The 56,995-nt window shown below is 44.4% G+C and carries 61 protein-coding genes; 46 read left to right on the top strand and 15 right to left on the bottom strand.

Annotated elements, in window-relative coordinates; translation table 11 throughout:
• Positions 1-24: 24 nt before the first annotated feature.
• Positions 25-1,494 carry a glucose-6-phosphate dehydrogenase gene (gene zwf, locus B2248_RS13430; protein WP_273179837.1) on the top strand — a complete coding sequence of 490 codons (1,470 nt, stop codon included), beginning with the start codon at positions 25-27 and terminating at the stop codon, positions 1,492-1,494.
• 61 nt (positions 1,495-1,555) lie between these two features.
• Here the strand turns inward: zwf and asd are convergent, their stop codons facing one another.
• Positions 1,556-2,446: an archaetidylserine decarboxylase gene (gene asd / locus B2248_RS13425; protein ID WP_273179835.1), complete on the bottom strand. Its 891-nt coding sequence runs from the start codon at positions 2,444-2,446 to the stop codon at positions 1,556-1,558.
• Between the two features lie 83 nt (positions 2,447-2,529).
• On the opposite strand from asd, the gene B2248_RS13420 reads away from it, so the two are divergent.
• The 24 genes from B2248_RS13420 to B2248_RS13305 all read left to right on the top strand — a co-directional run bounded on the left by B2248_RS13420 (position 2,530) and on the right by B2248_RS13305 (position 21,802).
• Positions 2,530-2,940, top strand: coding sequence for a flagellar basal body-associated FliL family protein (locus tag B2248_RS13420; RefSeq protein WP_007146635.1), 411 nt, complete (start codon positions 2,530-2,532; stop codon positions 2,938-2,940).
• A 50-nt stretch (positions 2,941-2,990) separates the two neighbouring features.
• Positions 2,991-3,488 carry a flagellar basal body-associated FliL family protein gene (locus B2248_RS13415; protein WP_273179833.1) on the top strand — a complete coding sequence of 166 codons (498 nt, stop codon included), beginning with the start codon at positions 2,991-2,993 and terminating at the stop codon, positions 3,486-3,488.
• A 2-nt stretch (positions 3,489-3,490) separates the two neighbouring features.
• Positions 3,491-4,513, top strand: coding sequence for a flagellar motor switch protein FliM (gene fliM / locus B2248_RS13410; RefSeq protein WP_273179830.1), 1,023 nt, complete (start codon positions 3,491-3,493; stop codon positions 4,511-4,513).
• On the top strand, positions 4,510-4,968 hold the full coding sequence (fliN, locus tag B2248_RS13405; RefSeq protein WP_007146638.1) for a flagellar motor switch protein FliN: 459 nt from the start codon (positions 4,510-4,512) through the stop codon (positions 4,966-4,968). The genes fliM and fliN overlap by 4 nt, the downstream gene beginning before the upstream one ends.
• Positions 4,968-5,390, top strand: a complete 423-nt coding sequence (gene fliO, locus B2248_RS13400; protein ID WP_273179827.1) for a flagellar biosynthetic protein FliO — start codon at positions 4,968-4,970, stop codon at positions 5,388-5,390. The genes fliN and fliO overlap by 1 nt, the downstream gene beginning before the upstream one ends.
• Positions 5,387-6,121, top strand: a complete 735-nt coding sequence (gene fliP / locus B2248_RS13395; RefSeq protein ID WP_007146640.1) for a flagellar type III secretion system pore protein FliP — start codon at positions 5,387-5,389, stop codon at positions 6,119-6,121. The genes fliO and fliP overlap by 4 nt, the downstream gene beginning before the upstream one ends.
• Positions 6,122-6,123: 2 nt before the next feature.
• Positions 6,124-6,393 (top strand): flagellar biosynthesis protein FliQ, encoded by a 270-nt coding sequence (gene fliQ, locus B2248_RS13390; protein WP_007146641.1) that lies wholly within the window; start codon positions 6,124-6,126, stop codon positions 6,391-6,393.
• 2 nt (positions 6,394-6,395) lie between these two features.
• Positions 6,396-7,178: a flagellar biosynthetic protein FliR gene (fliR, locus tag B2248_RS13385; RefSeq protein WP_273179824.1), complete on the top strand. Its 783-nt coding sequence runs from the start codon at positions 6,396-6,398 to the stop codon at positions 7,176-7,178.
• Complete coding sequence (gene flhB, locus B2248_RS13380; RefSeq protein ID WP_273179821.1) at positions 7,171-8,304, top strand: flagellar biosynthesis protein FlhB; 1,134 nt, start codon at positions 7,171-7,173, stop codon at positions 8,302-8,304. The genes fliR and flhB overlap by 8 nt, the downstream gene beginning before the upstream one ends.
• A 6-nt stretch (positions 8,305-8,310) precedes the next feature.
• Positions 8,311-10,398: a flagellar biosynthesis protein FlhA gene (flhA, locus tag B2248_RS13375; RefSeq protein WP_273179819.1), complete on the top strand. Its 2,088-nt coding sequence runs from the start codon at positions 8,311-8,313 to the stop codon at positions 10,396-10,398.
• Between the two features lie 21 nt (positions 10,399-10,419).
• Entirely contained in the window at positions 10,420-11,628 is a 1,209-nt protein-coding gene (gene flhF / locus B2248_RS13370) for a flagellar biosynthesis protein FlhF (protein ID WP_007146646.1), read from the top strand.
• Positions 11,621-12,493 (top strand): MinD/ParA family protein, encoded by an 873-nt coding sequence (locus B2248_RS13365; protein ID WP_007146647.1) that lies wholly within the window; start codon positions 11,621-11,623, stop codon positions 12,491-12,493. Before flhF ends, B2248_RS13365 begins: the two co-directional genes overlap by 8 nt.
• Positions 12,490-13,212: an RNA polymerase sigma factor FliA gene (locus tag B2248_RS13360; protein WP_273179817.1), complete on the top strand. Its 723-nt coding sequence runs from the start codon at positions 12,490-12,492 to the stop codon at positions 13,210-13,212. The genes B2248_RS13365 and B2248_RS13360 overlap by 4 nt, the downstream gene beginning before the upstream one ends.
• Before the next feature lie 16 nt (positions 13,213-13,228).
• Complete coding sequence (gene cheY, locus B2248_RS13355) at positions 13,229-13,618, top strand: chemotaxis response regulator CheY (RefSeq protein WP_007146649.1); 390 nt, start codon at positions 13,229-13,231, stop codon at positions 13,616-13,618.
• A gap of 14 nt (positions 13,619-13,632) precedes the next feature.
• Entirely contained in the window at positions 13,633-14,364 is a 732-nt protein-coding gene (locus tag B2248_RS13350) for a protein phosphatase CheZ (RefSeq protein ID WP_007146650.1), read from the top strand.
• A gap of 11 nt (positions 14,365-14,375) precedes the next feature.
• Positions 14,376-16,394, top strand: coding sequence for a chemotaxis protein CheA (locus B2248_RS13345; RefSeq protein ID WP_273179815.1), 2,019 nt, complete (start codon positions 14,376-14,378; stop codon positions 16,392-16,394).
• Positions 16,395-16,402: 8 nt separating this feature from the next.
• The gene (locus B2248_RS13340; RefSeq protein WP_007146652.1) at positions 16,403-17,458 is read left to right on the top strand and encodes a protein-glutamate methylesterase/protein-glutamine glutaminase; all 1,056 of its coding nucleotides are present in this window, start codon (positions 16,403-16,405) and stop codon (positions 17,456-17,458) included.
• Between the two features lies 1 nt (position 17,459).
• Positions 17,460-18,200: a flagellar motor protein gene (locus B2248_RS13335; protein ID WP_273179812.1), complete on the top strand. Its 741-nt coding sequence runs from the start codon at positions 17,460-17,462 to the stop codon at positions 18,198-18,200.
• Positions 18,201-18,210: 10 nt separating this feature from the next.
• On the top strand, positions 18,211-19,104 hold the full coding sequence (gene motD / locus B2248_RS13330) for a flagellar motor protein MotD (protein WP_007146654.1): 894 nt from the start codon (positions 18,211-18,213) through the stop codon (positions 19,102-19,104).
• 2 nt (positions 19,105-19,106) lie between these two features.
• Positions 19,107-19,895, top strand: coding sequence for a ParA family protein (locus tag B2248_RS13325; protein WP_007146655.1), 789 nt, complete (start codon positions 19,107-19,109; stop codon positions 19,893-19,895).
• Positions 19,888-20,649 (top strand): chemotaxis protein CheW, encoded by a 762-nt coding sequence (locus B2248_RS13320; protein ID WP_273179809.1) that lies wholly within the window; start codon positions 19,888-19,890, stop codon positions 20,647-20,649. The genes B2248_RS13325 and B2248_RS13320 overlap by 8 nt, the downstream gene beginning before the upstream one ends.
• A gap of 83 nt (positions 20,650-20,732) precedes the next feature.
• The gene (locus tag B2248_RS13315; RefSeq protein WP_007146657.1) at positions 20,733-21,206 is read left to right on the top strand and encodes a chemotaxis protein CheW; all 474 of its coding nucleotides are present in this window, start codon (positions 20,733-20,735) and stop codon (positions 21,204-21,206) included.
• A gap of 12 nt (positions 21,207-21,218) precedes the next feature.
• Entirely contained in the window at positions 21,219-21,401 is a 183-nt protein-coding gene (locus B2248_RS13310; RefSeq protein WP_273179807.1) for a hypothetical protein, read from the top strand.
• A gap of 29 nt (positions 21,402-21,430) precedes the next feature.
• Entirely contained in the window at positions 21,431-21,802 is a 372-nt protein-coding gene (locus tag B2248_RS13305; RefSeq protein WP_007146659.1) for a DUF2802 domain-containing protein, read from the top strand.
• Here B2248_RS13305 and B2248_RS13300 read toward each other — a convergent pair.
• The 3 genes from B2248_RS13300 to B2248_RS13290 all read right to left on the bottom strand — a co-directional run bounded on the left by B2248_RS13300 (position 21,799) and on the right by B2248_RS13290 (position 25,769).
• Positions 21,799-23,607 (bottom strand): putative bifunctional diguanylate cyclase/phosphodiesterase, encoded by a 1,809-nt coding sequence (locus B2248_RS13300; protein WP_273179805.1) that lies wholly within the window; start codon positions 23,605-23,607, stop codon positions 21,799-21,801. The two genes, B2248_RS13305 and B2248_RS13300, sit on opposite strands and share 4 nt — an antisense overlap.
• 186 nt (positions 23,608-23,793) lie before the next feature.
• Positions 23,794-24,087, bottom strand: a complete 294-nt coding sequence (locus B2248_RS13295) for an EscU/YscU/HrcU family type III secretion system export apparatus switch protein (RefSeq protein WP_007146661.1) — start codon at positions 24,085-24,087, stop codon at positions 23,794-23,796.
• On the bottom strand, positions 24,084-25,769 hold the full coding sequence (locus tag B2248_RS13290) for a flagellar hook-length control protein FliK (RefSeq protein WP_273179802.1): 1,686 nt from the start codon (positions 25,767-25,769) through the stop codon (positions 24,084-24,086). The genes B2248_RS13295 and B2248_RS13290 overlap by 4 nt, the downstream gene beginning before the upstream one ends.
• A 65-nt stretch (positions 25,770-25,834) precedes the next feature.
• Here B2248_RS13290 and B2248_RS13285 point away from each other — a divergent pair, with 65 nt between their 5' ends.
• Positions 25,835-26,716: a pentapeptide repeat-containing protein gene (locus B2248_RS13285; RefSeq protein WP_273179801.1), complete on the top strand. Its 882-nt coding sequence runs from the start codon at positions 25,835-25,837 to the stop codon at positions 26,714-26,716.
• Here B2248_RS13285 and B2248_RS13280 read toward each other — a convergent pair.
• The 4 genes from B2248_RS13280 to pgl are packed head-to-tail and all read right to left on the bottom strand — an operon-like array spanning position 26,705 to position 29,424.
• Positions 26,705-27,325 (bottom strand): DUF2238 domain-containing protein, encoded by a 621-nt coding sequence (locus B2248_RS13280; RefSeq protein ID WP_273179798.1) that lies wholly within the window; start codon positions 27,323-27,325, stop codon positions 26,705-26,707. The genes B2248_RS13285 and B2248_RS13280 overlap by 12 nt on opposite strands.
• A 15-nt stretch (positions 27,326-27,340) precedes the next feature.
• The gene (gene apaG, locus B2248_RS13275) at positions 27,341-27,721 is read right to left on the bottom strand and encodes a Co2+/Mg2+ efflux protein ApaG (RefSeq protein ID WP_273179795.1); all 381 of its coding nucleotides are present in this window, start codon (positions 27,719-27,721) and stop codon (positions 27,341-27,343) included.
• Between the two features lie 3 nt (positions 27,722-27,724).
• Positions 27,725-28,711, bottom strand: coding sequence for a glucokinase (gene glk / locus B2248_RS13270; protein ID WP_273179792.1), 987 nt, complete (start codon positions 28,709-28,711; stop codon positions 27,725-27,727).
• Positions 28,712-28,713: 2 nt separating this feature from the next.
• Complete coding sequence (pgl, locus tag B2248_RS13265; protein WP_273179790.1) at positions 28,714-29,424, bottom strand: 6-phosphogluconolactonase; 711 nt, start codon at positions 29,422-29,424, stop codon at positions 28,714-28,716.
• 157 nt (positions 29,425-29,581) lie between these two features.
• On the opposite strand from pgl, the gene B2248_RS13260 reads away from it, so the two are divergent.
• Positions 29,582-30,271 (top strand): SIMPL domain-containing protein, encoded by a 690-nt coding sequence (locus B2248_RS13260; RefSeq protein WP_273179787.1) that lies wholly within the window; start codon positions 29,582-29,584, stop codon positions 30,269-30,271.
• A gap of 48 nt (positions 30,272-30,319) precedes the next feature.
• Here B2248_RS13260 and ilvA read toward each other — a convergent pair whose 3' ends face one another.
• On the bottom strand, positions 30,320-31,834 hold the full coding sequence (ilvA, locus tag B2248_RS13255; RefSeq protein ID WP_273179785.1) for a threonine ammonia-lyase, biosynthetic: 1,515 nt from the start codon (positions 31,832-31,834) through the stop codon (positions 30,320-30,322).
• A 162-nt stretch (positions 31,835-31,996) separates the two neighbouring features.
• On the opposite strand from ilvA, the gene rpiA reads away from it, so the two are divergent.
• The 3 genes from rpiA to lolD all read left to right on the top strand — a co-directional run bounded on the left by rpiA (position 31,997) and on the right by lolD (position 34,656).
• The gene (rpiA, locus tag B2248_RS13250; RefSeq protein ID WP_273179782.1) at positions 31,997-32,662 is read left to right on the top strand and encodes a ribose-5-phosphate isomerase RpiA; all 666 of its coding nucleotides are present in this window, start codon (positions 31,997-31,999) and stop codon (positions 32,660-32,662) included.
• A gap of 67 nt (positions 32,663-32,729) precedes the next feature.
• Positions 32,730-33,977: a lipoprotein-releasing ABC transporter permease subunit gene (locus B2248_RS13245; RefSeq protein ID WP_273179780.1), complete on the top strand. Its 1,248-nt coding sequence runs from the start codon at positions 32,730-32,732 to the stop codon at positions 33,975-33,977.
• A complete protein-coding gene (lolD, locus tag B2248_RS13240) occupies positions 33,970-34,656 on the top strand; it encodes a lipoprotein-releasing ABC transporter ATP-binding protein LolD (protein ID WP_273179778.1) in 687 nt (228 codons plus the stop codon). The genes B2248_RS13245 and lolD overlap by 8 nt, the downstream gene beginning before the upstream one ends.
• On the opposite strand, the gene B2248_RS13235 is transcribed toward lolD, so the two are convergent.
• Complete coding sequence (locus B2248_RS13235) at positions 34,639-35,175, bottom strand: DUF2062 domain-containing protein (RefSeq protein WP_273179775.1); 537 nt, start codon at positions 35,173-35,175, stop codon at positions 34,639-34,641. The two genes, lolD and B2248_RS13235, sit on opposite strands and share 18 nt — an antisense overlap.
• Positions 35,176-35,219: 44 nt before the next feature.
• Here B2248_RS13235 and B2248_RS13230 point away from each other — a divergent pair, with 44 nt between their 5' ends.
• From B2248_RS13230 to kdsB, 7 genes are read left to right on the top strand one after another with little or no spacing between them, the layout of a single operon-like run.
• Positions 35,220-37,466, top strand: coding sequence for a DNA internalization-related competence protein ComEC/Rec2 (locus B2248_RS13230; RefSeq protein ID WP_273179773.1), 2,247 nt, complete (start codon positions 35,220-35,222; stop codon positions 37,464-37,466).
• A 56-nt stretch (positions 37,467-37,522) separates the two neighbouring features.
• Entirely contained in the window at positions 37,523-38,179 is a 657-nt protein-coding gene (locus B2248_RS13225) for a MotA/TolQ/ExbB proton channel family protein (protein ID WP_007146675.1), read from the top strand.
• On the top strand, positions 38,154-38,573 hold the full coding sequence (locus B2248_RS13220) for an ExbD/TolR family protein (protein ID WP_007146676.1): 420 nt from the start codon (positions 38,154-38,156) through the stop codon (positions 38,571-38,573). The genes B2248_RS13225 and B2248_RS13220 overlap by 26 nt, the downstream gene beginning before the upstream one ends.
• A gap of 3 nt (positions 38,574-38,576) precedes the next feature.
• Entirely contained in the window at positions 38,577-40,331 is a 1,755-nt protein-coding gene (gene msbA / locus B2248_RS13215) for a lipid A export permease/ATP-binding protein MsbA (protein WP_007146677.1), read from the top strand.
• Between the two features lie 5 nt (positions 40,332-40,336).
• Complete coding sequence (lpxK, locus tag B2248_RS13210) at positions 40,337-41,323, top strand: tetraacyldisaccharide 4'-kinase (RefSeq protein ID WP_273179770.1); 987 nt, start codon at positions 40,337-40,339, stop codon at positions 41,321-41,323.
• A complete protein-coding gene (locus B2248_RS13205) occupies positions 41,316-41,495 on the top strand; it encodes a Trm112 family protein (protein WP_273179769.1) in 180 nt (59 codons plus the stop codon). The genes lpxK and B2248_RS13205 overlap by 8 nt, the downstream gene beginning before the upstream one ends.
• On the top strand, positions 41,496-42,248 hold the full coding sequence (gene kdsB / locus B2248_RS13200; protein WP_273179768.1) for a 3-deoxy-manno-octulosonate cytidylyltransferase: 753 nt from the start codon (positions 41,496-41,498) through the stop codon (positions 42,246-42,248).
• Here the strand turns inward: kdsB and B2248_RS13195 are convergent.
• Together B2248_RS13195 and B2248_RS13190 are read right to left on the bottom strand one after the other, a co-directional pair.
• Positions 42,234-42,509 carry a hypothetical protein gene (locus B2248_RS13195; RefSeq protein WP_273179766.1) on the bottom strand — a complete coding sequence of 92 codons (276 nt, stop codon included), beginning with the start codon at positions 42,507-42,509 and terminating at the stop codon, positions 42,234-42,236. The genes kdsB and B2248_RS13195 overlap by 15 nt on opposite strands.
• Entirely contained in the window at positions 42,493-44,973 is a 2,481-nt protein-coding gene (locus B2248_RS13190; protein ID WP_273179765.1) for an Rne/Rng family ribonuclease, read from the bottom strand. The genes B2248_RS13195 and B2248_RS13190 overlap by 17 nt, the downstream gene beginning before the upstream one ends.
• Before the next feature lie 557 nt (positions 44,974-45,530).
• Between B2248_RS13190 and B2248_RS13185 the strand changes: the two genes are divergently transcribed.
• The 9 genes from B2248_RS13185 to B2248_RS13145 are packed head-to-tail and all read left to right on the top strand — an operon-like array spanning position 45,531 to position 52,341.
• Positions 45,531-46,487, top strand: coding sequence for an RluA family pseudouridine synthase (locus B2248_RS13185; RefSeq protein ID WP_273179763.1), 957 nt, complete (start codon positions 45,531-45,533; stop codon positions 46,485-46,487).
• Positions 46,484-47,146: an HAD-IA family hydrolase gene (locus B2248_RS13180; RefSeq protein ID WP_273179761.1), complete on the top strand. Its 663-nt coding sequence runs from the start codon at positions 46,484-46,486 to the stop codon at positions 47,144-47,146. The genes B2248_RS13185 and B2248_RS13180 overlap by 4 nt, the downstream gene beginning before the upstream one ends.
• Before the next feature lie 40 nt (positions 47,147-47,186).
• Complete coding sequence (locus B2248_RS13175; RefSeq protein WP_273179759.1) at positions 47,187-48,170, top strand: S49 family peptidase; 984 nt, start codon at positions 47,187-47,189, stop codon at positions 48,168-48,170.
• A gap of 1 nt (position 48,171) precedes the next feature.
• A complete protein-coding gene (locus B2248_RS13170; RefSeq protein WP_273179756.1) occupies positions 48,172-48,315 on the top strand; it encodes a hypothetical protein in 144 nt (47 codons plus the stop codon).
• Positions 48,312-49,163, top strand: a complete 852-nt coding sequence (locus tag B2248_RS13165) for an HDOD domain-containing protein (RefSeq protein WP_007146687.1) — start codon at positions 48,312-48,314, stop codon at positions 49,161-49,163. Before B2248_RS13170 ends, B2248_RS13165 begins: the two co-directional genes overlap by 4 nt.
• Positions 49,164-49,200: 37 nt before the next feature.
• Positions 49,201-49,848, top strand: coding sequence for an adenylate kinase (locus B2248_RS13160; RefSeq protein WP_273179753.1), 648 nt, complete (start codon positions 49,201-49,203; stop codon positions 49,846-49,848).
• 45 nt (positions 49,849-49,893) lie between these two features.
• A complete protein-coding gene (locus B2248_RS13155) occupies positions 49,894-50,754 on the top strand; it encodes a PfkB family carbohydrate kinase (RefSeq protein ID WP_273179751.1) in 861 nt (286 codons plus the stop codon).
• The gene (locus B2248_RS13150; RefSeq protein ID WP_273179748.1) at positions 50,751-51,098 is read left to right on the top strand and encodes a Rieske (2Fe-2S) protein; all 348 of its coding nucleotides are present in this window, start codon (positions 50,751-50,753) and stop codon (positions 51,096-51,098) included. Before B2248_RS13155 ends, B2248_RS13150 begins: the two co-directional genes overlap by 4 nt.
• A gap of 34 nt (positions 51,099-51,132) precedes the next feature.
• A complete protein-coding gene (locus B2248_RS13145; RefSeq protein ID WP_273179747.1) occupies positions 51,133-52,341 on the top strand; it encodes a permease in 1,209 nt (402 codons plus the stop codon).
• Here the strand turns inward: B2248_RS13145 and B2248_RS13140 are convergent.
• The 3 genes from B2248_RS13140 to metH form a co-directional block, all read right to left on the bottom strand.
• On the bottom strand, positions 52,338-54,359 hold the full coding sequence (locus B2248_RS13140) for a tRNA(Met) cytidine acetyltransferase TmcA (RefSeq protein WP_273179743.1): 2,022 nt from the start codon (positions 54,357-54,359) through the stop codon (positions 52,338-52,340). The two genes, B2248_RS13145 and B2248_RS13140, sit on opposite strands and share 4 nt — an antisense overlap.
• A gap of 17 nt (positions 54,360-54,376) precedes the next feature.
• The gene (locus tag B2248_RS13135; protein WP_007146693.1) at positions 54,377-54,580 is read right to left on the bottom strand and encodes a SlyX family protein; all 204 of its coding nucleotides are present in this window, start codon (positions 54,578-54,580) and stop codon (positions 54,377-54,379) included.
• A partial coding sequence (gene metH, locus B2248_RS13130) for a methionine synthase (protein ID WP_286723217.1) occupies positions 54,580-56,995 on the bottom strand: 2,416 nt, incomplete at its 5' end. The genes B2248_RS13135 and metH, both read right to left, overlap by 1 nt.

Below are 56,995 nucleotides of genomic sequence, written 5' to 3'. Positions count from 1 at the left end.
TAATAGCCTGCAACGGGAGAAATCATGCAATCTTGTACCATTGTTATTTTTGGCGCCACAGGCGACTTATCTAAGAAAAAGTTATTGCCTGCTTTATACCATCTTGATGCGGAAAAGCGTTTAACGGCAGATACACGCATTATCTGTATGGGTCGTCGCGAATCCAGTCAAGAAGATTGGAAAGCACAGGTCACAGAATTTGTCAGCCCCAAAGCACGTGGCGGCGTGAATAGTGATCTTCTCAACACCTTCCTGGACCGTATTCATTATTTCCAATGCGACATTAATGATGCATTCAGCTATCACGAATTGAATACATTAATTACTTCAGAAGAAAATAATTTCTCACAGAACATTGTTTTCTATCTCTCTATCGCCCCTGCTTTATTCGGTGTTGTGGGAGATCAGTTAGCCGCCGTTGGCCTGAATAAAGAAGATAATGGCTGGCGTCATTTAGTGGTTGAAAAACCCTTTGGTTACGACCAGAAGAGCGCGGAAGAATTAGAAGGTATTTTGCGCAAAAACTTCACAGAACAACAAACCTATCGTATTGATCATTATCTGGGTAAAGGCACTGTACAGAATATTTTTGTATTCCGCTTTGCTAACTTGTTGCTGGAGCCATTATGGAACCGTAACTATATTGATCATGTCCAGATTACTCATGCTGAACAACAAGGCGTTGGTGGCCGCGCCGGTTACTACGATACCTCTGGCGCGCTGCGCGATATGATCCAAAGTCACTTGATGCAAGTCATGGCACTCGTGGCAATGGAGCCGCCAGCAGACTTAGGTGATGAATCATTACGCGATGAAAAAGTAAAAGTCCTAAAAGCAATTCGCCCTATTACTGAAGATATCGTTGATGACCACGCCTTCCGCGCACAATATGCGGCAGGTGAAGTCAATGGTAAAAAAGAACCTGGTTATCTGGAAGATGATGAAGTACCTAATGACAGCGTGACAGAAACTTACGCCGCTATGAAGCTTTATATCGATAACTGGCGTTGGCGCGGTGTACCGTTCTATTTAAGAACGGGTAAATGCATGCCTGAATCTAAAGCGATGATTGCTATCCGCTTTAAGAAACCACCTCAAGAATTATTTAAAGATACGGTGATTGGTGACAGTCATGCCAACTGGATCGTCATGGGTCTGCAACCAGACAATACCTTACGTATTGAACTGCAAGCCAAACAACCTGGTTTAGAATTAAGCAACCACACAGTGGCACTTGAAACAGTTGAAACCGAAGACACAAAACACCGATTAGATGCCTATGAGGCATTAATTCTGGATGCTATTTTAGGTGACCGCTCACTGTTCCTACGCTCTGATGAAGTCAACCTGGCATGGAAAGTCGTTGATCCTGTCATCGAGAAATGGGCAAAAGATAAAAGCTTTGTTCATACCTACCCTGCCGGTACATGGGGACCTGAAGAAGTAAGCCGTATTCAGGACAACTCATGCCACGCATGGCGTAATAATGTCTAATCTGTTCCTCAACAAAAAAGCCGGCTTCAAGCCGGCTTTTTTATTTCATCTATAAACAAACTTAATTCATCGCCTGCCCGAGTTGAATTTTTTTCTCTGGCTGCCATTCTTGATTAAAGGGTTTCATACCAGCAGGTAATAACATTACTACCGTCGAGCCCATGTTAAACCGGCCCATTTCCTGGCCTTTTTCAAATGATAGCGCTTCATCTCCCACATAAGTCCAATTTTCGATTGTTTTACCATAAGGAGGTGTTATCTGGCCGGCCCATACCGTTTCCATACTGCCAACAAAAATAGCTCCCACCAATACCAAAACAACATCACCAAATTCAGTGTCAAATACACAAATAACACGTTCATTGCGAGCAAATAATCGGGGTACGGCTCTCGCGGTTCGAGGATTAACTGAAAATAATTTTCCAGGCACATAGCGCATTGCCTTTAACTTTCCCGCTATCGGCATATGGATACGATGATAATCGCGAGGTGATAAATAAATGGTGGCAAATTGCCCATTATCATAGCGCTGTGCCAACGCCTTCTCGCCACCCAATAATTCTTCAACGCTATAACTTCGGCCCTTAGCCTGAACAATGGTTTGCTCAATGATAGGGCCTATTTGACTCACGGCCCCATCGACGGGTGAAACAACCACATCCTTTCCTGCGGCAACAGGACGAATGCCCTGACGAAGTTCACGCGTAAAGAAAGCATTGAAGCTTGGATAAAAATCACGATCAGACACCGCAGCTTCACTCAAGTTGACGTCAAACTTCCAAGTAATAAAACGGATAAATGCATTCTTAAACCATGTCATCTGACTACGTGTCAGCGCATGCATGATGACAGATAAGGTATGCTGCGGAATCACATACTGCGGCAACGTCAAAATCACATCAGATAGTTTGCTGAACCAAGAAGGTTGTTGGTGTTTTTGCGTTTTACTCATGCCTGCCTCTTTAACCAATTGCCCAAGCTTGTCATAATTCTGTGTAAACCTTTATCGAAATAAATCATGGAGTATAACAAGCAATGAAGAAGTCGCTGTCGCTAATCACCATCTTATTAATGTCTCTGTTAGTGACGCCGATTCATGCTGCTGATGAAAGCGAGAAAACACCACCTGTTTATTACAAAATCGAAGAACCCTTCACTATCAACTTTGTTAATCAGAGTCAGAAACGCGCACGCTACCTGCAAATCAAAGTTGCTTTAATGGCTTCAAGCCAGGAAGCTATGGATAGTGCTGTACTCAATCTGCCCATGATTCAGGATGAGTTAAGAACATTGTTTTCACAACAAACATACGAGTCGGTGACGACGATACAAGGCAGAGAAAAATTAGATGCTCTTGCAACTGAACGCGTACAAAAAGTACTACAAGAAGAAACAGGCAACAGTGATATCAAAAAAGTCTATTTTACGAGTTTCATTCTCCAATAAGCGGCACACTCTTTGCTTAAGATAAACTAACAAAACGGAATAACAATACCATGGCTGAAGAACGCGAAGACATTGAAATTACTGAAGGCAAAGGTGGTAAGAAAAAACTGCTGATTATCATCATTGCTGCATTAGTACTGATCGGAGGCGGTGTAGCGGCATTCTTTCTGATGAGTGGCGGTGACGAACAGGCTGAAGAAGAGAAAGTTGAAGTCAAACAACCCCCTATTTATTACGCCATTGAAGAACCTTTCATTGTGAATTTCTCTGAGCAAAGCAAAGGCGAAGTGAAATACATGCAGATCAAACTCAAGGTTAAAGCCCGCTCTCAGGATGTGATTGATGCGGTCACGCTTAACCTGCCAGCGATTCAACATGAGCTAAATATGCTGTTCTTTAGTCAAAATTATGACGAACTTCAGACTGTCGAAGGTACCAAAGCCTTGCAACAAGCTTGTTTAAATACCATAAATGAAATTTTGAAAAATGAATCTTCCGTTGATGGACAACTGGAAGCCGTCTACTTTACCAGCTTCATAATGCAATAATCATGGCTGTTCATGACATCCTTTCACAAGATGAAGTAGATGCGCTGCTTAATGGCTTGGGTGATGGCGATCTTGAAACTGATTCATCAGACAATAATGCCAATGTAGGCACCCGACCATACGACTTCGGCAATGAAGAACGTATCATCCGTGGCCGGATGCCAACCCTGGAAATGATTAATGAGCGTTTTGGTCGTTATTTAAGGATCAGCCTTTTTAATATGCTGCGCCGCTCTGCTGAAATCTCAGTGGGCGGTGTACAGGTGATGAAATTCTCCGAGTACATACACACTTTATTTGTACCGACCAGTCTGAACTTGATTCATCTGCATCCGCTCAGAGGCACGGGCTTGGTGGTGTTTGAGCCCAAATTAGTCTTTACATTTTTAGATAATTTCTTTGGTGGAGATGGTCGTTTTCAAGCACGTATTGAAGGAAGAGAGTTCACCTCAACCGAGCTACGCGTCATCAATATGGTGCTCAACCTCTGTTTCAAAGACCTGACTGAAGCCTGGTCGCCAGTGATGCCGGTTGAATTCGAGTTTGTTAACCACGAAGTCAATCCACAATTTGCCAATATTGTGAGTCCAAGTGAAGTCGTGGTTATCTCTACCTTCCATGTCGATTTAGACGGTGGCAGTGGCGATATCCACATTACTTTCCCCTACTCTATGCTTGAACCTATTCGTGAGTTGCTGGACACCGGCTTACAAAGTGACCGCAGCATGGATGATGGACGCTGGGAAAAATCCATGCGTGAAGAAATTATGCTGGCTGATGTAGAGCTCTGGGCAAACTTAGCTCAAGCCACATTATCACTTGGACAAATAATGAAATTAAAACCAGGGGATATCATCCCTATTGATATGCCCAAGCAAGTCACGACCATGGTAGAAGACATTCCCATGTTTCGTGCCACCTTTGGTGAACATCATGAAAAAGCGGCATTAAAAATTATGGAAGTTATTGAACATCCTCACGATACAAGTTCAACGATCCACCTGAAAAAAGGTAAAAAATTATGAGTGAAGACACCCAGACACAAGATCAGGAATTGGCTGACGAATGGGCGGCTGCACTGGAACAACAAGGTGATGCCGATGGTGCTGAAGAGGATCCATGGGCAGCTGCTTTAGAAGAGCAAGCTGAATCAGAAGCCAGTCAAAAAGCTAATCCTGCTCCAGTAGCCAAGCTTGATGATGAAGGAAGACCAAAATCAGATGTCGATCTGGATATGGTGATGGATATTCCTGTCACTATCTCAATGGAAATTGGTCGTACCAAAATCAGTATTCGTAACCTTTTACAACTCAGTCAGGGCTCAGTGGTTGAGCTAGACAGACTGGCGGGTGAACCGATGGATGTCCTTGTCAACGATACCCTAATTGCTCATGGTGAAGTTGTTGTGGTTAACGATAAGTTTGGTATTCGTTTGACGGATATTATCAGCACATCAGAACGTATCAAGAAACTGCGCTGATGAAAAAACTCTGGCCTCTCATAATCGGCTTGGGCTTTTCAGTATCAAGCTATGCAGCTACTGAGTCCGCGACGCATAGCCTGAACCAGTCACCGCTGTCCGCCCTTAATTTATTGCAAACCTTATTTGGTTTGTTACTGGTTCTGGCCTGTATTGTCGCCGTAGCTTGGCTACTGAAACGGACAAATCGCTTTCACGCCGCCGCCAACGGTAAATTAAAGGTCATTGCAGGCATTCCGTTGGGTACCAGAGAGCGTGTCATTTTGGTACAGATCGGTGAAGAACAATTATTACTCGGGGTAACGGCTCAACAGATTAATACCTTACACAAACTGGAAACGCCGTTAACAGAGACCGAATCGTCATCTCCCAATGAATTCGCTAATAAACTTCGCCAGTTAATGCAACGAGGTGATGCATGATACGACTGTTGCTGAGTCTATGTTTATTGGCATTTCCATTAATCAGTCTCGCTGATCCCGGCATTCCGGCGGTGACGGTGACTGATGGTGAAGGTGGACAAAGCTATAGCGTCACCTTACAAATTCTGGCATTAATGACGGCGCTCACATTACTGCCTGCTGCTTTAATGATGATGACCTCTTTCACCCGGATTATTATTGTCTTAGCAATATTACGTCAGGCGATTGGTGTGCAATCCACCCCCTCCAATCAGGTACTCATCGGCTTAGCCTTGTTTCTGACTATTTTTATCATGCATCCGGTGTTTAACCATGCATACAATGATGGCATTGTGCCGTATATGAATGGCGACATCGAGTTTACGCAAGCTATTGAACAGACTGGGCAACCGTTTAAAGAATTTATGCTTGCTCAAACACGGGAAAGTGATATTGCCTTATTTGCTTCTATTGGCGGCTATGAAGAAATGCAAACACCGCAGGATATTCCCTACAGTTTGTTACTACCCTCATTTGTGACCAGTGAACTTAAAACTGCGTTTCAGATTGGGTTTCTGATTTTTATTCCGTTTCTGATTATTGATTTAGTGGTGGCCAGTGTACTGATGGCAATGGGGATGATGATGCTTTCTCCTATGTTGATATCACTACCCTTTAAATTAATGCTGTTCGTACTTATTGATGGATGGGCACTCCTTATGGGAACCTTAGCTTCGAGTTTTTACGTGTAATTATGACGCCAGAAACCGTTCTCACCGTGATGCAGCAGACCTTACAGATCATCTCGATTTTGATCGCTGCTATCTTACTGCCGGCGCTATTGATTGGTCTTCTGGTCAGCATGTTTCAGGCGGCGACTTCAATCAATGAACAAACGTTGAGTTTCATTCCTAAACTGTTCATCACCCTGCTTGTCCTGGTGATGGCAGGACCATGGATGCTGGAAATGGTGCTTGGCTTCACTCGTCGTTTGTATGAAGAAATACCGTTTCTTATCGGTTAATGATGGAAATCAGCACCGCTGAGATTACCGGTATGTTAGGGCTTTATATGTGGCCCTTCATTCGTATTGCAGCCATGATCATGGTCTCCCCGATTTTTAGTAGTAATTTTTTAAGTACCCGCACACGCATCATTATCGCCTTGGCCATCAGTATTATTCTGGTACCGAATATCCCCGCCAGTATGCCTAGCGTTGAACCGCTAAGTGTCGAAGGTTTATTGATCATCGCTCAGCAAATTCTGATTGGCGCCTGCATGGGCTTTATGCTGCAATTACTGTTCAATGCCTTTATCGTTGCCGGGCAAATCATTGCGATGCAGATGGGGTTGGGCTTTGCCTCCATGGTTGACCCACAAAACGGCGTACTGGTCCCGGTCATCAGTCAGTTTTATCTGATTTTTATCACACTACTGTTTATCACCGTAGATGGGCATTTGATTCTAATTAAGGTGTTATCCGAAAGTTTTGTCACCATGCCGATTTCTGCAAGCGGCTTAACCCCTACTGATCTTCGGGATATTGCTGCTCAGGCAAGTTGGATGTTTGCTGCTGGCGTCATTATTGCTTTACCTGCGATAGGTTCCATTATGATGGTCAATTTAGCGTTTGGTATCTTATCGCGTGCTGCACCGCAAATCAGTCCATTCTCTATCGGCTTTCCGATGACCATTGTGATGGGGTTTGTCATTATGTTTGTGACCTTGCCATTAGTGGCTGATCACTTACTGGAGATGACAGATCACATATTACAACTGATAAGGTTAATGGTGGTTCAGGATGGCTGAGCAAACTGGACAAGAAAAAACAGAACAGCCTACGGGCAAGCGTTTAGAAGACGCCCGACAAAAAGGCCAGGTTCCACGTTCAAAAGAATTAACTACGGTGATGGTTCTGGTGGCCAGTGCCATCGCTCTTTTTTTTATGGGAAGCAGTCTGATTGCGGATATGGCTGCGGTCATGAATGAATCCCTTACCCTGACCCAAAAACAAATATTTGATCCGATGGCGATGGTGCATCATTTCATGCATATGATCGAAATTATTTCTTTTGATTTGGGCATGTTCCTTGCCGTCACTGTCTTTGCAGCACTGGCAGCACCAGCCCTCATAGGCGGCTGGAATTTTTCCACACAAGCCATGGCGTTTAAACCTGAAAAAATGGATCCCATTAAGGGGCTTAAACGCGTTTTTGGTCCTCAAGGTTTAGCTGAGCTGGCAAAAGCATTAGGTAAATTCATTCTTATTGGTGCTATATCTACCGCAATTTTATGGGGAGTACGTGACCAATTATTGACGCTTGGCAGCCAGGAAGTGAACGTTGCCATGACCGATTTAGGTTATTTAACGTTGTGGGTATTTATTGCAATCACAGCCAGTTTGATTTTAATCGCACTCATCGACGTGCCATTTCAATTATGGAATCACAACCGTCAACTGCGGATGACCAAGCAGGAAGTCAAAGATGAAATGAAACAAACAGACGGTAATCCTGAAGTCAAAGGTCGTATTAGACGTATGCAGATTCAAATGTCCCAGCAGCGGATGATGCAGGATATTCCCTCAGCGGATGTCGTTATTACTAACCCGACTCATTACGCTGTCGCGCTTCGTTATGATCAATCTCGTCCTGGCGCACCTATTGTTGTGGCTAAAGGCGCAGATTTGATTTCACAACAAATTCGACTGGTGGCACAAAATAATGAAGTCCCTATTCTGGCAGCACCACCGCTGACTCGTGCCGTATATTATTCAACAGAAATCGGCGAAGAAATTCCATCTGGTCTATATATTGCAGTAGCTCAGGTACTGGCTTTTGTATTCCAATTGCGTCGCTACCGAAAACAAGGTGGCAAGAAACCGCATTTGAATCCAGAAGATTTGCCAATACCTGAAGAATTTAGACGAGATTAACGCTACATGGAAAATAACGTACTGGCTGCCCGTTTTAAATCAGTTGTAAACGGTCAATTAGCCACGCCAATGCTACTGGTGGCATTGCTGGCCATGGTTATCCTTCCCTTACCAGCTTTTATGCTGGATATGCTATTTACCTTTAATATCGCCCTATCACTGGTGATTGTACTTGCCAGTATTTACATGCTTAAACCGCTGCACTTTGCAGCCTTTCCCAGTATTTTGTTGATCGCAACCCTACTGCGCTTAGCATTAAATGTCGCCTCAACCCGCATCATTCTGCTGGAAGGACACACCGGAGCGGCGGCGGCTGGTAACGTTATCGAAGCTTTTGGCGAGTTCGTGATTGGTGGTAACTATGCTGTCGGTTTTGTGGTGTTTTCTATCCTCGTCATTATTAACTTTGTCGTGGTCACCAAAGGTGCTACACGTATTGCCGAAGTTAGTGCCCGCTTCACTCTGGACTCTATGCCTGGTAAGCAAATGGCGATCGATGCTGATTTAAACGCTGGTCTTATCGATCAGGATGAAGCACGTCGTCGTCGTGAAGAAATTATGCAGGAATCAGACTTTTACGGTTCCATGGACGGTGCCAGTAAGTTTGTCCGTGGTGATGCTGTCGCCGGTATCCTAATCCTGTTTATCAATATTATTGGCGGTTTCATTATCGGTGTTGCCCAACATGATTTGAGTTTTTCTCAGGCCGCACAGAACTACACATTATTAACTATTGGTGATGGTCTGGTTGCCCAGTTACCTTCATTATTACTGGCATCAGCAGCCGGCCTGCTGATTACACGCTCCACAAAAGAACAGGATATGGGGCAACAGATTGTCAGTCAGTTATTGAGTAATCCCAAAACCTTGGCGGTGACATCAATTATCATCGGTGGACTTGGCTTAATTCCGGGTATGCCAAATATCCCCTTCCTGATTCTAGCCGCCATCGGTGGTGGCAGTGCATTTATGATTCATCAGCGTCAAAAAGTCGCCACGCAAAATGAATTAGCGGCGTCCCAGCAACCTTCATCTGAGACTTCCCGTGAGCAACGTGAACTCAGTTGGGATGATTTGAGCCCGGTTGATCCTATTGGCCTGGAAGTGGGTTATCGTCTTATTCCTCTGGTAGATAAAAACCAGGGCGGACAATTAATGAACAGAATCAAAGGAATACGTAAGAAAATCTCACAAGAAATGGGCTTTTTGATCCCACCGGTACATATTCGCGATAATTTGGATCTGGCACCAACGGCCTATCAAATCACCCTGTTTGGGGTGACATTTGGTGAAGCAGAAGTACATCCAGACAGAATGTTGGCTATCAACCCAGGTCAGGTTTTTGGTGCGCTTGAAGGTATCAAAACACAAGATCCTGCTTTTGGGCTTGATGCTACCTGGATTGAGACCGGTCAACGAGAATATGCACAAGCGCAAGGCTACACCGTTGTTGATGTCGACACGGTTATTGCTACCCATTTGAGTAAGATTCTGAATAATCACGCCCATGATCTGCTGGGACGTGAAGAAGTTCAGCACTTACTTGATAACCTTGGAAAATCTGCGCCTAAACTGGTTGAAGGTCTGGTGCCTGATACCGTGCCATTAGGTACGGTACAAAAAGTCTTACAAAACCTGTTGGAAGAGAACATTCCTGTGCGTGACATTCGCACCATCACCGAAGCGATTTCTGAACAGGCGAGTCGTAATCCAGATCCTGAAGCCATTACAGCCGCAACGCGTATGGCACTGAGTCATTCCATTATTCAGCATATCAATGGCACTCGCACTGATTTGCCGATTATCACCTTAGATCCAGAACTGGAACAGATATTGCTAAAAACTTTACAGGCATCGGGAGAAGGTGGAGCCAGCCTCGAACCAGGACTGGCAGAGAATATGCACAAGAACTTGCAGGAAGCCACTCAAAGACAGGAAATGACGGGTGACTCAGCTATTCTGGTAGTTCAGGCAGGTTTGAGAAGTTGGATTTCTCGTTTTATTCGCCACTCCATTCCCGGTTTGAACGTGTTGTCCTATAACGAAATACCGGATGACAAACAAATAAGAATAGTGGCCAATATCGGTCGATGAATTAGAGTTTGAGGTTGATGTATGAAAATCAAACGTTTCCAGGCAGCTGATGTACGTCAAGCTATCCGAGAAGTAAGAGATGTTCTCGGTCCGGATGCAGTCATTCTCTCCAACACACGTGTTGATGGTGGGATTGAGATCGTCGCGGCCACTGATTATGACGAATCGCAGTTTCGTCGTCAGTCTCAGGTAGACGAAGCGCCACAACCTCATGTATCTCCAAGGGTAGAAATTAATCCCAGTCTTGAGAGTAATTCGTTTGAGCCATCTCAGCCTGCTCCGAAACAAAATATCTGGTCTCAGGAACCCACTTTAGTCCAGATGCGTAAAGAAATCGCTGGCTTACGTAATATGCTGCAAAACCAGCTTTCCGATCTGACATGGAAAGATATGGAACGTCAAAATCCAACTCAGGTACAGCTACTGAAGCGCTTTATGCAAATGGGTATTGATGTTGAACTTGCCAAATCCATTACCGCAAAAATACAAGGTATTGATGATTTAGAAACAGCATGGCGTCATTGTCTCGGGCAGTTAGCCTCTCAAATTCATCTCACTGAAGAAGATATTTTATCGCAGGGCGGCATCTATGCACTGGTCGGACCAACCGGTGTTGGCAAAACCACTACCATCGCTAAACTGGCCGCTCGTTGCGCTCTAAAGCATGGCGCCCGGCAGGTTGCGCTCATCACTACTGACTGTTATCGCATTGGTGGACAAGAGCAGTTACGCACCTATGCCAGGATTCTAGGCGTGCCTGTCAGAGTTGCCCGAACCCATGCTGAGCTGACTGAAACACTCAATGACCTGCTTGATCGCCGCTTTATCCTGATAGATACTGCGGGAATGAATCAACGTGATATAAAACTGACAGAGAAGTTTGCCGTGATTAAACAGCAGTCACCTCGTGTCAAAACTTACTTAACGATGTCAGCGAACACTCAAACAAGTGCTATGGATGATATTATTAATGCCTATTCTCACTTGAACTTGAGCGGCTGTATCCTGACAAAAACAGATGAAGCCAGCAGTCTTGGTGGTGCCGTTTCAGCTTTAGTGCGGCATCGTTTACCACTGGCCTATATTGCTAATGGTCAGCAGGTTCCTGAGGATCTGAGTCTCGCCCGGCCAAATACACTTGTTAATCAGGCCAGTGAGTTGATGAATGATGAGCAACAACTGGATCCTCAAACAGTATCCAGTTATGGAGGTTTTGCCGCCTATGGCTGAAAATACCCATGATCAAGCTGCTGGCCTTCGAAAAATGGCGCAAGCAGCCAGACCAGTGAAGGTCATTGCTATTGCCAGTGGTAAAGGTGGGGTTGGTAAAACCAATGTCACCGTTAACTTGGGCGTTGCACTTGCTGCATTGGGCAAAGAAGTCGTTCTATTGGATGCTGACTTAGGCTTGGCAAATATTGACGTTATGTTAGGGCTTCATCCTCAATTCAATCTGCTTCATGTTCTGGATGGCTCAAAAACACTGAATGAAATAATTGTTGAGGGTCCCTCTGGTTTAAAAATCATTCCTGCGACGTCTGGCGTGAAAAAAATGGCCGAGTTAAGCAGTGCTGAACACGCTGGCATGATACAAGCCTTCAGCGAAATGGATCAGCATATTGATGTTTTACTTATCGATAGTGCAGCCGGGATCGCAGATAGTGTCATCAGCTTTAGTAAAGCTGCTCAAGAAGTCATTGTGGTGGTATGTGATGAACCCGCTTCCATCACCGATGCTTACGCTTTAATCAAATTACTCAGTCGTGAACACCAAGTAGAGCGTTTCCATATCGTCACTAATATGTGTAGAAGTGTACAAGAAGGTCGTGAACTGTTTGATAAAATTTCGCTAGTCTGTGATCGCTTTCTCGACGTCACCCTCGATTTTATGGGTATAGTACCGTTTGATGAGGATTTAAGACGGTCTGTCAAGAAACAACGCAGTGTAGTAGAAGCATTTCCACGTAGCAAAGCGGCTACAGCATTTAATCATTTAGCCAAAAAAATAGAGTATTGGCCAGTACAGAAGCAGCCACGTGGGCACATGGAATTTTTTGTTGAAAGACTCATTCAGGCAAGTATGGAAATGGTATGAGCAACAGAGCTGTCATGTACACATCGGGTCAAAGTAAATCAGAATTGATTGAACAGCACGCGCCATTGGTAAAGCGAATCGCTTATCACATGATCGCCAGACTGCCAGCATCAGTTGATGTAGAAGATTTGATCCAGGCAGGTATGATTGGCTTACTTGATGCTTCACATCAGTATAACTCAGCTCAGGGTGCCAGTTTTGAAACCTATGCCGGTATCCGTATTCGTGGTTCGATGCTGGATGAAATCCGACGTAATGACTGGGCACCGAGATCCGTTCATAGAAAAGCCCGAGAAATTGCAGAACAAATGCATAAAATAGAACAAGAAAAAGGGCGAAATGCTTCAGACAGTGAAGTAGCGAGTGCACTTGGTATCGATATCAATGAATACTATCAACAGTTAAATGATTCGAGTGGTTATCAGATTTTCAGTCTTGACGAGTTTACTGATAATGATGAAACCCATGCTCATCCAATATCTGTCGGCCCCAGCGAACCCGATGATGAAGTTCAGGATGATGATTTCCAACAGGCATTGGCACAAGCCATAGACACACTACCAGAGCGAGAGCGCTTATTAATGAGCCTGTATTATAATGACGAATTAAATTTAAAGGAGATAGGCGAGGTTCTGGGAGTCAGTGAATCCAGGGTCAGTCAGATTCATAGCCAAACTGTGATTCGACTTCGCGCCAAACTTCGTGACTGGATTATGTAAATTTTGGAGGTGTGCTTTGGATAAAAATATGAAGATCCTGATCGTGGATGATTTTTCCACAATGCGTCGGATAATAAAAAACCTGTTACGAGATCTGGGATTTAACAATACGCAAGAAGCTGATGATGGTCTTACGGCCTTGCCTATTCTTCAGGCAGGCGGAATTGATTTTCTGGTCACCGATTGGAATATGCCAGGCATGCAAGGTATTGATCTGCTTAAAACTGTTCGTGCCGATGAAAAACTTTCATCACTACCGGTTCTGATGGTCACCGCCGAAACAAAACGCGAGCAGATTATTGAAGCGGCACAGGCTGGCGTGAATGGTTATATCGTCAAGCCATTTACTGCAGCAACGCTTAAAGAAAAAATCGAAAAGATTTTTGAACGCATCAACGCACAATAAGGAGCACTCGGCTCATGGCTTCAGCAAATCAGGCAACCCAATTAGAAGCAGCACGAGCCCTCGTCGAGGCGCTTGAAAAGAATGATGAGATCGCTGCTGAGGAACAACTGACAATTCTGGCAAAAGCACAGGAAAGTCATTTATTCAAAGAAGTAGGCAAGCTTACACGTGAACTTCATGATTCTTTGAATAACTTCAATCTTGATGCAAAACTGGTCGATTTAACCCAGAATAATATGCCTAACACACGTGAACGGCTTAACTATGTCATCACCACGACAGAAGAAGCTGCACACAAAACCTTAGGTTACATCGATAACACCTTACCTTTAGCTCAAGAACTCCGAAATACTGCCGAAAAGATAGATGAGAGTTGGCACCGTTTTCGGAAAAAGGAAATGAATGCAGATGAGTTTCGCTTGTTGGTAAAAGAAATAGAAGAGTATTTACCTACAGTGAAACAACATGCAGATCAGGTTCACCATAATTTATCTGAAATGATGTTGGCTCAGGGCTTCCAGGACTTAACCGGACAAGTGATTCGTCAGGTTATTAGCTTGGTAGAAGAAGTGGAAGACAGTTTAGTACAGTTAGTCAAAGTGGCTGGCAAACCGAAACAGTCTCCGAATAAAAAAGAAATTGACCCAATTAAAGCTGAAGGTCCGCAGATAAATGCACAAGACAACCCGAACGTGGTGAATAACCAGGATGATGTGGATGACTTGTTATCTAGCCTCGGCTTCTGAGGAAATGATTCATGGCGCTGGACACAGATGATGAAATCCTGCAAGACTTTCTTGTTGAAGCAGAAGAAATATTAGAAGGTCTGAATGAGCAACTTGTTGAGCTAGAAAATAGCCCGCAAGATGCCGATCTCCTTAACTCCATCTTTCGTGGTTTTCATACTATTAAAGGCGGTGCAGGCTTTCTTAGTCTGGAAGCGATGGTCAATCTTTGCCACAAGAGCGAGGACTTATTCAATCTGTTAAGACAAGGTGAACGCTTTGTCGATGCCGATATGATGGATACCTTCCTCAAAGTGCTCGATATTCTTAATACGATGTTTGCCGAAATTAAATCCGGTCAATATCCAAGCCCTGCTGATAATGAAATTATTGAGCAATTATCTGTATACATCAATAATGATTCAGCCGTGGCTGCGCCAGAGCCAGAACCAGAAGTCGCGCCTGAAGAACAAGTTGAGGAAGTTGCGCCATCTCAAGGATCAGAATCAGCCAGTGCAGCTGCAGATGATGAAATCACGGATGATGAATTTGAAGCTTTATTAGACCAGCTCCATGGTAATTCTGCGCCAGGCATTAAAGACACAGAAAAAGCAAGTACACCTGCTCCTACCCCAACACCCACTTCAACAGGTAGTGATGACATAACTGAAGAAGAGTTTGAGGCTCTTCTGGATGAATTACAGGGGGCAAAAAAGGCACAAGCTGAGCCCCCTGCCCCAACGCCATCCGTGCCCAAACCAGCTAGCCCGCCAGCATCTGATAAAGCGGCAGAAACCAAAGCTTCTGCACCGAAACCAGTAGAAAAAGCCCCTGCTGCTGAAAAGGTTGAAGCGAAAGCGGCTCCTGCCAAACAAGCAGCGGATACCAGTGTACGTGTTGATACAAGCCGTCTTGATGAAATCATGAATATGGTGGGTGAACTTGTACTGGTAAGAAACCGTATAAGCACGCTTGAATCAGCGTTTGAAAATGAAGAGATGGCAAAGGCTGTCAATAATCTGCGCGTGGTCACAGGGGATTTACAGACGGCTGTGATGAAAACGCGTATGCAGCCAATCAAAAAAGTATTTGGTCGCTTCCCTCGCGTTGTGCGGGATATAGCCAGAAGCCTTAAAAAAGATATTGATCTTGAGCTTCGTGGTGAGGAAACCGATCTTGATAAAAACTTAGTTGAGGCACTGGCCGATCCGCTTGTGCATTTGGTCAGAAATGCGGTGGATCATGGTATTGAAATGCCCGATGTGCGTGAAGCTGCTGGTAAACCTCGTCAAGGTAAAGTCGTCCTCTCTGCCGCTCAGGAAGGTGATCATATCTTACTGACTATCGCTGATGATGGTGCGGGTATGAACCCTGAAACACTGCGCCGTAAAGCTGTTGAAAAAGGCATGATGGATGAAGACACAGCAGGAAGACTCACAGAATCCGAGTGCTTTTCACTGATCTTCTCTCCCGGTTTTTCCATGAAACAGGAAATATCAGATATTTCCGGCCGTGGTGTCGGTATGGACGTGGTAAAAACCAGCATATCGAAACTGAATGGCGTTATCGATATTCAATCTGAAGTCGGTGTGGGTACAACCCTCTCTATTAAGGTCCCACTGACATTAGCCATTATGCCGACATTGATGGTGATGTTGGGTGAACAAATTTTTGCATTCCCGTTGGTTAACGTGAATGAGATATTCCATCTCGATCTTTCTAAAACCAATGTGGTGGATGGTCAACAAACCATTATGGTGAGAAATAAAGCCTTACCCTTATTTTATCTCAGCAAATGGCTGACCAAAGGTCGGACTGATGGCAAAAAACCTGAAATTGAACATGTTGTTATCGTAAATGTAGGTACTCAGCGTGTCGGCTTTGTGGTCGATGTCCTGCTGGGGCAAGAAGAAGTTGTTATTAAACCACTTGGAGCTTTGTTACAAGGAACTCATGGGTTTGCTGGCGCGACTATTACTGGTGACGGCCGCATTGCATTAATTCTGGATTTCCCAGAATTAATGAAAGTCCATGCTAACCGTGGATATTAGGAGTAGGTGTGACGGTTAAGGTTCTGATAGTCGATGACTCAAGTTTTTTCCGTAAACGTCTTGCTGAAATCATAGCAACCGATCCGCGACTTCAAGTCATTGCCACTGCCAGTAATGGCGAAGAAGCTATCAGGGAAGTACAACGTCACCATCCCGATGTGGTCACAATGGACTTAGAAATGCCGGTGATGGATGGCATTACCGCCGTACGTAAAATAAAAGCAATCCGTAATACACCCGTCCTTATGTTGTCGACCTGGACCACGGAAGGAGCGAAATCGACGCTGGATGCACTGGAAGCCGGTGCGACAGATTTTTTACCAAAGCGTTTTGAAGATTTATCGAGTGATAAAGTTGAAGCTCAACGCAAGCTTTGCCAGCGAATATATCAACTGTCCAGTGGCTTTCACGCCAATCACTCAGATTTATCAGCGGCGAACAGAATAGTCAAAAGCCAAGTATCTGTTCCAGTGAAAGCTGATAAGTCCTCAAATACGACACCTGAGCTGGTTGCCATCGGTACCTCGACAGGTGGCCCGGTTGCTCTACAAAAAGTATTAACACAATTGCCGGCGAATTTTCCTTGTCCTATTTTATTAATTCAGCACATGCCGGCCACATTTACACCCTCATTTGCAGAACGCTTGAATACACAATGTGCAATTCGGGTAAAACAGGCAGAAAATGGTGAAGTGTTGCAAGCGGGTACAGCCTATCTGGCACCTGGTGGCCAACAAATGTTACTTAAAGGCCGCCCAAATCATCTCTATGTCAGTATCGAAGCCGGTGACGCTAATGAGACCTATAAACCCTGTGTGGATCTGACATTTGATTCTATTGCCAATATATGTGGAGCCAAAACCTTAGCTGTTATCTTGACGGGTATGGGTAGTGATGGTCGTAATGGCTGTGAAAATATCAAGAAAAGAACTGGCACCGTATGGGCTCAGGATCAACAAAGCAGTACGATTTATGGCATGCCAATGGCTGTCGCTAAAGCTGGCCTGGCTGACAAAATTCTCGATATCAACGACATTGGTCGACAACTGGCGGAACTGAGTTGATATGGATATTTTGAGTATCCTCGGACTCATTATTGGTTTTGGGGCCATACTGATAGGCCAGTATCTTGAAGGCGGTCATATTGACACCATTATGAACGCTGTCGCCCTGTTGATTGTGATGGGCGGCACGCTTGGTGCAGTCATGCTACAAACGCCAATGAGTACATTTCTGCGTGCCATGCGAATGTCTTTATGGATCATCAAACCACCCAAGTTATCACCTCGCCTGCAATTAGAAAAAATACTGGAATGGAATCAGGTTGCACGACGAGAAGGACTCATCAGACTGGAATCTATGGCGATTGAAGAGACCGATCTTTTCACGCAAAAAGGCCTGCAATTGATTGCTGATGGCATTGAACCGGAAGTACTCAGAGAGGTACTGGAAAATGATCTGGATATTCAGGAATCAGATGATTTTCAGGCAGCCAAAGTGTTCGAAGCCATGGGTGGATACTCACCCACTATTGGTATTATTGGCGCTGTGATGGGACTGATTCATGTGATGGGAAATCTGGCAGATCCTGCCTCACTGGGTTCAGGTATTGCTGTTGCCTTTGTCGCTACAATTTATGGTGTGGGTCTTGCCAACCTATTATTCCTGCCAATCGGTAATAAGCTAAAAGCGTTGATTAATAAGCGTAGTCGTCTTCAAATGATGTTGATTGAAGGGTTAATTGGTGTAGCTGATGGTGACAACCCAAGAAATATCGAAAGTCGCCTTCAGGCCTATTTAAACTGAGTGATGCTCTATGGCTCGTCGAAACAGACATGAAGAACATGAAAATCACGAACGTTGGCTGGTCTCCTATGCTGACTTTATCACCCTTTTATTTGCTTTTTTTGTCGTGATGTACTCGATCTCTTCCGTCAATGAAGGTAAATACCGTGTGCTGTCCGATACTCTGGAAGCGGTATTCTCAGAACCTGTTCGTAGTAAAGATCCAATACAAATTGGTGAAATCAGTCGGGGAAAAGGTGAGATAGTGATTGAACCTCTCGCCCCAGTAGTGCCGGAAACGCCTCTACCTGAGGTTGTTTCCAACTTTCCACCTAAAGCGACAGATAATGATATCCGTACCATCAATGATCTATCCAAACAATTCAGCTCCGCATTATCCGATTGGATTAAATCTGACGATGTCATGATAAAACAAGGTGAAGACTGGCTGGAACTGGAAATAAAGTCACGAGTGTTATTTGAAAGTGGTGAAGCCAGGCTGGCCCGCCCTGCTATACCTGTTCTGGGGGAGATAGCCAGTATCCTTCAAAAATCAGCTAATCCTATTCAGGTTGAAGGATTTACTGATAATAACCCCATTAATACGCCACGTTTTCCATCTAACTGGGAATTATCGGCTGCACGTGCTGCCAGTGTTGTCCATTTATTAGACAGGTACGGTATTCAACCTGACCGTATGTCAGCTATCGGCTATGGTGAGTATAAACCGATTGCAAGTAATGATACTGAAGCGGGACGGCAGAAAAACCGCCGGGTGGTGTTGGTTGTGTTGGGTAATGATATGAGTCGTCGGGATATCAATGTTTTCCATGATGCAAGCACAGGCTCCCCTTCATCCAGATCGTCAATCCCCGTTAATTCTGACACAAGCCAGTCTGGCCAAAATAATACAGGTGAACAATAATCATGGCTGTCTGGGCAGTATGTAATCAGAAAGGCGGGGTCGCAAAAACGACAACAGTAGTGTCGCTTGCCAGCCTACTTGCACAGAAAGGTGAGCCCGTGCTGATGCTAGATCTTGATCCTCATGGCTCACTGACAACCTATCTCGGTTATGATCCTGACAGCATTGAAACCAGTATTTACACCTTATTTCAGCAATTAGACAACACCCCCAAAGAAGCCATTTTAAAAAGTCTGAAAAAAACTCGTCACGATAATATTTTCTTATTACCCGCCTCCACCGCGATGGCAACGCTGGACCGACAGTTAGGTGCTCAACAAGGGAAAGGCTTAGTGATTCGTAAAACATTAAGCTTTTTCAAAGATCGCTTTAAACACGTGCTTATTGACTGCCCGCCAATGCTTGGGGTGTTAATGATCAACGCGCTGGCAGCCTGCGATAAACTGATTATTCCGGTCCAGACTGAGTTTTTATCGCTCAAAGGTCTTGAGCATATGTTGCATACCGTGTCGATGATTAATCATTCGCGACGAAGCGCCCTGCCCTATTTTATTGTTCCGACCATGCATGATGGCCGAACAAAAGCAGCTATCGACTGCCTGGCAGAACTTCATAAACGCTATGGTGATAATGTCTGGCAAAGTTTTGTTCCTGTCGATATCGGCTTTCGTGAAGCCAGTAAGCTTGGACTGCCTTTACCAGAAATGTCACCCGATAGCGCAGGCACAAGAGCCTATAAACAATTGTTGAATATGTTAAATGAGCCAGAGGTGAATGTTTCCAATGGCTAAGAAAAAAATTTATGAACAGCGGGATGCGTTATCCGCTTACTTCAATGATATGTTATTGGATTCAGAGCAGACCGCGAGCGATGCTGCTGTAAGCCATTCAGAACCACCAATAACCAAACCCGCATTGAAACAGACTGTCATATTTCCAACAGAGGATATTACCCAGTCTGATGAAGATATTGTCGTTCCAGCCAACGCTCTGGTATCGACACCGACGCCAGAAAACGAGGATGACATACAGCCTCAAGACGTGAGCAGCGAAACAGAATCGATAGTAGAAGAGTCCCTCCAATCTGATGCCGCAACAGAAACGACAGCAGACAAGCGACAAATACCGAATATTGTTCTCAAAATATTATTGTGTGATATCGGTGGTATGAAAGTCGCTATCAAAGTTGATTCGCTTGATAATATTATTCGCTGGCCAACGCAGGGGCTGAGTCAAATTCCTGGACGTAAATCATGGGAAGTCGGTCTTTTCAGTGACAATGGTCAAAATACTAATGTCATTGATATCAGAACGCTACTACATACCCCCAATAAAGAAACAGCATTACAAGCAAACTATATACTTCTGGTCAATGACAGACGCACTGGTATCGCATGCGATAACATTGAGCAAATTATCAATAAAAACAGTGGCGACATTAACTGGCGCCATGATACAAGTCAGCGGCCATGGTTTACAGGCGTACTGAGCGAAACAATGCACAGTATTTTGGATATCTCTGCCATCATTAATGCCTTAGAGTGATGTTAACTGGCATGATGTCTGCATATCCTTTATCAGCAGCTCGCTGTCATAAAAATGACAGCCATATCAGAAGGTCATAAAACATGAGCGAGAAAGATAACAGTAACGAAAACCCGATTTTACAGTGGGTGACGTATCAACTCGAAGACGAATACTATGGTATTAACGTCATGCAGGTGCAGGAAGTATTACGCATGACTGAAATTGCACCGGTACCAGGCGCGCCTTCTTATGTACTGGGTATTATTAATTTACGTGGCAATGTAGTGACCGTCATCGATACCCGAATGCGTTTTGGTTTAAACGCGATTGAACCTGATGATCGGGCTCGAATTATTATCGTAGAAGTCTCTGGCCATGTTATTGGTATGTTGGTCGACTGTGTGGCAGAAGTCGTTTATTTACGACAGTCAGAAATTGATACTGCACCGAATGTCAGTGATGACAGTTCACGCTTTATTCAAGGGGTCTGCAAACGTGATAAATATTTGTTGATTCTGGTCGACGTCAATAAATTATTAAACGATGAAGAGATTGCTGACATTTCTGGTTTTTAAGGGATAACGTCAATGGCTGATGATATCAATCCTATCCAGCCGACCACGCCCTTGCCGGTTATTCATCCTGTCTCAGATGAAGATAAACCGGCACAACAGGATCAGCACAAGAAGAAACAAGAGACGACTGAAGAAGAAGAGAAACCGCGTCCAAAAGAAGATGATAAGGGCGAGTTTATTGATGAGTACGTTTAAGTTCAGACAGCTGTCTGGGGAGTAAAACCATGACTATTTTCGTCGTATTTACCGTAATGAGTGCCGTATTTCTGGTCATTGGCCTCGCTACCATGCGCCTGCTGAAACTGTATCAATTGCAAACTAAACGTATTCATGATCTTCAAAATCAAATCACCGCCTTATGCTCGGGTGCTGCTGGTACTGATGATCGTATTCATAAGTTCGAGCAAACACTGAGTAAACTGCGTGATCATCAACGCAGCCTCGACCTCAGTGCCAATCATCAACCGGGTTACGACCATGCGATTCGTTTAGCTAAGAAAGGGGCGGATATTCAACAGCTGATAAATAACTGTAATTTAAGCGATGAAGAGGCTCATCTGATTACCACATTACATGGACAGCGTAATGTACATTAATCTTTTGGTTTCGGTATTTTGGCGTTGGGTTTACCGACTAAAAAGCCTTGAACCATATCAACACCATAACTCTTTAACAATTCTAAGGTACTTCTTCTCTCGACAAACTCCGCCACCGTCTTTTTACCAAGGCTATGAGCAATATCGATCATCGATTTCACTAATTGCTGATCAACCGGGTCGTTATCCAAATCAGTAATAAATCCGCCGTCAATTTTCAAAATGTCGACAGGGAAATGTTTTAAATAACTATACGAATTAAAGCCTGCCCCAAAATCATCGAGTGCAAAGCGGCATCCCAGTGAACGCAAATCCGACACCATTCTTCTTGTCTGCTCAAAGTTAGAGATGGCGTAGGTTTCGGTAATTTCAAAAACAATACGATTCGGATCTATCTTGGTCTGACTGAGCTTATCCCGTACTAACTTGTATAAATTCTCATCCAGAAATACATTGCCTGAAAGATTGATAGCAAACGATAGATTTTCTGGCATATTGACGATCAGCTCAAAGACTTTCGCCACGACCCAGAAATCAATCTGATGTATCAACCCCATTGCTTCAGCAACAGGAATGAACTCTTTTGGATAAAAAATAACGTTACCATCACCACGCATACGAATCAGGCACTCATAGTGTGAGACCTGCTCGGATTCAAGTGAATAAATCGGTTGGAACTCTAATAAAAACAAACCTTCCTTCAACGCAGCGCGAATGCGTGGTGCCCATTCCACACTATGACGCAAGGTATGCATTTCTCGGTCATCAGGACTGTAAAGATGCACTCTGTTGCGTCCGCGAGTTTTGGCGGTATAACAAGCCTGATTTGAATGTGACAGTACTTCCCCTACCGTGGTGGCATTGTCCGCATCAATCACTTTTAAACCGATACTGGCTGACAGATGATAATGATGTTCAAAATCATAGCCATCAAAAAGATTGCGTAGATCTTCAGCTAATTTGATTGCTGTTTCTTTATCCGTATTGTTGACCAGCACAGCAAACTCATCCGAACCAATCCTCACCAGAATATCGTTAATATTAAAATAACGCCTCAGCGAGTTAGCCACCTGTACCAGCAAAGTATCGCCTGCTTCATGTCCCTCGGCATCATTCAGCACTTTAAAGCTATCTAAATCAATATAAAAAAGTGCACTGACGCTCATGAAATTACGCACCTGACTCAAGGTCATATCCAGTGCATTCTCTAGACGTCGTCGATTCGCCAGGCCGGTTAAATCATCATGATTCACTGAAAACTGTAAGCGTGCTTCCATCACTTTCAGGTTAGCAAGTTCATCTTCAAGCTCTGTTTGTCGTTTAAACGTTTTATCACGCTCTCGTTTAATTGCTAATGCCGTCATAATCGCTGGAGGTAATGATTCAGCTGTCATCGGGTGGTAAAGGAGCGAAGTCACACCATAGCCTAAATCAGTAAGTAACTGAGCATGATCCCAAATAGATTGCCTGCATAACGAAATAATGGGGATCAAACGCCATTCATCAAACTGATCCATCACCATACGAATATCTTTGGTAGAAATTCTAGGTAAATCATTATCTAAAATCAATAAGTCGATATCGGATAAGTCGTTTTGGATACTCTGCCGCAGTAACAGCATAACCCCATCAGTATCAGTCGCACTTTGTATGCGTTTAAAACCACTGATTTCAAGTAAGGTTTTTGTAAATGCCGTTTCGGCTGGATGGCGACCGCCAATGATGATCTTTGCATCAAGGAGTTCTGTAACTGAAGCTATGCTAGCAGGTAGATCAGATTTCTGATCAAGTGCTATCTCACGCATCAACGTTTCCTTGATTTTATTTTTCATCAGTTAGGGGAGCTACATTCTGTAGACCAGAAATTAAACATGCACCGACAATATCGGATATATATATTAAAATCAACACTTAATGTTATTTTTATAATCCTGATTATAAAGTTTATGAGTATGTTTCCAGAAAATACTTATGTATATAAATGCTGAGTTTCAGCTTTGGTTTTTATTTTCTCTTTTATTTACAGGAACTTTTCCTGACACCAGATACGCATACGCAATAACCTCGGCAATCGCTCTGTAGAGTATCGGGGGAATTTCTTCACCAAGTTTGAGTTCACTCAATAACTCGGTCAACAGCGCATCCTGACGCAATGGGATATTGTGTTCGCGTGCTATGCGAATAATTTCATCCGCAATATCACCTTGACCAGTGGCGGTGACAATAGGTGCATTCTCACCATCATATTGAAGTGCTATGGCATGCAAAATATCTTTTTTACTCATACGGAAATATCCACCAGGTGATCCTTTCGTTCTGTCATCACAATCGGTGTTACAGGCTTTACAATGCCTTGTCTGCAACTTAGGTGACTGACATTAAGCCCAATATCATTTAAGCGTCCATCTAAATGCTCTAAATAAGTTGTCAATAATGTGGCACTTTGCTGACGTTCCGCTAATAACACCACACTCACATCAAGCGCGTGTAGTGTAATTCTGGCTTGCATAGGACCTAAATTCTGAGTTTCAAGGTTGAGTTGGACCTGCCAAATCGCTGAATCCTTATCTTTGTCCTTTGCGGTATATTGCTGGTCAATCCGCATCTGTAACATTTCCAGTTGCTGCTTTTCCTTAACGGGTAGATCAAATAGCCAAACATTGGCGTTGGTATTGAGATCATTGTCTTGGACCATCGACAATTGATTGAACTGAATTTTCGCAGTGACTGACTCAACATCCTGCAATAAATCACGCATCATTTGAAACTCAATCGCTCGTGTAACAGCCTGTTGCGCATTTGCAGCCACATTCACAACTGGTGCAGTCGTGACCGGTGGTGAACTTGTCGTCACTGGTGGTGCTGTTTTATCTGTATTGCTTGCTGTTGTTAATCCTGACAATAAACTGAATAACAGCTGAGTTGGTGTTTGTCCACGATTTGCCAGAGCTGGCAATATTTGTGCTGGCAGAGGTCTCATATCCTGCGGTGTTGATAATACCTGCCTGATAGCAGTTTGCACCTCGATCGGTAGTTGTTTTATGAGCTCTGGGTTATCCAGTAATTTAGGTAATAATGGGGATTGTAATTGTGCTCTAAGCACATCTGCTAATCGTAATAAATTCCCTTTCAAGTTCTGTTGTAAATTCGTCTCCGCAGTCGTTTGTTTCAGCTGATTTTCAAAAAACACCCCACTGTTATTAATCGTTTGTTGCAGCTTTTCCGGCTGCTGCAAGCTGCTCTTATCCACCAGGTTTTGTATTAAACCAGTTAGTGCTTGTCGCACGGGCTCAGGCAGAGATTGCGTAGTATCTGACGATAAATTCATGCTCGCCGGTTTAGCTATCAGGTTCTGTAATAATGGCAATAATTCTCGCTGGTAATTCATCACCCGCTGTTCACGAGTCGCAGCATCCGGCATGATCTTTACCGATAATGGCAGTGTTTTTAATACCTCAACAGCAAGTTTATCGCCTGTTTTAAACAGCTGATTGATACCACTAACATCAATTTCCATTAGCTTAGGTAAAGCGTTGTTTAATTGAGCAAGCTGGTTAGCTTGAGGCTGAGTTACCGACCCATCAGTAATAAATTTAGGTGCCACTAATAAGCGATTTTGTGCAAGCATTTTGACAACATCGGCAGCAATGACTTGCCCTGCTTTTAATAGTGTTGCCAAAGTCATTGGCTCAATATCGATTTTTTGTGCTGAGGCAGGCGTTAATTGAATGACTGGCTGGCCAGCTTCGATAGATTTCTGCAGAGTGACTTTTTGACCAGGCGTCAGCTCTTGTTGCGTATTGACCTGAAACACCTTATCACCAAGCTGAAGTTTAATCTGTTCGGCATTGACTCTTCCAATCACTGTCGCCTCTACTTTTTGGCCGACAGGAACTGCATCCGCTAATTTTGTAGAGGCATTTACAATCACTTCAGTATTCGCTTGTTGAGATCTATTTATCTGCATAAAGTCACTATATAACTCGACATAATGCTAGTATAGCAATCTGGTTATTGCTAAGAGCAATGGCAATGAAACATAAAAATGGACAATGGTATATTCGTAAACAGGGCAAGATTTCAGGCCCGTTTACCGCTTCTGTTATTAGTAATCACCTAAAAGTAGGGCGGCTTAGTTTGGATGATGAGGTCTCACGTGACCGTCGTCATTGGCATAGCTTTGCTGATTCTGCTGATTTCACTATTGCTCCCTCAAAAGATCAGCCTGTAAAAGGCTATTTAGATGAGCGTACAGGCTTGGATCGACGTAATTCAACAGATACTGAAGTCGATGAGTCAGTATTACAACAACGTCAAGGCGAACGGCGCGAGGAAGAAGCGGAAATAGAGCTGAAAAGACGATATCTGCGTCGAATCCTCATGCATCGTTACTTAAACCGTAACCAAAACATATTCTGGCCCAGCATCTCTATTTTAATTGTCCTTGTCATTGTCAGTATTTTAGCCATTCGCTTTCCAACACCTTTGCCATCCCCACAATCTGATTGCCAGTCTCCAGCAGCACCTAAGGTCAATTGGAATAACTGTCAGCTTTCAGGCCAAAATCTTACCAATACCACTCTCTCCATGGCGTTAATGCGTGCTAGTAATCTTAGCAATGCTAACCTGATGAACAGTGACTTATCGGGAGCTGATTTGGCTTATAGTGATCTGCGTAAGGCGAATTTGAGTTACGCCCTATTAATGAAGGCTGATCTGAAAGGTGCAAACTTAAGAGAAGCAGATTTAGGTGATGCCGATTTGTCTTATGCAGATTTGTCCTACGCCGATTTAACCCTGGCCAATATCAATGGTGCCAAGCTGGAAGGCGTTCAGTTAGATAATGCCATCTGGATTAATGGTGCAATATGCGGTAAAAACTCCATTGGTATATGCCGACAATCAGCGCAATAGTTCTGCTAATTGACGGTCCTGCGTTCGAGCAAAAACCGATTGAGCAAAGATACTGCCATTTAGGGCTAAGAACATATCCCACTGTGTATCCCACTTATCACCTTGCGTTCCCAGGAAAGCCTCAGCCGCCTGGGCATTAATTACAGCAGCGGCCCACTCGACAAACTCATAACAGGCACTGATAGCCAGACTTACAGAGCAGACCAGAAAAAATAACCACTTGCCTCGCTGAAGTGGAGAAGCGCGTAATAATATTTCACGAGCTAATAATGCTGGTACAACACCCTGAATAAAATGGCCCAGACGATCATAATGATTACGGGCTAAGTCGAACTCGTCCTGAATCCAGTTAAATAAGGGATTTTCTGCATAGGTGTAAAAACCGCCAATAATCAGAATAAAAGCAAAGATGCTAATAGCGCGAATTGAAATAATAGTCAGTGGAAATCGTCTATGCGTCACTAGCAATAGGGGTATTGCAACCATGACCGGCACGGTTTCCATAAACCAGGTCAATCGATCAGCAACCGGATCTATGGCAGAAACAAGCAAGGCAATAGAAACGAATCCCAACCAGATCAGTTTTTCTATATTATGACTTGCCAGCATTACGCAGAGCGTGGCTTAGTGCAATTTACGTGGCGCAGCTAGGGTGAATGCCGGAATATTCACTTCAAAGCGTTCGCCATTATCACCCATCATTTTGTAATGACCTTGCATCATACCAACAGGCGTACCTAGCATCGCCGCACTGGTATAGGTGAACTCCTGTTCAGGGGCGAGATAAGGGTGAAGTCCTACGACACCATCGCCTTCTACTTCTTGCTCATGACCGTCGCCACCGGTAATTTTCCAGTAACGCGATAACAGCCGTGCCGATGATTGGCTGTGATTTTTGATAGTGATGGTATAGGCAAATAGATAGCGTGCTTTTTCCGGATCTGACTCTTCATCCAGATAGGTCGTTTCTACATCAACTAAAATATCGTTATTTTGTTCATTCATAGCTTAATTATACATGGCTTTTTGTGCCAATAAGCGCGCACCTTTCAGACCGACTTCCTCATCAAGTACGATATGGATCGGTATCTGCTTCATCAACGTCGTCATACGGCCTTTTTCAGCAAAGCTGTTGATAAATGATGGGGATCTAAACTTAGCCATATTCTTCAGCAGAATGTTGCCAACCAGATAAACACCACCTCGAGCGAGTGTTGTCAGCGCTAAATTCCCGGCTTGCGCCGCATAAATATCTATAAACATGTCTAAGGCTTCATTTGCTAGAACGTCATTGTGTTTCAGCGCAAACTGACTAATAGCAGATGCCGCATCACCATTAACCATGGCTAATCGCAAAGCATTATTTTCGTCAATTTGTTTATAGTCACGTAAGAAATGATAAAGACTAACAAGACCGCTACCACAGACAATACGGTCATAAGACACGTGACCATGACGTTGTTGTAGGTGCTCCAGAAAAAGCTGTTGTGTCCGATCTAATGGGGCGAAATCAACGTGTCCGCCCTCTGTCGGAAAAACTCGCCAGTCACCACTGTCGGGAATCAATATAGCCTGCCCTAGTCCGGTGCCGGCACCTAAGACAACGCGGGGCGAAGTTTCACTAGGCTCTCCCATTTGTATGGTTTCAAAATCCGCTGACTGAAGACGGGCAATGCCGTACCCCACCGCTTCAAAGTCATTACACAGCGTGACATGCTTGATTGAGAATTGCTTCTCAATCAAGCTTGCATCTAACTTCCAGGGTAATTTTGTCACTTGTCCATACTGACCGCTGACCGGGCCTGCAAGCGCAATACAGGCAGAATCAATCGAATATGCTTGTGGAAGCTGTTCAATAAAAGCAGCCAGAATCGCATCAAAACTATCAAAGCGTTGACTGTCTAATCTGAGCTTAGATAAAACATGGCCATGAGCATCGGATAACTCAAACAGTGTTTTTGTTCCACCTACATCAACGGCCAGCATATGTAACATCACTACTGACCTGCAGCAGCTTTATCCATAAACCAGTAATAATCATTCTCGGGCGCCAGACGCTGTACTGGTAAGCCGGATACAACATTGGTGGTAATATCATTGACGATCGCCGCTTTGGCTTCGCCAGCAATAAATACAATTACCTGACGCGCGGCGTTAATAACGGGATAGGTGATAGTCACTCGCCATGAATCAAATTTTTCCACATAAAGGCTTGCCGTGAGTGTATCCATCACATCTAAAGCCGGTGTTTCAGGGAACAATGAAGCAATATGTCCATCGGGTCCTAAGCCTAACAACACTAAGTCAAACGGCGCACCATCCATGATCATTTTCATAGTATCCGCATAACGTGCTGCCACATCAGCTGCATCACCACTTTCTGTTGGCATACGATGCACATTTTCTGCAGGGATGGGTATTAAATCGATCATGGCCTGACGCGCCATCTTAAAATTACTGTCATCATGTGTAGCAGGCACACAACGCTCGTCACCAAAAAATAAATGTACCCTGGCCCAGTCAATCTGTTCGATATAAGGTGATGTCGCTAATTTTTCATATAAACCTTTTGGCGTAGAACCACCTGCGAGTGCCACATAAAAAACACCCCTTTTTGCAATCGCTGATCGTGCTGTACTGACAAAATGTTCTGCTGCAGCGGTAATCAAACTCGTCGCATCAGGCAGGATTTTTTGTTCTGCTTTCATTGTGTTCCTCAATTTCTGATTATTTAAACTATGCTGAAATTGTAGTGATTAATCACCGCAATTCCCAAATGAATTTAAAGCATGATATATCAAAACTTAACGCTTTTGAGCTAGTCTTAAAAGACGCAGCATTTTTTATACAATTAAGGAAGGATCTATGAAAAAAACTTTGGCACTCATTTCACTTTTAGCCATCAGCCCGCTCAGTTTTGCTGAAGACGTCCTACAACTAGGCATTGTGACCCTTGATACCAGCGCCAGCATGGACGTTGAAAATGATGAACTCATCACCCGCTTGCAAGTTTTTGAGCAAGGAAAAGATCCAGCCAAATTAACCAATATGGTGAATAAAAAAACAGCACTTGTTCTGGATGCGGTTAAAAATTTCAACGCCATTAAAGCCGAAACATCCAACTACTCCACCCAGCCTATCTATGATGATGGCAAAATTACTAGTTGGCGCGTGAGTCAACAACTGAATCTGGAAACACGTCAGTTTGACCAAATGAGCCAATTTATTGCTGATATCAATACGCTGGCCAATATCCAATCTATGCAGTTTATGGTGTCAGATGCCCGGGCTGAAAAAGTCAAAACAGACTTACTTAAACAAGCGATCAGCAAATTTAAAGATAAAGCGAAACTTATCAGCAGCGAATTTGATCGCAGTGGTTATGAAATCGTGTCTATATCCATTGATGGTAATGCATTCAACCCAATGCCGATGATGGAACGCGCCAATATGATGTCAGCTGATATGCAAATGAAAGGCGCACCAGCCGCATTAGCCGGAGGTAGTAACGAAATTTCCGTCAACGTCCGTGGCAGTATCAAACTGAATCAATAAATCCTGTCATATCCGCGGTGGTAGAAAGACACCACCGCGGATATCCCCTTATTTCAAAAACAGTGCATAAGCCGGGTTATCGGTTTCTTCCCAGTAGGTATATCCCAGCGTATCCAGAAACGTCTGAAACTCCTGCTTGTAGTCTTCTCCCACCTGAATACCCACCAGCACGCGACCATAATCGGCACCGTGGTTGCGATAATGGAAAAGACTGATATTCCAGCGCTGACCAATCCGAGTCAGAAAACGCAGTAAAGCGCCAGGCCGCTCAGGAAATTCAAATCGAATTAAGCGTTCATTATCAATCTGAGGCGCATGCCCTCCCACCATGTAACGAACGTGTAGTTTCGCAGTTTCATTATCAGTGAAATCAACCCAATCATAGCCAGCATTATCCAGCTGTGAAAATAACTGCTGTCGTTCTTCTTCCTGCCCATTCATCCGCACGCCGACAAATACCTGCGCTTTTTGCTCGTCTGCATAGCGATAGTTAAATTCGGTAATGCCCCGTTCACCCAGTGTTTTACAGAATTTCTGGAAACTACCAGGCTGTTCATCGATTTTGGTGGCAAATAAGACTTCCCTGCGCTCACCAATCTCAGAACGCTCAGCAACATGACGAAGGCGATCAAAGTTAATATTGGCTCCGCTATTAATCGCAACGAGTTGCTGATTTTCCATCGGGTTCTGTGCTAAATATTTTTTCACACCTGCCACCGCGAGCGCGCCCGATGGCTCAGCAATAGAACGGGTGTCCTGGAATATATCCATAATAGCAGCGCATAGTTCGTCACTACTGACGGTGACGACTTCATCCACTGTTTCACGACAAATTCTGAAAGGTTCGACACCCACTTGTCTGACGGCTGTGCCATCAGCAAACAAGCCTACCTGATCCAATTTGACCCGTTCATCAGCTTCCAGCGCGGCTTTCAGACTAGCCGCATCAGCCGGCTCGACAGCAATGATTTTGATTTCTGGCCAAAACGCTTTGATATAAGCCGATACCCCGGAAATTAAACCGCCACCACCAACGGGTACAAAAACAGCGTGAATAGGTTCAGGATGCTGACGGATAATTTCCATCGCAATCGTGCCCTGCCCGGCAATGACTTCCGGATCATCATAAGGATGAATAAAGGTTCGGCCATCTTTCTCGGCAACAGCTAAGGCATAAGTGCTGGCATCATCATAACTATTGCCATGTAATTTAATTTCAGCACCATAAGCACGAACAGATTCGACCTTGATGGGTGGCGTCGTTTTCGGCATAACAATCAAAGCAGGAATATTCATTTTACTGGCTGCCAGCGCCACACCTTGCGCATGATTCCCCGCCGAAGCACAAACCACGCCGCGTTTGCGTTCATCAGCCGATAGCTGACTCATGCGGTTATACGCACCACGCAATTTAAATGAAAAAACCGGCTGAAGATCTTCCCGCTTGAGTAAAATCGTATTGTTAAGTCTTTTCGATAAACGAGGCATGACATCAAGAGGCGTTTCATTCGCCACATCATAAACACGAGCTTTAAGAATTTTTTCTACGTATCCAGTTAGCATTTCAGCCCAAATCAGTCAGTTATGTTTAAAAAAAGACTTAGTTATAGACAGCTAAATTCAGCCATCATTTTCTAAGCAATCGCTTACGTTACCATTGACCGTCATTTATCTCTATAATTGCCGGGATAATTTTTAAGTGATTTGAAACAAAGGAAGCTGCATATGAATGCTGATGAAATGAAAAAACAAGCTGCGTGGGCAGCGCTTGAGTATATTAAAGGCGATGGTATTGTCGGTGTGGGTACCGGTTCGACAGTTAATCACTTCATTGATGCACTGGCGACGATTAAAGATCGTATCGAAGGCGCAGTATCAAGTTCTGAAGCCTCTACACAAAAATTAGAAGCTAACGGCATTAAAGTCTTTGATCTAAATGACTGCAATGAAATTGAAGTCTATGTCGATGGCGCAGATGAATCGAATCACTTACTGGAACTGGTAAAAGGCGGTGGCGGCGCATTAACACGTGAAAAAATCATTGCTGCAGCCAGTAAACAATTTGTCTGTATTGCTGATGCTTCAAAATTAGTCGATGTCTTAGGTAAATTCCCTTTACCTGTTGAAGTGATTCCGATGGCACGCAGCTACGTTGCCCGTGAAATCGTTAAGCTAGGTGGTCAGCCTGTTTACCGTGAAGGTGTTATCACCGATAACGGCAACGTGATTCTGGATGTGCATGGCTTAGATATCATGGAACCGATTAAGTTAGAAAAAACCCTGAATGATATCGTCGGTGTGGTAACAAATGGTTTATTTGCAATGCGTCCAGCGGATGTTCTGTTACTGGGTTCGCCAGAGGGAACCAAAACCGTATTCGCGAAATCATAAAAGGCTAAATATGGACTGATCCTGCTCAGCGGGATCAGTTTTCTTTTTTCTCATCATTGGCGACATTATGTTCAGACCGCTCAGTCTCTATATCGGCATGCGTTATACACGCGCCAAGCGTCGTAATCATTTCATTTCTTTTATTTCACTAACGTCCATGCTCGGTGTGGCTCTGGGTGTTGCGGCATTAATTACCGTACTCTCCGTGATGAACGGGTTTGAGAAAGAACTGAAAGATCGCATCCTAGGGATGACTTCTCATGCTTTTATTACTGGCGAGGATGGCACATTAAAAGACTGGCAAGGCTTACAAACCCTGATCAAACATGATCCGGATGTGATTGCCTCAGCCCCTTTTGTCGAAGGTCAGGCCATGTTAAGTCAAGGAAGTCGCGTACGTGGCACCCTGGTTCGTGGGATTGACGCTGAATTGGAACAGAGCGTTTCGACCATTGGCGATAAAATTATTCAGGGTAAATTAGCCGACTTAACTGATGGTAGCTTTGGTATTGTGCTGGGTAAAGATTTAGCCTCAGCCATGGGCGTCACTACCGGCGACAAAATCACCATGATTACGCCTCATGTCAGCCCCACACCTGCTGGCGTGATACCACGTCTGAAGCGACTGACTGTTGTCGGTATTTTTGAAATCGGCATGTATGAATATGACAGTGGGCTGGCCGTGATGAATATTAACGATGCCGCCAAATTATTCAAAATACCCGGTCGCGTCACCGGCTTACGCTTAAAATTTGATGATGTGTTTAAAGCGCCGCAACTATTACGCAAGTTAATGCAGGATGTCCCTGTTAATTACCGTGCGGCTGACTGGACATTCCAACATGCGAATTTCTTCCGTGCATTAAAAACGGAAAAAACCGTGATGTTTGTGATCTTGATGCTTATCGTGGCCGTTGCCGCATTTAATATTGTGTCAACCTTAGTAATGATGGTGACAGATAAACAATCGGATATCGCTATATTACGGACCTTAGGTATGAATCCTGGCAGCGTGATGGGCATATTTATGGTGCAAGGGACTTTGATCGGTTTAATTGGTACCGCCATGGGTGTTGTCGGTGGTGTGCTGCTGGCCTGGAATATTGAGTCTTTGATTGCCAGTTTAGAGAAACTGATTGGCTATCAGTTCATGCCTGCTGATGTTTACTACATCAGTAGTTTGCCATCACAGCTGGAATGGAGTGATGTCAGCGTCATTGCTATTACCGCATTTGTATTATCTATTCTTTCCACGCTTTACCCTTCATGGCGTGCATCACAGATTAAACCGGCCGAGGCGCTTCGTTATGACTAATCAAGCAGTGTTATCTGCCAGCCAGTTATCAAAATCCTTTACTGATGGCCAGTTAAAAACCGATGTTCTTAATAACATTAATTTAACGGTTAACCGATCCGACCGTATTGCCATTGTCGGTAGTTCTGGCTCGGGTAAAAGTACACTTTTACATATCCTTGGCGGCCTTGATTCACCTACGGAAGGTCAGGTGCTGGTTCAGGGGAATGATATCCATGCTATGAAAAATAAAGCGGCCAGTCGCTTGCGAAATCAACAATTGGGCTTTGTGTATCAGTTTCACCATTTGCTGCCAGAGTTTACCGCTGTAGAAAATGTCGCCATGCCGTTAGTGATTGGTGGCATGTCACCCTCATCAGCACAACAACGTGCGACTGAACTGCTTGATAAAGTGGGACTTGGCCACCGCTTTCAGCATAAACCCAGCGAATTATCCGGTGGTGAACGTCAGCGTGCAGCCCTTGCCAGAGCCTTAATCACAGAACCGGCGTGTTTACTTGCTGATGAACCTACAGGTAATTTAGATCATCGTACCGCTCAAGCCATCTTTGATCTTATTTTGAAATTAAATGAGGATTTTGGCACTGCACTGGTGATTGTCACCCACGATACCGGGCTTGCAGCCAAAATGGATCAGCAACTCACCTTGATTGACGGCTGCTTAGCTGCCGGAGCCTGATTTATTTTTGTGTTGGCGCTGACGTTGTGTCCAGGTATGGATAACAACTAATCGCCAACCCAACCTTACAAAAATAATGCCCGCTATTGCCGCTATCACACCACAAATTGTGCATCCGAGCAGTAAGGGCTGCCAAATCGATAAAAACTCTTGTGAAAACCATTCCCAGGTCAGGCTAAAGGCAGGTGTGCCCATCGGTTCGTTCAAAACCCAGGCACCTAGTTTATAAGCATAGAAAAAGATGGGGGCCATGGTAAAAGGATTGGTAATCCAAACGCCCATCGCAGAAATCGGCAAATTAACTCTAAATAGTATGGCTAATGCCGCGGCAACAAACATCTGCCCCGGAATCGGCATAAATCCGACAAACAAACCTAATGCCACGCCACCAGCGATGGAACGACGGTTGGTATGCCATAAACGTGGTTCAGTTAATCTCTGACCAAACTTACGCAGATGTGGATGTTCGCGCATCGTGTTGTGATCTGGCATGATGCGTTTTAGGAATTTACGAGGCATGGCGTCTCAGTAACATGCTAAGTCGGGCGTCATTATAGGGATATATGAATAAAACTGCCATTGCATTTTTGCTCGGCACATTGCTTAGTCTGTACGTAAGCTATCCTTTAGTAACCGGAAGCTTGTTACTACTGTGTTTAGTGACATTTATCTGCTATCGAAAAATATGGATATTGGGTTTTATTGTCGGACTATTATGGTGTGCATATCAAGCACAATTCGCCATTGAAAATAAACTGGCCGCAAACGCCCCTGTAAAAGTATCACAGGTACAAGGTCTTATCGCCTCTATCCCTGAAAAATATCCGGATCATATCAGCTTTGAATTTCTGCCAGAGGCCCGATCACTACCCAGAAAAATAAAGTTAAGCTGGTATTTTCCTCCTGAACACACACCCAAAGCCGGAGAACGCTGGCAACTGACGGTCAAACTGAAACCGCCTTTTGGCATGATGAATCCTGGTGGCTTTGACTACGAAAAATGGTTATTCAGTCAAGGCATCGGCGCGACGGGTTATATCAAAAAAGCAGCAGACAACCAACGACTGGCTGAATCCAAATACTGGCAAATTAATGACTGGCGCTTTCAGCTTCAGCAACATATTCAATCCATTATTCCTACAGCAAGCCAGTTGCCATTGATTCTCGGATTGGCAATTGGTCAACGTGATGATATCAGTCAGTCGCAATGGCAGGTTCTGCGGCAAACCGGCACTAGTCACCTGATGGCGATTTCCGGGCTGCATATTGGTTTAGCAGCCGGGTTAGGCTTTTACCTGATAAGTGGCTTATGGCGCTATACACCGTTTAATACTCTTCGCATACCTGCACATCGAATTGGTGCGGTGGGAGGACTGACAGTGGCTATTTTTTATGCTTGCCTTGCTGGCTTGTCCATTCCAACACAACGAGCTTTAGTAATGATAAGCCTCGCCATGTTAGCCCTGTGTTTAAAACGCCAGCTTTACCCTTCACATATTTTGTCACTGGCTTGTATTCTGGTGTTGCTAATTAATCCCTTTGCCTTGTTAAGTGCTGGGTTTTGGTTATCATTTGCTGCTGTTGCCATTATTTTGCTTTGTTTTACCCAGCGTTTTCCAGCTATCAGACTTGCTTGGTTAAAGATTCACTTTTTAATGGCTTTGGGATTGATCCCGTTGCTGATTCTTTTCTTTAACAATGTGTCGTTGATATCCCCAATAGCGAATCTGATTGCTATACCACTAGTAAGTGTATTGGTTGTACCGCTGATTATTTTGGCGATGATCGTTTTACCTATGAGCTCATCATTAGCTGCAATATTGCTTTATGCAGCTGACTTTTTACTCAATATACTCTGGCATATTTTGTCATTTTTAAGTGATCTGTCTTTTGCCAGTTGGACTACGCCTGTTTATCCCTGGCCACTGTTACTCATGCTTTTATTGGCCATCTTATTGGTTTTACTACCCAGAGGGCATCCTGGAAAATATCTCGCGTTAGTATTTTTAATACCAGTACTTTTTTACGAATCCGAACGCCCGGATATGGGTGATTTTTATCTGACCGTTTTAGATGTAGGTCAGGGCTTAGCATCGGTCATAGAAACAAAACATCACACACTGATATTCGATACGGGTCCTAGATACAGCGAGAGTTTTAATACAGGAGAAGCTGTTGTTGTCCCCTTCTTACGCTACCGCGCTATTGATCATATTGATACCTTACTTATTAGTCATGGGGATAATGACCATATAGGAGGACTACACGGAATCATCAATAATATTGCCGTGGATAAGGTTATGGCTAGCCAAAGCATTACCAATATCGACACCCGCTTATGTAAAGCCGGTCAACACTGGCAGTGGGATGAGGTTGAGTTCACCATATTACAACCATTTCCTGATCAATCCGGTTCAGAAAATGAGCGTTCCTGTGTATTGCGTATCCAAGGAAAAAATCAATCTGCCCTATTACCCGGTGATATTGAGAAACAAAGTGAACAAAAATTAGTTCAGCAATATGGGGATAAGCTTAAATCAGATATTTTACTTGTGCCTCATCATGGCAGCAGAACTTCCTCAAGCCAGCCTTTTATCGACGCTATATCGCCAAAATACGCTGTCTTTTCAGTTGGCTTCCGTAATCGCTATGACTTTCCGGTGCAAGACATTGTTCAACGCTATACGACTGTAGAAAGTGAAATTCTTCGAACCGACTGGAATGGAGCCATCTTGTTCCGTAACGGCGATGCTCCCATTCTATGGCGTCAGCATGAAGAACAATTATGGACGTCGAAAGCTACTGAGTAAGACAATTTTCACGTATCATGAGCGCTATTTTCATTTAAACAACTGAGACTGACATCATGCTGGAATTGTTTAAAGCAGGCGGTTGGTTGATGATCCCGCTATTTATCTGTTCGGTCATCGCCATTGCTATCATCGCAGAACGTTTTTGGAGTCTTCAAAAAAAACGCATTGCCCCTAAAGAATTAATCACACAAATCTGGCAATGGCTAAAGTTTAATCAAGTTGATGAACATCGCATCAAAGCTCTGCAAAGCAATTCTCCTCTGGGCCAGATTCTGGCTGCCGGACTGCTGAACCGTAATAGTTCACGGGAAATCACCAAAGAGAGTATTGAGGACATTGGTCGTCATGTCACTGTAGCTTTAGAACGAAATCTCAACACGTTAGGAACCATTGCAGCAATCTCCCCGTTACTTGGCTTACTGGGTACGGTACTTGGCATGATTAAAGTGTTTACCGTGATTACCACCGCAGGTGTAGGCAACCCTGAAGTGCTCGCTGGCGGTATATCAGAAGCCTTAATCACCACGGCTACAGGCCTGGTGGTTGCCATTCCAAGCTTAATTTTTTACCGTTATTTCCGCGGTAAAATCAATATGCTCGTGGTTGGCATGGAAGAACAAGCCATGCAGTTAATCGAGATTCTGCATGGTGATCGTCAGTATGATCCAGATGAGGAAGCAAGACGTGAATCTATCACCAAAACGATCTGAGGAACCAGATGTCAATCTGACACCGATGATTGACGTCGTTTTCCTGCTTTTATTGTTTTTTATGGTTTCCACCAGTTTCATTCGTGAAAGCTCACTAAAAGTTGATTTGCCCGAAGCGACCGGTGAAGCAATGACGGAACAGGCTGAGCCTGTTGATATCGTGATCAAGGCAGATGGTAAAGTGCTGGTAAATGATCAGGAACTCGCTACAGTCACATCTGAAGCCTTGGCCGCTGTATTAAAACGCGTGGTGGGGGAACAAAAAGATCCTCATGTCATTATCAGTGCTGATGCCAAAGCTGAATATCAACTTATCGTCACAGCCATGGATACAGCACAACAATTAGGCTATACCAAACTGACCCTGGCAACACGTCAAACAACTGCGGAATAATCAATGAGTCAAACACCTGTCAGCCTGACAGCAGTCCAGTTATACAAACGTCTATTAAGTTACGTTAAGCCATACTGGCTGGCTTTTGTAATATCCATTATTGCTATGATTGCTTTCGCCGGCACAGAAACCGGGATGGCGGCGTTAATGAAACCTCTGCTCGATGGTAGTTTTGTGGAAAAAGATCCCACCACTATCAAGTACGTGCCGCTGATGCTGATCGGCTTATTTTTAATCCGTGGCGTGGCTAATTTTCTGACCACCTATGGCCTTGGCTGGATTGCCCGCAATGTTATCAAGACCTTGCGCGAAGAAATGTTTGAAAAACTCATTACCTTACCGGCCAGTTTCTACGATAGAAATAACTCTGGTCAGCTCATGTCGAAATTGCTTTATGACGTTGAACAAGTCGCCGGAGCGGCGACCGATGCGATTTTGACTGTTATCCGCGATACCTTAACGATTATCGGTCTGATTGCCTGGATGATTTATCTGAACGGTTTTTTATCTCTGATCATTTTAGTGACCGTGCCCTTTGTTGCCATCCTTGTTTATTTTGTCAGTATTCGTTTTCGTCGGATCAGTAAAGAAATTCAGGGCTCGATGGGCAATGTCAGTCATGTCTGTGGCGAAATCATCGAAGCACACCGTGAAGTCAAAACATTTGGCAGTCAGGCTTATGAAACAGAACGGTTTGATCGCATAAACCGAAAAAATCGTGGCCAACAAATGAAAAAAATTGCCACCGATGCTTCCAGTGAACCTGTCATTCAACTGATTACCGTCTTAGGCCTTGCCGTGGTGATCTATCTGGCCACCTTACCAGAAGTCCTGAACTCGATTACTGTCGGTAGCTTTATTTCCTTTATCACGGCGATGTTTATGCTGCTTACACCACTTAAACGTCTGACAAAAGTGAACTCTAAATTACAGGCGGGTATTGCCGCTGCAGAAAGTATTTTCACCTTACTGGATGAAGAGCCAGAGCATGACACCGGCACACTGACCATGGATCGCGCCAAGGGTGAAATTGAATACCGTCATGTAAGCTTTAGCTATGATGAAGGCAAAGGCAGTGTGCTGAATGATATTTGTTTTATGGCTAAGCCGGGTCAAACTATCGCTTTTGTTGGTCATTCTGGCAGTGGTAAGACCACCTTGGTCAGTTTACTCGCCCGTTTCTACAATATTGAAAAAGGCCAAATTCTGATTGATGGCGTAGATATCAGTCAACTCACGCTAAAAGATTTGCGTAAACAATTATCACTGGTCAATCAGCAGGTTGTGTTATTCAATGACACCATCGCCAACAATATTAGTTATGGCCAAGCGGGTGAAGTGAGTGAAGAAGCCATTATAAAAGCTGCAAAATCGGCTCATGCCTGGGAATTCATTCAAAAATTACCGCAAGGCTTACAAACAGAAGTAGGCGAAAACGGTGTACTTCTGTCGGGGGGGCAGCGACAACGTCTGGCTATTGCCCGAGCACTGTTACGTAACTCACCCATCCTGATTCTTGATGAAGCCACGTCAGCACTTGATACCGAAGCAGAACGTCATATCCAGGCAGCCTTTGAAGAGCTGATGCGTGAACGCACTACCCTGGTCATCGCGCATCGTTTATCCACCATTGAAAAAGCCGACAAAATTATTGTTATGCATGATGGCGAAATTCTTGAAACCGGTACCCATCAGGAATTACTGGCAAACGGGAAACATTACGCAGAGTTATACCGTCTACAATTTCAGGATGACTAAGCATAATGCGATGGCTAACTGACAGTTGGTATCAGTCATCAACTCAATATTGGTTCTTATTACCTCTGAGTTGGCTGTATCGGCTTGTTGTTATCATGCGGAAATGGGCCTACCGCTCAGGCATCTTCACCACACACAAAATGCCCGTACCGCTAATTGTTGTGGGAAATATTACTGTGGGCGGCACCGGAAAGACACCATTTGTTATCTGGCTGGCTGAGCAGCTTTTAGCCGCAGGCTATAAACCCGGCATTATCAGCCGAGGTTATGGTGGTAATAGTCGTAAATATCCACTCGATGTTGATAAAAACAGTGATGCAAAACATTGTGGAGATGAACCGCTACTGATGGCAAGACGCACAGCTTGTCCGGTGGTGGTTGATCCGGATCGGCCACAAGCGGCTATTCATCTATTGAGCCAATACCATTGTGATGTGATTATTTCAGATGATGGTTTGCAACACTATGCTTTAGAACGTGATATAGAAATTATCATTGTTGATAGTGTCAGACGGTTCGGCAATAAACATTGTCTGCCTGCAGGGCCGCTGCGTGAACCGCTTTCCCGGCTTAATAGCGTTGATTTCATTATCTACAACGGCAAGAGTGACGAGCATAATACTATTTCAATGCAGTTAAAAGGCACGCAGTGGACAAATGTGTTGGATCCAACCCTCAAACAAGCATTGAGCAGTTTCAGCCACAGTGAAGTCCATGCTGTCGCGGGAATTGGTCACCCCAAACGTTTTTTTGACTCATTAGCCGCAGCTGAGATTATTGTTCATCCTCATGCCTTTGCTGATCATCATGACTATCTACCGACAGATCTGGAATTTTATGATGACTTGCCCATTCTAATGACCGAGAAAGATGCCGTAAAATGTCAATCTTTTGCTCATAAAAATATGTGGTATCTACCCGTTGAAGCCACCATTGATAGCTCAGTATTCCCCGCTATTCACCAAACATTAAAGGAACTTTCTAATGGATAATGCACTTTTAGAGATACTTGCCTGCCCGGCCTGTAAAGGTAAATTGCACTATAAAAAAGAGGCTCAGGAATTATTTTGTTCAGCCTGTCGCCTTGCTTATCCTGTGAAAGATGATATCCCTGTCATGCTGATAGAAGAAGCACGTCAGCTGCCCGCGGATGAAGAGGTATAAATGAGCTTTAGCATTGTTATTCCTGCACGATATGCGTCAACGCGTTTACCTGGTAAACCTTTACTAGACATCGCCGGTAAAGCCATGATTCAGCACGTGTATGAACGTGCCTTAGAAAGTGATGCAGATAACGTTATCATTGCCACCGATGATGAACGCATTGCTGAAGCAGCCACAGCTTTTGATGCCGATGTTTGTATGACCTCTGACAATCACCGTTCCGGCACAGACAGGCTAGCAGAGGTTATCAAGCTGAGACAGTTTAAGGATGATGAGATTGTCATTAATGTGCAAGGTGATGAACCCTGCTTGCCCGCTTTATTAATTAATCAGGTAGCGGCCGATCTTGCTCAACATGCCGATGCAGATATGGCTTCACTGTTCAGTCGAATTCATCAGGAAAAACAGGTGTTTGATCCTAATGTGGTCAAAGTCGTCATGGACAGTCAGGGCTATGCTTTATATTTCAGCCGCGCGCCGATTCCCTGGATGCGTGATCATTTTCATACAACCCCGTTGCCTCCAGAACTCCCCCACTACCGTCATATTGGTTTATATGGGTATCGGGCTGCTTTTCTGAAAAACTACGCTGAAATGACGCCCTGTTTGCTAGAAACAGAAGAATCTTTAGAGCAATTGCGGGTATTGTTTCACGGTAAAAGAATACACATGTCAGAAGCTTTAATCAGTGCCGGACATGGGGTAGATACAGAAGCAGACTTACTTGAAGTCAGACGTTTACTGGCAGAGTAACTTATCCAAGCCTGCCGCAATGAGTTCGGCATGTAAATTTCCCTCACCATCAAATACAGGCAAGGTATATGTCACGGGGACTGGCCTGTGGCCCTCGCCGTATTGATTCGGTTGGATATTATGGCCCGACTCTAATACTTGCAGGATTAACTCAGCCCCATCAAGCAGCTCAATAATCTCGCAGCGATGTTGTTGATAAGAAACCTGCCGGCCAATTAAGGCCAGCAGTTCTTCGTGCAGAATATTACTCTTGCGTGGCATTCGTCTCACTCGCTTCAGATTTGGCCTTCGTTTTCTTTTCAGAGCCATTATCATCCGAAGTCGAACTTTTTTCTACCACTGCTTTTTTGTCTTCAGCGTGTTTTTCCGCTTGTTTTTCAACCGGCTTATCACTTGCTTCTGCTTTTTCTACCGGTTTAGCTGAATCACCCTCTTTTGCCGCATTAGCCGCTGCCGCTTCTGCTTTGTCCTTATCACTTGGACGACGACGTCTGTTTGTCGGTCCTGATGAGCGAGGTCGGCGAGGCTTGTTGGCTGGTACTTTATTGCCATCTATTTCCGGTTCTTTATCCGATTTGATGACGTTGCCATTCACTTCAGGCTCTGGCTCAGGAATAGCATTTCCATTCACCTCTGGTGGCGGTGGTGGCGCTATATTGCCTTTATCCACCTCAGCAGGATTGACTGCATTGTTGTCAGTTGAACCGTTTTCAGCGCGCGCTGGACGACGACGGCGACCACCGCGACGTGAACGACGACCATTACCATTACGAGGCTGTTTATCATCGTTATTGTCTGATGCCGACTCCTCTTTCACTGCTGGAGTAGGCATGTCAGCCTTTTTCTGTTCAGTGTTATCGACGTTTTTATCATTCCTGCGTCGCGGATTCTTACGTTCACCATTTTTTTCAGCAGACTCTTGATTATTCGCTGCATTATTTTTGGGACGGCTACGTCCACGACGATTCTGTGAACGTTGTTCCTGTGAGCTTTTTTCTTTTTTAGTATCCACTACGGACTTTTCTTCCTTTTCTGGCTCACTTTTTCCTGTCAACACATTCAACAGACGTTTAAGCAGGCTTGGTTTTTGTTCAGGCTCTTTCTCACGAACAATCACAGGAGCAGGTGCTGCAGGCGAAATGCCTTTCACCGCAGGTTGTTCCATGACAGGTTTGTCACGTAAAACAACTGGTACTTCCTGTTCTGGTGGAGAAATTAATTGATGACTGACTTCATTACGCTCGCTGCCATCCTTAATGCGTTCGATATCATAATGAGGCGTATCCAGATGCGGGTTTGGAATTAGAACCAACTTCACACCGTGTCGCTTCTCAATGATATCGACCTGTGTGCGCTTATCATTAAGAATGAATGTCGCCACAGGAACAGGTAACTGAACGATTAATTGCGTGACTTTGTCTTTGGTGGCTTCTTCTTCAATGAGTCGTAATACCGCTAAGCCGAGTGACTCAACACCGCGAACATGACCCAGGCCCGCACAGCGTGGACAGATTTCCTGATGCGCATCACCTAAAGCTGGACGTAAACGCTGACGTGACATTTCTAACAAACCAAAGCGAGAGATGCGGCCAACCTGAACACGGGCACGGTCAGCTTTCAAATGTTCACGTAAACGGTTTTCGACTTCACGCTGATTACGGCTTGGTCCCATATCAATGAAATCAATTACCACCAAACCGCCTAGATCACGCAACCTCAACTGACGGGCAATTTCTTCTGCCGCTTCAAGATTGGTGTTTAGGGCTGTTTCCTCAATATCACCGCCTTTGTTAGCCCGTGCTGAGTTCACATCGATAGAAATCAGCGCTTCCGTCGGATCAATCACTAGTGCACCACCAGACGGCAGACGAACTTCATGACGGAAAGCACTCTCAATCTGGCTTTCAACCTGATAACGGGTAAAAAGCGGAACTTTGTCTTGATACAGCTTAAATTTACTCAGTTCATGCGGCATCACCATACGCATGAAGTCATAGCCTGTTTGGTAAACTTCAGGCGAATCAACCAGAATCTCACCGATATCTTTACGCAGATAATCACGTAGTGCGCGGATGATAATGTTGCTTTCCTGGTAAACAAGGAATGGCGCGCTACGATCTTTTACAGCCACATCAATCGCTGTCCACAACTGGATAAGGTATTCAAGATCCCACTGTAGTTCTTCAGGTTGCTTACCCACACCGGCGGTACGCACAATCATGCCCATACCATCTGGCACTTCAAGTGAGCGCAGGGCTTCTTGCAGCTCTGCACGGTCATCACCTTCGATACGACGAGAAATACCACCAGCACGAGGGCTGTTTGGCATTAAGACTAAATAGCGACCAGCCAGGCTGATGAAGGTAGTCAGCGCAGCACCTTTATTACCACGCTCTTCTTTTTCAATTTGGACAACCAGTTCCTGGCCAACAGAAAGCACGTCCTGAACATTCAGACGACCATTATTGTCGTCATTGTCATCACGCTTTTTGAAGTAGGTTTTTGAAATTTCTTTCAGTGGTAAGAAGCCTTGTCTTTCTGCACCATAGTCAACAAAGACAGCTTCTAAACTCGGTTCTACACGAGTGATTTTTCCCTTATAAATATTACCTTTCTTTTGTTCTCTGGAAGGTGTATCGATATCCAGATCAAACAGGCGTTGGCCATCGACCATTGCCACACGCAACTCTTCTTCGTGCGTTGCGTTAATTAAAATTCGTTTCATGCACTAACCTCAATGTTGAGGTCCGCATATCCTGCCGCACACCACCGTAGCGGACGCGTTAGCCAATCGGGCTTTACAGAGCGACGATGTCTGTTATTCAGTAATTAATTGTAAATCGTATTGTTTCTTCATGTGCCCTCCCATCAAGGCATGCATGATCCATCTTTGTATCTTTTTCGTGTTGCAATAAGGTTCTGCAACTTTCATTGGTTTCTCAGCTTAAGTTAAGCTTTATGTATCTGAACCGTTCTTCTTATATTAATTACTTTAAATTGTCGTCCTGCCTGATGCGTCTTTCTACTCGTTTTGATGGCAATCAAGACATGGGAACCTGATATTCTTACAAGGACTCCCTATGAGTCCGCCTGCTGAACCCCTGTTCAGCCAAGATATATTTGTTTACCGGGCGCCGCATCAACCTCATTTGTGGAGGGCGCGACGCAAAAATCAGTCAACGTGGGCAAAAGTAGGTATACTGACCTCATTTTACGCACGGACCAACGATCGAATATAGCAGTCTATTGCCATCTCAGCAACTGAAAAATTAAACCTATCCTATGGCAGCTCACAAACCACAGTCACAAAAAGTGCAATTTATCGAAATAAGTGCTTCTCAAGCCGGGCAACGTATCGATAATTTTTTACTCACTCTTGAAAAAGGAGTGCCCAAAAGTCGCATTTATCGAGCTATCCGTAAAGGTGAAGTTCGGGTCAATAAAGGACGCATCAAACAAACCTATAAAATCGAAGCCGGTGACGTCATTCGTGTGCCACCACTGCAAGTTTCTGAAAAAACAGCACCGATCGAGATTAATCAATCACTTCAGCAGCAATTACTGGCCAGTATCATTTTTGAAGATGATGCCATGCTGGTGTTGAATAAACCCTCTGGACTTGCTGTACATGCTGGTACCCAAATACAGATTGGCGTCATTGAAGCTTTTCGGCTGATAAAACCTGAATTAGAATTTATCGAATTAGTTCACCGTCTGGATCGTGATACATCGGGCTGCTTATTAATAGCCAAAAGTCGTGACAGCCTGCTCAATCTTCAGCAACAGATGCTTTCGGATCAAATCGATAAACGCTACCTGACATTGCTCAAAGATGAAATGAATAGCGATGAAGTTTATATAGAGCAACCGTTACAAAAAAACACCGTGTCTTCCGGTGAACGTATGGTTAAAGTCGATCCGGAAGGCAAATCAGCAAAGACACTATTCATAAAAAGACACGGTTATGGCATTGCTCAACTGAGCGAAGTCAAACTGTTTACCGGAAGAACACATCAAATTCGTGTTCACTCTGCCTGGTCTGGTCATCCGGTAGCAGGCGACGATAAATATGGCGATCGTGAATTTAATAAACAAATGAAAACGTTTGGCCTTAAACGTCTATTCCTGCATGCCTGGCGACTGGGTATTCACCACCCTATCACTCAAGAACCACTCTCACTGGAAGCACCACTTCCAGAGAAATTGCAGCAGGTCATAAATCAGCTGGAGCAAGCATGAGTCCTTACCAACTCATTGTGTTCGACTGGGATGGGACCTTGATGGATTCAACAGCTCACATCACTCATTGTATGCATCAAGCCATTGCCACATTATCACTTGAGCCATTGAGCAACAGCCAGGTGAGTCATATTATCGGGCTGGGATTAAACGAAGCAGTTCAAACGCTCTACCCTGATGCGGATACCACTACCTGGAATGCACTGGCTGATTGCTATCGGCAAACCTGGATCAGCACCCCAGAATCGACACCGCTGTTTGAACATGCGGAAAACCTGCTTAGGCAACTTAATGAGCAAGAGATATTTCTGGGTGTGGCCACAGGAAAAAGCCGTCGGGGTCTGGACAGAGCCCTTAAGGAAACGGGGCTGGGTGACTTATTTATATCTACCCGATGTGCGGATGAATGTCATTCCAAACCTCACCCTCAGATGTTAATGGAACTGATGGATTTTGTCGGTGTTGATGCTGAACAAACACTAATGATTGGTGATACTGAATTCGACTTAATGATGGCTCATAATGCCAGTGCGCATAGTTTGGGTATCACGCATGGTGCCCACTCAGAAACAACACTCAAAGCAGCTAAGCCCAAAGCTATTGTCCATAATCTTTATCAAGTCGAGAAATGGTTAACTCGTCCTGACACAGAGTTTTGATATGATGGCATACTTATGTTTTTTTCAGGAATAGATCAATATGGCAACATTCGGCGATTTCCCATCTAATAATAATTCGGAAAATAAGGGCAACGACAAGGAAGATCACAGCTGGGAGCGTAATGTTCTGAGAGATTTAGCTTTTGCAGCCATCAGAGAACAACGTAATAAACGTCGCTGGGGTTATGTCTTTAAAGGTCTGCTTTTTCTCTACCTTATCGCTTTTTTAATACTGAGCTACTCACCAAGTAAACTTTCTTCAGCCACTGGTCCTCATACCGCCATGGTCGAAATCAGTGGTACTATTGCCAGTGACTCAGAAGCCAATGCTGACAATATTGTGACCGGTATTCGTAATGCCTTTGAAGACCAGTCAGCGAAAGGCTTGATCCTGCGAATGAATACGCCGGGTGGCAGCCCTGTCCAATCTGGCATTGTGAATGACGAAATTCAACGTCTGAAAAAAACACGCCCTGATTTTCCAGTTTATGCTGTGATTCAGGATGTCTGTGCTTCCGGTGGTTATTATATCGCTGTAGCGGCTGACAAAATTTATGCAGATAAAGCCAGTATTGTGGGTTCAATTGGCGTCAGAATGGATGGTTTTGGCTTCACCGATTTAATTGATAAAGTGGGCGTTGAACGGCGTTCTTTAACGGCTGGAGAACATAAAGCCTTTTTAGATCCATTCCTGCCGATGAAAGAATCGGATCTCAAACATGCTCACCAAATGCTGGATACCATTCATCAACAATTTATTGACGTAGTAAAAGCAGGTCGTGGAGACAGACTGGCGAAGGATGATAATCTATTTTCAGGTTTGTTTTGGTCAGGTGAGCAAGCGGTCAATCTTGGTTTGATTGACGGTTTAGCCAATACCAGTACGGTTGCTCGTGATATGTTGGGTGCCGAAGATATTGTTGATTACACCCCACGTCCCAACTATCTTGACCAGTTTGCAGGAAAGCTCGGCGCATCAATTTCTCAATTTGTCAGTGAGAAGGCATCATGGAGTGTGAACTGATATGGCAGATACCATTGAATTAACCGAAGCCCAACGACAAGAACGTGATGAGCGTTTTCGTTATGTTGATCTGACGCATCCGCTAATGAAGGCGTTGTATGAAATGCAGCTGGACTTAGAGAACGAGCAGGAGGAGCAAAAATGACGCTTTCCGCCGAATCTCTAGTCAATAAATCACTGGAACTGGTTTCTCCTCCCACTACCTACACTCAACTCAATGAGTTAATGGAAGATCCAGACAGTAGTATTGATGATATCAGTGCTGTTATTAATACCGATCCAGCCTTAGCCACACGTTTATTAAAGATTGTGAATAGCCCTTTTTATGGCTTTCCATCGCAAATCAATACCATTTCACGTGCCATCACCATCATTGGTACTCGTGAGTTGACCAATCTCATTCTGGCTACATCCGTACTCAATTCCTTCAAAGGAATTCCAACGTCACTCATTAATATGAATGAGTTCTGGCGTCATAGTTTTGCCAGTGCTATTGCCAGTAAAATGTTGGCGGAAGAATGTGGTCAACGTGCAAGCGAACGCTTTTTTATTGCTGGACTTCTGCATAATATTGGTAGCTTAGTGATTTATCAAACGGTGCCTGAACTTGCTCGCGAAGCCATTAATAGTGCCGAGTTTGGTCATGAAGTGATTTATGAAGCAGAGCAACGGGCGATGGGCTTTGATCATACCCATGTGGGGGAAGCACTCACCAAAGCATGGCGACTACCAAAATCACTGCAGGAAGTAGCACGCTACCATCACTCACCGTCGCAAGCTGATGAGTATATGATTGATGCAGCAGTTGTACATATTGCTGACATCTTGGTATCTTCCGTGCCCTTCGGACACAGTGGTGATAGTCATGTTCCCCCATTAGATCCAGCAGCATGGGACTTACTGGGTTTAAATGAATACCAGATTCCGGATTTGCTCAGACAAGTTGCTAAGCAGATCGAACGTTTGGAATCAGTTATGATGACCGAACATTAAATTTCAAAATAATACTAATCTATTCAAGAGGCTTACAATGAGAACGGTTCTTCTCGGTGCACCAGGCTCCGGTAAAGGTACACAAGGTGTTGTGTTATCAAAGAAATTCAATATCCCTCAAATCTCAACAGGTGACTTACTACGTGCTGCAGTGAAAGCTGGCACAGACTTAGGTAAACAAGCTAAAAGTGCGATGGATGCCGGTGCTCTGGTTTCTGATGATATCGTTATCGGTCTGATCCGCGAGCGTTTATCAGAAGAAGATGCCTTAGATGGCTACATTCTTGATGGTTTCCCACGTAATATTGCTCAGGCTGAAGCATTAGACAGCATGCTTGATCAGTTGGGTCAGCCATTACAAGGTGTTGTCTTACTGGACGTACCATTTGAAGAATTAATGCAACGTTTAACAGGTCGTCGCACCTGTAAAGACTGTGGTGCTATCTACAATATTCACTTGTCACCGCCTAAAAAAGAAGACCAATGTGATAGCTGTGGTGGTGAATTATTTCAACGCGCTGACGACAATGAGGAAACCATTGGTAATCGTCTGAAAGTCTATGAAGAGCAAACAGCGCCATTGATTGGTTACTATCAACGACAACACAAACTGCATGCTATCCCAGGCACAGGTGACATTGATGAAATCACCAATGCCGTTGGCGCTGTCTTCGACACTATCTAACTGCAAACATCATATACCGGCCCATCTCTGGGCCGGTTTTACTTTATGGCCAATATTCTAGCTGTTGGGATCGCCACCATTGATATTATCAATCGTGTGAGTCGCTATCCCAAAGAAGATGACGAAGTCCGGGCTGTCAGCCAGACCATTCGGCGCGGTGGTAATGCCACCAATACACTCGTTGTGCTGCGTCAGTTAGGTCATCAATGTGCCTGGTCTGGTGTATTAATAGACGAGATCGATTCAGCCATTGTCAAAAATGAACTAGCTGAGTATCAGATTGACTTTAGCCTCTGCAAAGTCGTCTCTCAGGGCAAATTACCCACCTCTTATATTAATGTCAGCGAAAGTACCGGAAGCAGAACGATTGTGCATTACCGAGACTGCCCGGAACTGGATTTTGCGTTTTTCTCGCAACTCGATTTAAACACATTTGACTGGGTGCATTTTGAAGGTCGAAATGTAGCTGAATTAAAGCAAATGCTGAGTTGGTTAAAAACATACTATCCTCATTTACCTTGCTCTTTGGAAATTGAGAAACCGCGTGAAGGAATAGAGCAGCTGTTTTCTCTAGCCGACGTACTTCTGTTCTCAAAGCCTTATGCAATCAGTCAGGGATTTAGCTCAGCACAACAGTTTCTTCAGAGTTTAACTAAGGAAAATATTATGACCTGCAGCTGGGGAGAGGCAGGCGCCTGGCTTAAGGCCAATGATAAAATCATTCACTGCCACGCCTTCCCTCCACCACAGGTAGTTGATACGCTGGCTGCTGGTGATACATTTAATGCAGGCATTATTTCAGGACTGGCTAAGCAGCTTTCTCACCAAGAGACTCTTGAATATGCATGTCGTCTGGCCGGACACAAATGCGGCCAGGATGGACTGACTAATTTAACGATACCATGACAGAAATCTATCTATGCAATCAAAACGAGCTTGAGGAATATCAAACCCGCGGCTTCGACATTGAACTAGGCAGTGATAAAACACTGGATTTTTTCCTGCTAAAACAGGATGGTGAAGTTCGAGCGTATTTAAACTTTTGTCCTCATCTGGGTATTCCGCTTAATTGGCAACCCGATCAGTTTATGTCGCTGGAAGGCACCCATATTCAATGTTCAACGCATGGCGCCCTGTTTCAACTGGAAGATGGTTACTGCTTTTCCGGGCCATGCCGAGGCGAAAGTTTGACCCCACTGAATATCAAGGTTTCAGCCACTGGAGATGTTTACCTGATCTCTTCCAGCTGATAGGGTTAACAATTATCTTGTATCGGAGATAATTGTGGAATTATTGGAAAAATGGTCCGAAGCTGCCGTAACAAGCCTGAGCTTTTTCTGGATGGCGTTATGGGCATTTATTTTTGGCTACATCCTCAGCAGCATTATTCAGGTGATGGTCTCCAGAAAAGAAATGCGTGACCTAATGGGAGGTGATGATCTCAAATCCATATCAACAGGTACCTTGTTCGGTTTTATCTCCAGCTCATGTAGTTTTGCCGCATTATCGACCACCCGGGCCTTATTCCAGAAAGGGGCTACTTTTGCTGCCTCCATGGCCTATATGCTTGCTTCCACTAATCTTGTTATTGAACTCGGCTTTGTCATCGCCATTTTTCTCGGCTGGCAATTTGTTATTGGGGAATATATAGGTGCCGTTTTATTAATCCTGATTGCCTGGTTGTTTATTTATTTGACCAATCCTAAGTCCCTGATAAAACAGGCACGCGAAAATAAACCTGATGAGATGAATGCCAATGAATCAGACGGATACAAGTGGTCACGTTTATTCAGTAAAGAAATTTGGCAAAAAATCAGCCAAAAATATGTCATGGAATGGCAAATGGTATGGAAGGACGTGCTTATTGGCTTTACTGTGGCAGGCATTATCTCTGCGTTTGTCCCTGACGCTTTTTTTAAATGGCTATTTATCGGTGCAGGCACAGAAAATCCAGACTTTTGGTCAGTATTACAACAAACATTAGTGGGTCCAATAGCCGCTTTTTTCACCTTTATCGGTTCTATGGGTAATATTCCACTTGCAGCTGTGTTGTATGGTCAAGGTGTAGCTTTTGCCGGTGTGATGGCATTCATCTTCTCAGATATGGTTGTTTTGCCTGTACTTCGCATCAATGCGAAATATTATGGTTGGAAAATGGCATTATTTATTTTAATGATGCTGTTCACCTGTTTAGTGATTTCCTCTCTGTTACTGCATTATGGTTTCCAGATATTCGATTTACTTCCCAATCCAAAGGACTGGTCATCACCGGCAGAACAAAATCACTTTAAACTTAACTACAATTTCTTTTTGAATATTGGTTTCTTACTTATTTCAGCCTATCTTTTTTTGACATGGAGAAACGCGCAATCCAGTCATCATCATGACCATAACAAAACCATGTCATGGACTGACATTGTGATGAATTCACTAACGATACTGTCAGGGGTTTGGTTAGCAGGCGGCGTATTAGTGAAATTAGTGCTGAATTAATCTGTTTCAGCGCTAAGTATATGTCTCACTGCTTCTCTTAGCTCATTAACGATATGTTTACGTCCTGTCAGCTTGAGTTGTTCAGCAACAGCATCAAATGATCTGCCCTGCAAAATCAGCATAATCAATAGATGCTGTTGCTTTAATGGCAGTTGCTTAAAACATGGCTGAGAAAGCTGATCGCCAAGCCACTGCCACAATGCCCATTCCGAAGACTCATAAGGGCGTTGTTTAAAAGCAAAACTGTTTACTTGCTGCTGATAATCAAGCATCAACGTTTCATCATCAAAAGACTGACTGATTTGCATGACTGCTTCCGCATCCAGTTCTTGCCACTGCCTTTCCAGTAAAAAAGTCCACTGCTGGGCCAGCGTTTGATGTGCCCTTTTGACCAGCTTTTCTCCATCAGCATTGATGGCTTTTAACATCATCACCGATAGACTGCCAGAGACCTCGTCCCGGTGTTGGCCGATACGCACAATTTTAAACCCGGCTTTTGACCAGAAACGGAGTAACTCGACCGACAGTGCAAAGCTGACACCCACCGTATCAACCCCATTAAGACTAGCAAGATAATGCTGTAATAAAAGCTGACCCCAGCCTCGTTGTTGGCAATCAGGATGCACAGCGATACGGCTTATTCGCTGATAATGGTATTGCCCAGCATCTTCAATTCCGGCGTGCACTAGTAAGGATTGCGGTAATAAATGTCCTTGTAGACGACGCGTACCATCATAAACTTGTTGTGCTAACTCACCGTCCAGTGCTGACTCAGCAATCGTCCATAGTGTGGCAACGACATTCCCCTGGAAACGCAAAACACTGACCTGCATATCAGGATGATCCAATAACATCTGCACATCAGCTGGACGTGTTCGGTAATGGGCCAGTGCCATCAAACCAAATACCTGCCTGAGTAAACGTTCATCATTCAACAGTTGCTGTTGCTCAAGCGTTTCAAAAATCAGCTGGTTTTGCTCAGCAGCAGAGATTACTTGTCCATCAACCGGCTCAGCTTCTAACAGCAATGCGGCAAAACTAAATTGCTCAACCACATCATTCTCAGCCCAGCGAACGGGTTTCTCCAACACATATGCCCGCCAGCCTGGAGCTAATCTATCCAAGGTTTTATAAAAACGCATTACAAAGCCGCGTCCGGTCCCTTCATAACCATGGATAGTGGAGCTGAATACTAAGCGGGAATAGTTGATCAGATATTGCTCCAGCATACTGGCCGGAATGGCCGCGGCTTCATCAATGATCAACAAATCGGTGGCTGGTTGGCTCTGCAAAATAGCATCGGGTGCCATAAACTCAATGATGGCATCATGCCAGCGAACAGATGTTTTACCCAGTTTACTCTCTGCTAATTGCTGATGAGCATGTAGCAGTAAAGTTTGGATACTTGCCGGACTGGGAGCTGTCACCAGAATATGTTGCTTACCTGATTTCAGAAGTTCAGCAGCGGCCATGCCTAATAAAGCCGTTTTGCCCCGTCCCCGATCTGCCGTTAACACCAATGGACGGCGACGATGTCCGTTTACAACTTTCGTCACAGCAGCTATCGCAAGACCTTGTTCTTCCGTCGGTGTCGGGATAATGGGAGACGGAGGATTTGCTGCTTCCAAAGGAATTAAATCAGGCAAGGTTTGCTGCTGAGTAAAGCATTGAATCGCGGGGAAGGTAGTAGCAATAGCCAAAAATCGTGTCAACCAGCGCGTCGGTTTTAATGCCGTGTTGAGCAAGACCAACACTGTACCACCGGCTTTGACACAACCGATCAAAGCACCAAATGCATCCGCGTCAAACTGCGCTGTTACCTGAAAAATGAGCAGCTCACACTCTTGTCCTAAATGCTGATGCGCCTTTTTAACCAATACTGCTTCATCTGAAGCCGTATTGTCAGTTAGCCAAAAGCAAGTAGACGGGGGTACTGATTGATAAAAAATCTGTGCCTGTTTATTAAGCCAATCAAAATCGCCTTGTAATATCCAACAGTGACGCTGTGGCAAAGACATCATTTATCATTTAAAGCTTAATAGTGCGGTGGCGGTGGCTCATCGCTCGGCCGCATGAGTTGCATCTGCTGCATGCTTTCCATTTGCGCTTTGAAAGCAGCCATACGTTGTTCCAATCGATCAATCTGTTTTTGTTGATTGATGACTACCTGATTTAACTCTTCCAGCAAACCATCCTGAAAAGCTAAACGGGTTTGAAGATCAATAATGTCATTATTCATTAATCATCTCCATCATAAGATAAGGCAGGACCTAACCAGCGCTCTGCTGTTTGCTTATCCCAGCCTTTACGCTGAGCATAGTCTTCCACCTGATCCTGATCGATTTTGCCCAGACCAAAATAACGTGATTCAGGGTGTGCAAAATAGAAACCACTGACAGCGGCAGTCGGCAACATGGCATAGCTTTCCGTAATGGTCATGCCGGCATGTGTGACAGGATCAATCAGATCCCATAACAAGCCTTTCTCAGTGTGGTCCGGACAGGCCGGATAACCTGGCGCAGGACGAATGCCTTGGTACTTCTCGTCAATCAGCGCTTCATTATCTAATTGCTCTTGTTTGGCATAACCCCAGAACTCTTTACGCACCCGTTCATGCATACGTTCAGCAAAGGCTTCTGCCAGACGATCGGCCAGCGCTTTCAGCATAATGCTGTGGTAATCATCATGATCTTCTTCAAAACGGGCGACGTGTTCATCAATGCCAATACCCGCAGTGACCGCAAAAGCGCCGATATAATCATTCACCCCGGTTTCTTTTGGTGCGATAAAATCAGCTAAAGCAGCATTAGGGCGACCAGGTGGACGTTCGGTTTGTTGACGTAAGCTATGCAGCGTCATCAACACTTCATCACGATTATCATCACGATAGACTTCAATATCATCGTCATTGATGCTGTTGGCTGCGAACAGACCGATCACCGCTTTCGCTGTCAGCCATTTTTCATCGACAATTTGCTGCAACATTTTTTTCGCATCTTCAAATAAGTGCGTGGCATGTTCACCCACCACTTCATCAGTCAAGATACGTGGGAATTTACCCGCCAGTTCCCATGATTGGAAAAATGGCGTCCAGTCAATACGCTCAACTAATTCAGCCAATGGATAGTCATCAAACACTTCCAAACCTAATTTAGCGGGTTTGGTAGGTTGATAAGCGGCCCAGTCAATCTTGGTTTTATTCGCTCGTGCTTCAGCAATACTTAATTGACGGCGACTGCTCTTACGTCCTTTATGTCTTGAACGCTTCTCTTCATAATCTTTTTTCAGATCCGCAATAAAGGCATCACGTGTGTCTTTGGTGACTAAACGCTGGGCCACACCCACCGCACGTGACGCATCTTTTACATAAATACTGCAGCCATGATAGTTCGGTTCGATTTTCACAGCCGTATGGATTAATGAGGTCGTTGCACCGCCAATCATTAACGGCGTCTCCATACCCAGTCGCTCCATTTCTTTAGCGACGTGCACCATTTCATCCAGTGATGGCGTAATCAGGCCAGACAAGCCAATAATGTCGACATTTTCTTCTCGTGCTGTATCCAGAATTTTCTGTGCTGGCACCATCACACCGAGATCAATAACTTCGAAGTTATTACATTGCAGCACCACGCCAACGATATTTTTACCAATATCATGTACGTCGCCTTTGACCGTGGCCATCAGGATCTTGCCGTTATTTTTGCTGGTGTCACCCTCTTCTTTCGCCGCTTCGATAAAGGGCATCAAATAGGCGACGGCTTTTTTCATCACGCGGGCAGACTTGACCACCTGAGGTAAAAACATCTTACCTTCACCAAATAAGTCACCAACCACATTCATGCCATCCATTAATGGCCCTTCAATCACTTCCAGTGGTTTGGCATATTGCTGACGGGCTTCTTCCGTATCGTCTTCAACGTAATCGGCAATGCCTTTAACCAAAGCATGTTCCAGACGTTTTATCACCGGCAGTTCACGCCAGGCCAGGTCTTCCTGCTTAGCAACACTGCCGCCTTCACCTTTGTATTTTTCTGCCAGTTCCAGCAGGCGGTCAGTGGAATCGTCACGACGGTTTTGCACGACGTCTTCTACGGCTTCACGCAATTCTTCTGGCAAATCATCATAAATCGCCAACTGGCCGGCATTAACAATGCCCATATCCATACCGGCTTTAATGGCGTGGTAAAGAAAAACCGCATGAATCGCTTCACGAACCGGATTATTACCACGGAATGAAAACGAGACATTCGACACACCACCACTGATCAGCGCATGTGGCAGACTCTGTTTAATATCATGCACCGCCTCGATAAAATCGACGGCATAGTTATTGTGTTCTTCAATACCTGTAGCCACGGCAAAAATATTCGGATCGAAAATGATGTCTTCGGGTGGGAAATGCACTTTTTCAGTTAACACTTCATAAGAGCGTCTGCAGATTTCCAGCTTACGCTGGCGAGTATCAGCCTGACCGACTTCGTCAAACGCCATTACAATCACTGCCGCACCATAGCGACGAACCAGCTTGGCCTGTTCGATGAATTTTTCTTCGCCTTCTTTCAGGCTGATGGAGTTCATCACCGCCTTGCCCTGAATGCACTTCAGGCCGGCTTCGATGATTTCCCACTTGGAGGAGTCGACCATTATCGGT

It is taken from the genome of Methylophaga sp. UBA2012, from assembly GCF_002335235.1.
In the GTDB taxonomy this organism is placed as follows: Bacteria; Pseudomonadota; Gammaproteobacteria; order Nitrosococcales; family Methylophagaceae; genus Methylophaga; species Methylophaga thalassica.
Note: the sequence above shows the minus strand (reverse complement) of the source record. Positions and strands in the feature narration are given on the sequence as shown.

Excerpts from the sequence above, each read along its gene's own strand:
- B2248_RS13175 (WP_273179759.1), top strand. The coding sequence starts at position 47,187 with ATGGCAACATTCGGCGATTTCCCATCTAATAATAATTCGGAAAATAAG.
- B2248_RS13165 (WP_007146687.1), top strand. The coding sequence starts at position 48,312 with ATGACGCTTTCCGCCGAATCTCTAGTCAATAAATCACTGGAACTGGTT.
- glk (WP_273179792.1), bottom strand. The coding sequence starts at position 28,711 with ATGTTACATATGCTGGCCGTTGATGTAGGTGGAACAAAAACACTGTTT.
- B2248_RS13135 (WP_007146693.1), bottom strand. The coding sequence starts at position 54,580 with ATGAATAATGACATTATTGATCTTCAAACCCGTTTAGCTTTTCAGGAT.
- fliR (WP_273179824.1), top strand. The coding sequence starts at position 6,396 with ATGGAAATCAGCACCGCTGAGATTACCGGTATGTTAGGGCTTTATATG.
- B2248_RS13295 (WP_007146661.1), bottom strand. The coding sequence starts at position 24,087 with ATGAGTAAAAAAGATATTTTGCATGCCATAGCACTTCAATATGATGGT.
- lolD (WP_273179778.1), top strand. The coding sequence starts at position 33,970 with ATGACTAATCAAGCAGTGTTATCTGCCAGCCAGTTATCAAAATCCTTT.
- B2248_RS13235 (WP_273179775.1), bottom strand. The coding sequence starts at position 35,175 with ATGCCTCGTAAATTCCTAAAACGCATCATGCCAGATCACAACACGATG.
- B2248_RS13205 (WP_273179769.1), top strand. The coding sequence starts at position 41,316 with ATGGATAATGCACTTTTAGAGATACTTGCCTGCCCGGCCTGTAAAGGT.
- B2248_RS13160 (WP_273179753.1), top strand. The coding sequence starts at position 49,201 with ATGAGAACGGTTCTTCTCGGTGCACCAGGCTCCGGTAAAGGTACACAA.
- pgl (WP_273179790.1), bottom strand. The coding sequence starts at position 29,424 with ATGAAAGCAGAACAAAAAATCCTGCCTGATGCGACGAGTTTGATTACC.
- B2248_RS13300 (WP_273179805.1), bottom strand. The coding sequence starts at position 23,607 with ATGCGTGAGATAGCACTTGATCAGAAATCTGATCTACCTGCTAGCATA.
- msbA (WP_007146677.1), top strand. The coding sequence starts at position 38,577 with ATGAGTCAAACACCTGTCAGCCTGACAGCAGTCCAGTTATACAAACGT.
- flhA (WP_273179819.1), top strand. The coding sequence starts at position 8,311 with ATGGAAAATAACGTACTGGCTGCCCGTTTTAAATCAGTTGTAAACGGT.
- B2248_RS13415 (WP_273179833.1), top strand. The coding sequence starts at position 2,991 with ATGGCTGAAGAACGCGAAGACATTGAAATTACTGAAGGCAAAGGTGGT.
- B2248_RS13335 (WP_273179812.1), top strand. The coding sequence starts at position 17,460 with ATGGATATTTTGAGTATCCTCGGACTCATTATTGGTTTTGGGGCCATA.
- B2248_RS13305 (WP_007146659.1), top strand. The coding sequence starts at position 21,431 with ATGACTATTTTCGTCGTATTTACCGTAATGAGTGCCGTATTTCTGGTC.
- fliM (WP_273179830.1), top strand. The coding sequence starts at position 3,491 with ATGGCTGTTCATGACATCCTTTCACAAGATGAAGTAGATGCGCTGCTT.
- fliO (WP_273179827.1), top strand. The coding sequence starts at position 4,968 with ATGAAAAAACTCTGGCCTCTCATAATCGGCTTGGGCTTTTCAGTATCA.
- B2248_RS13155 (WP_273179751.1), top strand. The coding sequence starts at position 49,894 with ATGGCCAATATTCTAGCTGTTGGGATCGCCACCATTGATATTATCAAT.
- apaG (WP_273179795.1), bottom strand. The coding sequence starts at position 27,721 with ATGAATGAACAAAATAACGATATTTTAGTTGATGTAGAAACGACCTAT.
- B2248_RS13170 (WP_273179756.1), top strand. The coding sequence starts at position 48,172 with ATGGCAGATACCATTGAATTAACCGAAGCCCAACGACAAGAACGTGAT.
- B2248_RS13360 (WP_273179817.1), top strand. The coding sequence starts at position 12,490 with ATGAGCAACAGAGCTGTCATGTACACATCGGGTCAAAGTAAATCAGAA.
- B2248_RS13225 (WP_007146675.1), top strand. The coding sequence starts at position 37,523 with ATGCTGGAATTGTTTAAAGCAGGCGGTTGGTTGATGATCCCGCTATTT.
- B2248_RS13180 (WP_273179761.1), top strand. The coding sequence starts at position 46,484 with ATGAGTCCTTACCAACTCATTGTGTTCGACTGGGATGGGACCTTGATG.
- B2248_RS13245 (WP_273179780.1), top strand. The coding sequence starts at position 32,730 with ATGTTCAGACCGCTCAGTCTCTATATCGGCATGCGTTATACACGCGCC.
- asd (WP_273179835.1), bottom strand. The coding sequence starts at position 2,446 with ATGAGTAAAACGCAAAAACACCAACAACCTTCTTGGTTCAGCAAACTA.
- zwf (WP_273179837.1), top strand. The coding sequence starts at position 25 with ATGCAATCTTGTACCATTGTTATTTTTGGCGCCACAGGCGACTTATCT.
- fliQ (WP_007146641.1), top strand. The coding sequence starts at position 6,124 with ATGACGCCAGAAACCGTTCTCACCGTGATGCAGCAGACCTTACAGATC.
- B2248_RS13290 (WP_273179802.1), bottom strand. The coding sequence starts at position 25,769 with ATGCAGATAAATAGATCTCAACAAGCGAATACTGAAGTGATTGTAAAT.
- B2248_RS13315 (WP_007146657.1), top strand. The coding sequence starts at position 20,733 with ATGAGCGAGAAAGATAACAGTAACGAAAACCCGATTTTACAGTGGGTG.
- B2248_RS13365 (WP_007146647.1), top strand. The coding sequence starts at position 11,621 with ATGGCTGAAAATACCCATGATCAAGCTGCTGGCCTTCGAAAAATGGCG.
- flhF (WP_007146646.1), top strand. The coding sequence starts at position 10,420 with ATGAAAATCAAACGTTTCCAGGCAGCTGATGTACGTCAAGCTATCCGA.
- B2248_RS13325 (WP_007146655.1), top strand. The coding sequence starts at position 19,107 with ATGGCTGTCTGGGCAGTATGTAATCAGAAAGGCGGGGTCGCAAAAACG.
- B2248_RS13350 (WP_007146650.1), top strand. The coding sequence starts at position 13,633 with ATGGCTTCAGCAAATCAGGCAACCCAATTAGAAGCAGCACGAGCCCTC.
- B2248_RS13195 (WP_273179766.1), bottom strand. The coding sequence starts at position 42,509 with ATGCCACGCAAGAGTAATATTCTGCACGAAGAACTGCTGGCCTTAATT.
- lpxK (WP_273179770.1), top strand. The coding sequence starts at position 40,337 with ATGCGATGGCTAACTGACAGTTGGTATCAGTCATCAACTCAATATTGG.
- fliP (WP_007146640.1), top strand. The coding sequence starts at position 5,387 with ATGATACGACTGTTGCTGAGTCTATGTTTATTGGCATTTCCATTAATC.
- B2248_RS13190 (WP_273179765.1), bottom strand. The coding sequence starts at position 44,973 with ATGAAACGAATTTTAATTAACGCAACGCACGAAGAAGAGTTGCGTGTG.
- B2248_RS13150 (WP_273179748.1), top strand. The coding sequence starts at position 50,751 with ATGACAGAAATCTATCTATGCAATCAAAACGAGCTTGAGGAATATCAA.
- B2248_RS13420 (WP_007146635.1), top strand. The coding sequence starts at position 2,530 with ATGAAGAAGTCGCTGTCGCTAATCACCATCTTATTAATGTCTCTGTTA.
- rpiA (WP_273179782.1), top strand. The coding sequence starts at position 31,997 with ATGAATGCTGATGAAATGAAAAAACAAGCTGCGTGGGCAGCGCTTGAG.
- B2248_RS13310 (WP_273179807.1), top strand. The coding sequence starts at position 21,219 with ATGGCTGATGATATCAATCCTATCCAGCCGACCACGCCCTTGCCGGTT.
- B2248_RS13345 (WP_273179815.1), top strand. The coding sequence starts at position 14,376 with ATGGCGCTGGACACAGATGATGAAATCCTGCAAGACTTTCTTGTTGAA.
- motD (WP_007146654.1), top strand. The coding sequence starts at position 18,211 with ATGGCTCGTCGAAACAGACATGAAGAACATGAAAATCACGAACGTTGG.
- flhB (WP_273179821.1), top strand. The coding sequence starts at position 7,171 with ATGGCTGAGCAAACTGGACAAGAAAAAACAGAACAGCCTACGGGCAAG.
- B2248_RS13230 (WP_273179773.1), top strand. The coding sequence starts at position 35,220 with ATGAATAAAACTGCCATTGCATTTTTGCTCGGCACATTGCTTAGTCTG.
- B2248_RS13185 (WP_273179763.1), top strand. The coding sequence starts at position 45,531 with ATGGCAGCTCACAAACCACAGTCACAAAAAGTGCAATTTATCGAAATA.
- B2248_RS13320 (WP_273179809.1), top strand. The coding sequence starts at position 19,888 with ATGGCTAAGAAAAAAATTTATGAACAGCGGGATGCGTTATCCGCTTAC.
- B2248_RS13285 (WP_273179801.1), top strand. The coding sequence starts at position 25,835 with ATGAAACATAAAAATGGACAATGGTATATTCGTAAACAGGGCAAGATT.
- fliN (WP_007146638.1), top strand. The coding sequence starts at position 4,510 with ATGAGTGAAGACACCCAGACACAAGATCAGGAATTGGCTGACGAATGG.
- B2248_RS13140 (WP_273179743.1), bottom strand. The coding sequence starts at position 54,359 with ATGTCTTTGCCACAGCGTCACTGTTGGATATTACAAGGCGATTTTGAT.
- B2248_RS13260 (WP_273179787.1), top strand. The coding sequence starts at position 29,582 with ATGAAAAAAACTTTGGCACTCATTTCACTTTTAGCCATCAGCCCGCTC.
- kdsB (WP_273179768.1), top strand. The coding sequence starts at position 41,496 with ATGAGCTTTAGCATTGTTATTCCTGCACGATATGCGTCAACGCGTTTA.
- B2248_RS13280 (WP_273179798.1), bottom strand. The coding sequence starts at position 27,325 with ATGCTGGCAAGTCATAATATAGAAAAACTGATCTGGTTGGGATTCGTT.
- ilvA (WP_273179785.1), bottom strand. The coding sequence starts at position 31,834 with ATGCTAACTGGATACGTAGAAAAAATTCTTAAAGCTCGTGTTTATGAT.